The organism is Halobacillus litoralis (assembly GCF_020524025.1).
Lineage (GTDB): Bacteria > Bacillota > Bacilli > Bacillales > Halobacillaceae > Halobacillus > Halobacillus litoralis_D.
On sequence record NZ_JAIVKN010000002.1, the window covers coordinates 346,030 to 403,700 of the forward strand.

Here is a 57,671-nt window from a genome sequence, read left to right on the forward strand (position 1 = left end):
CATTATAGTTTGAATATGATCGGCCTCTTATTGTTTGGTTTCTCTTTATCTATGTCTCTATCTTCCTGGTGGGGCGGCCGACTAGCTCAGACTATCGGAAAAGAAAAGGTCATTACACGTTCCTTTGCTCTTACAATCGCAGCGACCGCTCTCTATTTTGGGTTCCATGAGGGCGTATCTGCCGTGTATATCGCTCTTACCCTCCTGCTTGGAGGATTTGCTTCAGGACTTGGCGTCGCTTCTATGCAGACTTTAAACATGGAAGCCGTACCGAAGGAAAAAGCCGGGACCGCTTCCGGCATCTACTCCACGTTCCGTTACATGGGCGGCATGCTCGCTTCTGCTCTTGTCAGTTTACTGGCAGGAGAAGCATTTCTATATATTCTATTAGGAACGGCTGCCCTGCTTGGTTTATTTCTTGGTCTGCGCAGGCATATGTCATTATTTCACGTTCGTTCAGAGTCCAAATTTTTATAATTTTATGCAGTAGAAAGGTATTCAGCTTATGAGCTGAATACCTTTTCTTCTATATAGATAACCTTTCATTATAGAAATTTTATGTGATGCACTTTTTTAGACTCATCGTGATTTAAACTTAAGTTATCTCTACTCTTTACCGGACGGTTCCGCTTCCATTAATAAATCAACCAGATGAACGGCTGACATTTCCTTCGTTTTACCTTCCCGCTCTATTCCTACTTTCATTTGCAGCAAACATCCTGGGTTGGTGGTCACCACTTGATCCGGCGCCACTGAACAGACATCGTTCATTTTTACATCAAGAATGTCCATGGATTCTTCATGGTTCACGATATTATAGATACCTGCAGATCCACAGCAGAAGTCCGGCCGTTTCAATTCTTTGAACGTTAGACCGGGAACCTTTTTTAAGAGTTCCAGGGGCGGGGATTTCACCTTTTGCACATTCGTCATATGGCAGGAAGGCTGGTAGGTAATGGTTTGGTGGACAGCGTGGGGGAAGGTCAACCCGTCCACTTCTACCAACACTTCCGATATATCTTTCACCTTTTTTTGGAATTCGACCGCTCGTTCATACCACTCTGTTCCTTCTTCAAAGAGGTGGTGATATTCGACAAGTCTTGCCCCACAGCCTCCTGCATTATTAATAATATAATCCACTTCTTCGTCTTGAAAAGCGACAATATTCCGCTTAGCCAGTTCTCTGGATTCGTCTACTTTCCCTGAGTGGGCATGCAGCGCACCGCAGCAGGTCTGCTGTTTGGGAAGGATGACTTCAAGTCCGCTCCTTAGTAAAAGTTCAATCGTATTTTGATTCGTATCGAAGAAAACGCCATCCATAATGCACCCCGTAAAGAAGGCGGCTTTCGCTTTAGCTGGACGTTTCCTCATATATCTTTCCACCCGCTGTTTCCGGATTTTTGGTGAAGGCTGGGGTGGGATGACCTTTTCAAAAACACCTAAATGCAAGGGAGAAACATCCGTTATCTTCATAAGCTGGGCTAAGCGCTGGACTCCGGTTCTTTGATAAAACCATGTGGCTTCCCCCAGCCTCTGCATCCACTTACTCGATGGAAAAAAGGCCTGGAAAAGGAAATCTTCCGCTTTTTTATGTAAAGAACCTTTAGACTTGTTCTCTTCGATGATTTCTTTGGCACCTTCAAGTATTTGCCCATACTGGACATTCGTTGGACATACAGTCGTGCAGGCCATACATCCAAGGCATTTTTCAATAGGATCTTTCAAATCTTCAATAGAGGCTTTTTCTTCAGCTACCATCTTCACAAGGTTAATACGACCGCGCGGGGAATGTGTTTCTCTTTCCATCGTTTCATAAGTGGGACAGGCAGGGAGACAGTATCCGCACTGCACACAGTCAAACGTCTTATCATAGTTGATTTTTTGCTGTAGCTCTAAGAGATTACCCATCAGTAAGCACCAGCTTTTGGCCTTTTTCAGGAAAAATTTTGCCTGGATTCATGATTCCATTAGGATCCCAGCTTTCTTTAATGCGTTTCATCATATCCAAACCGGCTGCACCTAGTTCATACTCCATGAACGGTGCTTTCATTGTCCCAATTCCATGCTCACCTGAGAGAGTGCCCCCAAGATCTACAGCTGCTTCAAAAATCTCCTGAACCGCTTTTTCCACACGTTTCATCTCTGCAGCATCCGCTTTGTCACATAAGATATTCGGATGCAGATTCCCATCCCCTGCATGACCAAATACAACTAATTCCAAACTATACTTGTCTTTAATCTCCTGAAGACGGTCCATCATATCAGGGATTTTACTTCTCGGAACTGTAGCATCCTCGGAAACCTTTGTAGGCTTGATTTTAGCAATAGCTGGAGATACTTGTTTTCTTGCAAACCAAATGTCATCTGCTTCCTTTTCGGTAGTTGGAATCGTCATTCCTGTCGCCCCGATCTTTCTCATAATCTTTTGGAGCATCTCAATCTCTACTTTTAACGTTTCTGGATGTCCATCCAGCTCCACTATAATAATCGCAGCTGCGTCTTTTGGTAAACCAGATGGACGAAAATTCTCCACGGCAGCAATGCAGGCCTGATCCATCATCTCAATCTTTGCCGGTAAAATACCCGAAGTAAGTGTGTGCGAGATAGCTGCACCTGCTGTTCGCAGATTCATAAATTCAATCATCATCGTTTGTTTACCCAAAGGTTTTGGTACCAGTTTTAAAGTCGCTTCTGTAATCACCCCAAGCGTCCCCTCCGAACCGACGATTAATTTAGTCAAGTCAAAACCGGTAACATTTTTTATTGTTTGTCCGCCGGTACGAATGATTTCGCCTTCAGGTGTAACAAGCTCAAGTCCAAGAACATAGTCTTTTGTGACCCCGTACTTCAACCCTCTCGGACCCCCTGAGTTTTCTGCAAGGTTGCCGCCGATGGTTGCTACGTGAGCACTGCTTGGATCTGGGGGATACATAAGTCCGTGCTTCTCTGCTTCTTCATTGATTCCAGCCGTTCGTACACTTGGAGAAACACTCACAGTCAAGTCTTCCACCTGTACATCTATTTCCTGCGGCCACTGCGAGAGATCAAGGACGATACCTCCATGAACAGGCAGGGGACCGCCGCTTAAGCAGGTCCCCTGTCCTCTTGGATATACTGGAATGTGGTAATCATTCGCCACTTTAAGCACATGAACAACTTCCTCCCTGTTCTTCGCCTGAACGACGAGATCAGGAAGGTGTTCCCCAAATGAGGCATCAAAGCTGTAGCTGTACCGCCCGGCCAAGTCAGAGATGAGCTGTTGATTCGGGATTTTTTCTGTTAAAACTTGCATCCACTTCTCCATGGCCTGTCCTCCTATCCATTAAATATTTCCAATCGATACGAATTTATCTTCCAGGTATTCTTCGATCCCCTGACGGCCCCCCTCACGGCCTGTCCCACTTTCCTTCATGCCGCCAAATGGCGCTTGTGCCGTTGTCGGGATAGGGTCATTCAGTCCAATAATGCCGTACTCCAGCCCTTCCATTAAACGATAAGAGCGGGAAAGATCTTTTGTGAAAGCATAAGCTGCCAAACCGTATTGGGGGTGATTGGCCCGCTCAATGGCTTCTTCTTCTGTTGAAAAGGTATAAATAGGTGCCACCGGTCCGAATGTCTCTTCTCTTGTAATAACCATATCATCCGTTGCCTGCCCTAATACTGTGGGTTCAAAGAAGCTTCCCCCTTGCTGCCCATTCACTTGTGTGCGTTTTCCACCACACAAGACGACCGCTCCTTTTTCTTGAGCATCCTGGATTTGCTCTTCAACCTTCTCCACAGCACCTTCATCAATCAACGGTCCAATCTCCACTCCGTCTGCTAATCCATTTCCGATGGCCAGAGCCTGAACTTTGTCTACAAAACGCTTGGAAAACTCTTCAGCTATAGACTCCTGAACATAGATCCGGTTTGTACAGATACACGTCTGCCCGGCATTTCGGAACTTGCTTCCAATAACGCTGTCTACGGCAAGGTCCAGATCAGCATCTTCAAAAACAATAAAAGGCGCATGTCCTCCAAGTTCCATCGACACTTTCTTAACCGTATCAGCAGAATCACGAATCAATTTCTTTCCAACTTCCGTTGATCCTGTAAATGTAATCTTCTTCACTTTTGGACTGCTCATCATTTCTCCGACCACTTTCGACGCTGATCCAATAAGGAGATTTGCTACACCCTTTGGAAGACCCGCTTCATGAAAGGCTTCAAAGACTTTAATCGCAGACAGCGGTGTCGACGATGCTGGTTTCACAACAACCGGGCAGCCTGCAGCTAAAGCAGGTGCAATTTTCCTTGTGATCATAGCGACTGGGAAGTTCCAAGGAGTTACGGCCGCTGTTACACCGACCGGTTCTTTAAAGACATGCAGCCGTTTAGATGGATGAGAAGCAGGAATGGTTTCTCCATATACCCTCTTGGCTTCCTCTGCATACCAATCCAGGTAATCAATCGCAAGGTTTACTTCGCCCTTCGATTCTTTTAAAGGTTTTCCCATTTCTTTTGTAACAAGTTCAGCCAGTTCATCTGCTTTGCCCCGCAAAATTTCTGCTGTTTTCACTAGATATGCGCCGCGCTCCTTTGCGGCAAGCTTCTTCCAATCGGAAAAGGAACGATCGGCAGCTTCTATTGCTAATTTAGAATCCCCCGCTCCACCCTTGGCGACTTTTTCAATTACTTCTCCAGTTGCCGGGTTGGTTACTTCTAACTGCTCACCGGATTGGCTATGTGTCCATTGACCATCAATATATAACATGGATCTCCCTCCTAATTCTCTGCTAAAACGCGTTCTACAATTGTGATCACTCGATCGATTTCTTCCCGCTTAACTGTAGTAGGTGGTATGAATCGAAGAACATTTTTCTTCGTTCCGCATCCTAATAAGATGATGCCTTCCTTCAAGGCTTCTTCTCTTAATTTTCCAAGCATATCTGGATTCGGAGTACCATCTTCCTTGCTCAACTCAATGGCAAGCATCAGACCGACACCACGAACTTCACCAATTCCTGACACACGTTCCTTCAATTGTAGAAGCGCTTCTTTAAAATAAGCCCCTTGATTTTTGGCATTGGGTAGTCCTTCTTTTTCTAAAATATCAATGGAAGCGAGCGAAGCGGCACAAGCAACCGGGTTTCCTCCATAAGTTCCTCCATGGGTGCCCGCCGGCCATTGCTCCATCAACCATTTAGGTGCAACGATGGCACTTAAAGGGAATCCAGCAGCAATGCCTTTGGCAAGTGTAAGAATGTCCGGTTTCACACCGAAATGCTGGTAAGCGAACATTTCCCCTGTACGTCCGAATCCGGTTTGGATTTCATCGAAAACTAGCAAGATTCCATACTGATTACAAATGCTTCGGAGTTTCTCAAGGAAGCTTTTCGGCGGGACAATATATCCACCTTCTCCTTGCACAGGCTCTAAGATGATGGCCGCTACGCTTTCTGGATGAACTTGAAAATCGAACAGTTCCTGAAGCTGAGCGAGGCATCGATCGACCTCCGCTTCCTCTGACAATCCTGTTTGATATGTGTACGGGTAGTCAGCATAATACACACTCGGGAGGAGACCTTCATAATCTTTTCGATAAGCTGCGTTGGATGCGGTAATCGATGTAGCCGCAATCGTCCGTCCGTGGAACCCACGTTTAAACGATATAACAGCAGGACGCTTCGTCACTTTCTTCGCCAATTTGATAGCTCCTTCATTGGCTTCTGCACCACTATTGCTGAAATACACCATCTGGTCTCCGCCGTTTAGTTCATTTAACTTTTCAGCGAGTTTGACATAAGAAGGATAATAGACGACATTGTGTCCACCGTGGATCATCTCATCCAACTGGGCTTTAGCTGCTTCAACGACTTTCGGGTGATTGTGACCAACATTAGTTACGGCAACACCACTGGCAAAATCTAAATACCTCGTTCCATCTTCACTGATTAAATAATGCCCTTCCGCTTTCACCATTCCTAATTTCGTGGCACGGGATGCTGTCGGCGGTGTAACTTCACTTGCCCGTTCGTATAAACTCTTCGTCATTTGCACCATTTCTCATACCTCCTAAGATTGAAAGATCTCCTCAGTCACTTGACGAGTTAATTGCGGCAGAATAGTAAACGTATATGGTTTATAAACACGCTCCGTATACTTATGAGCGTCCTTTCCGTAAACCCCCATGTTGATGGAGGGGATGTTCAGCTTACGTATTTCCTGAATAGGGACAGGATATATCTGGTCGTACTCCGGAAAATTGTTAATCAAAGATTGGACCTCTTCTTCTGAGTCATGTAAAGAGAGGTAGCTGCTGTCCGACAAAAATGGAAAAAACTTTTTCACAGCAAACCGGCCTCCCACCCGGTTTTCATTCTCTTTCGTTACTCGTATAAGGACATCAATGATTTCCTTTTCGCTCTCCACCTCTTCCCGCAAATAGTTGTGAGGGCAGTAAGGAGGGGCGAAAAAAATAATTACTTTTGGCGTTTTGTCAGGATCGATATTTTGAAGGCTTTCCACCACATAAAAGGCAATGTCCCTTTTGTCCATCGTATCCTGAGAATAATCCAGCTCATTGATAAACGTTCCAACATCAATCCCCTTACTTTCAAGATGGCTGACATATTCTTCAAACGTATAAACAGAAATGTCCCAGCTTAAGGACTCCTGTTTCGGGTATCCTCCTGTATCTAAAAACGTTTCATACTGTGTTTCCATATGGGTTTTCATTGATTCACAGGCTTCTACCGCTTTGTTTACAAGCTTGTTCATCGCCTCATCGGGGGAAGATTCATAGATGAAATAATTGAAATACAGACGACTGTTCAAAGGGGTCTGAACGTTGTAAAAGTCCTTTTTATCTCTCTGGTGGAGGCAGGTAGGCGGAAGCATATGCTCCCCATTCATACGTTCGGACAATTCCATATTATTGTTGATCCGCTTGTTAATTTCAGCGGAGATCAGTGTCGGATCCACCCCGGTTAATGTCTCCCCGACATGAGCTTCCCTGCCATAAATCGAAAAGCAGGGCAATAATTTACCAATAGCTCCTGTATAGATGTAATAGTTCGGATCTCCAGGATATAGTTCCGTCACAAAATCATTATTAATAGCAACTTTGACATCAAGATTCATCTCTTCTTGTAATCTCTTCAACTCGGGGACGGAATCAATGACTCCGGTATGTTCATTCTCTTCCACCGGATTCAGCATTAACAGAATATTCCCTTTAAGTTCTTTTGCTTTCTTGGAGAAATGAATGAGGTTTACCAGGTGAACGGCAATGCCGCTTTTCATATCGACAGATCCCCGCCCGAACATCCACTCTTCACTGCGTGCATGGGCTCTCACCTCAGGCGTGGGGGCCTGCTTAGCAAAGTATTCTTTTAATTGGTCTGGCTGGTAGGCAAGATCCTTAATTTTACCAAAATCATCTACCCCGACGGTATCCGTATGGGAATGAAAAAGGACTGTCTTTTGATACTTTGGATTTCTCAGGAAGGCATAAACATTCTTCCTTCCGATTCGGTCGTTATGTAAAGGCTGCGTCCACACATTTTCCGGATGGTCCTTAAAATATGGGATACATCGAATAAAAGCTTCTAAATAGTCAGCAATGGCTGCTTCACCATCAGTTCCATTAATGCTGGGGATCTGTACAAAAGCCCTCGTCAAATATTCGATTTTTTCAGGGTCACTCAACCCATGAATTTCTTCATATAGGGACTCAGGGCTCTCATGAGTCCAAGTGTACGCTTGAGAAGATAAAGTCATACGAACGCTCCTTTTTCAGTAATACTTCGTCAAGTCAACGAGATTTTTCATATTCTGCAGTTCGTTTTTCCTATATCTCTGGTAGTTATCCAATAAAATGTTCATACACCGGGTCATATAATGATTCGATTTTGCGGACATATGGGGAGTAAGCAATAAGTTCGGCAGGTCCCAGAAGCTGTGGTCACGTGGCAGTGGCTCTTCTACGAACACATCCAGCACGGCCCCTTTCATCTTCTGCTTTCTAAGGAGATCGGCCAGTGCTTGTTCATCAACCACACCACCTCTGCCTAAATTCATGAACACCGCATCTGGATGCAGCCGTTCCAGAATGTCATGAGAGAATATATTCTGCGTCAAAGGTGTGTAAGGGAGAACTGAGATGACGTAATCATAATCAGAAAGCCGATTTAATCCTTCCTCTGTGGTATACACCCGTTCAAAAGGGTCTTTCAGACATCCATTCGTGTTCACACCGTCAACCGTCATGCCAAAGAAAGAGGCGGCCTCAGCCATATCACAACCGATTGTACCTGTCCCAAAGATCAATACTTTCCGGTCCACAAGCTCTCCAACCAGTGTCTCTCTTTCCCAGATTTTTTCGTCTTTCAATTGGAGAAAGCGGTGGAAATGTTTTTCGAAATGGAGCATAGCTCCGACAGCGTATTCTCTCATTGAGCGGGAATGAACACCTCTTGCATTTGTAATGGTCAGCTGTTTTTCTTTCAGTTCTTTAAATGGGAGATCTTCAAGTCCTGCACTTAACAACTGAACCCATCTCAATGAAGAAAAATCGTTAACATTCTCACAGGTTAAGTCGTTGCCAAACGTAATCAAAACGTCCGTCTTTTCCCGAATGTCCTTCGGAACATCCTCCATACAGGAGTAGATGTGAACCTCTTCTTCATACTCCCGATGCCAACTTTCTACATGGGTCTGTCTCCATTCGTCTGAAGTACTTACAATCATGGATGATTACCTCCCGTTATAAAGTTCTGGTAGATATAGAGATAGGGAAGGAATAAACGTAATAATTAAAAGCGAAACAATTAACATTAATAAAATAGGCAGGATCGCTTTGGATATACTTTCAATACGCGTTCCGCTGATATTTGAAGCAACAAACAGATTCACTCCAACCGGCGGCGTAATAAATCCGATAGCCAGATTCGCGACTAAAATGACGCCGAAGTGAACAGGATCTACGCCAAGATCTGTTACAACGGGTAATAAGATCGGTGCAAGTACGACAAGAGCAGAAATCGTGTCGATAAAAGCCCCGACAACTAACAATAGAATGTTAATTAATAGAAGGATCACCAGTGGATTCTGTGATAGGTTAGTCAAGAATTCTGCAATGGTCATCGGTACACGCTCAGAGGTCATTAAGAAGGAAAACGAAATCGAAAGACCGATGATAATCATTGTTGCCCCGTTAATGACTGCCGCTTCTGAAAGGGCATCATAGACATCCTTCCAACTCAACTCACGATAAACAAAAACTCCGATTAAAATGGCATACACAACGGCAACAACAGCGGCTTCCGTCGGAGAGAAGACACTCCCATAAATCCCCCCTAAGATAATAAACGGAATCAACAACGCCCATTTCGCCTCCCAGAACGTACGCACAACATCTCTTATTGAAAAAGATTCTACCGCTGGTTTGTAATCATTCTTTTTCGAAATGACGTAGGAGATAGCCAATAGACAGATCCCGATGATAATACCTGGAATAATACCGGCCAAAAACATGCTTCCAACGGATACACTTCCGACTACTCCATATAAAACGAATGGGATACTAGGCGGGATAATAACCCCGATGGATCCGGAAGCGGCTGTAATAGCAGCAGCAAACCCTTCACCATAATTCCGTCGCCTCATTTCAGGAATCATAAAGGAACCGATAGCTGCAACGGTAGCAGGACCTGAACCTGAAATCGCGGAGAAAAACATACACGCAACAACCGTCACCATAGCAAGACCGCCGACAATCCAGCCGACAAGGGCGCTGGCGAAGTTGAGAATACGCTTCGAGACCCCTCCTTTACCCATGAGAATTCCGGCCAGCATAAAGAACGGAATTGCCATCAATGGAAAAGAATCAAGCGACGTAAATGCCCGCTGAGCCACAATGCTTAAATTCATATTCGTAGCAAACAAGATGGTGAAAATCGACGATAATCCTAAAGCAATCGCAATAGGGACATTAATAATAATGAATAGAAATAGAGTACCGAATAAGATTAGTATTGTCATAACTGTTCACCTTCCGAGGAGGAATACTCTTGGCCCGGGTTCTTAATAAGCAGGATGAATTGTTGAATTAATCGGATAGACATAAGTAGACCACCCACCGGAATGGCCAGATACGCCCACCACATTGGAACCCTCATAGCCGGGGATACCTGTCCCTGTTCAATTAAACTCAAAATGACATCACTTCCAACATAAGCGAGGACAACAGCTACAAAGAACCAGAGCGCTAACGCAATAAAATCGATGATTCTTCGATATACATGCGGAAGTAAGTCCTTAAACATCTCCACCTTAATATGTTTTCCTTTTCGAACAGCAAAACTTGCCGCAATCCAAACCTGCCAAATATGTATGTAACGAGCTAACTCTTCCGTCCAGCTCATAGAATCATTAAACACGTAACGGGATACCACCTGATAGAAAATGAGAAGTACCATTAAAGCCATCGTAATTACGATAAGAATCTCTTCTAATCTTTCATCTAAAAATCGCTTCATAGTGTCGCTCCTTTAAAGTCGCATCTTTTAGTTAAGAAAAGATGCCGGCGAGACGTAGCGTCTCACCGGATGATAACCTTTACTCATTGGCTGCTTTGGCTTTTTCAATTAAATCTGCACCAATTTCATCTTCATACTTGTCATAAACGGATTTGGTTGCATCAATGAATGCCTGTTTCTGTTCCGGGCTCAATTCATTTACTTTTAAGCCTTGTTCGTCTTGAAGCTCTTCCAGCCATTGTTCATCCTGCTGACTTGCAAGCTTACGTTGTTCATCTCTATAGGTTTCTGCTTCTTCTTGTAGAATTGTCTGTAGATCTTCTGGGAGTTTGTCAAAGAATTCATTATTCATGAGGAGAATCGTTGCTGCATAGAAGTGGCCACTGACGGTCAAATAATCCTGAACCTCGTAGAATTTATTTGTGTAAACAAGGGAAACTGGACTTTCCATTGCGTCATATGTACCTTGCTGTAAAGAGGTATAAAGTTCACCAAAGGCAAATGGAGAAGCATTAGCGCCTAAGGCGTTAAATGTATCTGTGTGGACAGGGTTTTCCATCGTACGAAGTTTCAAGCCTTCAAGATCTTCCGGCTTTTCAATCGGACCTTCGTTGTTCAGAATATGACGGAATCCATTCTCACCAAACGTAAGTCCCTTAAATCCTTCATCTTCCAAGTCTGTCAAAAGAGAATCACCTAACTCTCCATCAAGAGCGGAATATGCTGCATCTTTTGTTTTAAAGAGAAACGGTAGATCAAACACCATAAACTTACTATTAAATCCAGATAACGGAGCTACTGCAGGAATCGTCATTTCCAAATTCCCCATTTGAACGGCTTCGATTGCTTCACGGTCAGAGGAATATAATGATCCATTCGGATACGCTTCAATTTTCAGTTGTCCATCCGAACGTTCCTCTACTCGGTCAATGAAAGATTCCAGTGCTACGTGAGTCGACTGCTCCTCACTCACGAGGTGGGCGACTTGGATCTCATACGTCTCCTGGTCCCCCTCTGAACTTGCCTCATCACTACTGCAGCCAACCAACGCCGTAGATACCAACACACCTGCTAATGGCAATAACCATTTTTTCATTATTAAACTTCCCCCTCATGTTTTTGATCAATGATTCTTTTCGTCACTTGTCTAATATGCATCTCCATTTCAGCCTCTGCTCGTTTCGGGTCATTCATCTCCATGGCTTCAATCACTCTGTAATGCTCTTCCACAGCACCAATCGCGCTATCCGACAGAGTGCTCGTTAAAATTAGAAAACGCTGAATTTGACTGTTTACGTTCTCAATGAACTCTTTCAGCTTCTTATTTTTAGAAACTTCAGCAATATAAGAGTGAAAGGCATAATCTAAGTCAATGAACTTATGAAAATTTCGTTCATCGATCGATTCTCTCTGGCGCTCACAAATGCTTCGCAGCTCCTTAATGTCCTCTTCTGTAGCGAGACTGCTTGCCAACCCGGCAGCCATAGATTCTAAGCGCTCCCGAACAAGTAGATAATCATGAGCGTTCTCCGGTGAAACCGAACCCACCCTCGCCTTACTTCCCTTCTTCACCTCCACTAAGCCTTCAAAAGCAAGTTTCTTTAAAGCCTCTCGGATTGGTGTCCGACTGATCCCCAACTGCGAAGCGATACGCTCTTCCGCTAAGTAATCTCCCGGAACCACTTCATTGTTAATAATGGAAGCCTTAATCGCCTTATAGGCTTGTTCCATCAATGTTTCTGTACGAGCAATTCTTTCCACAAAACTTTCCTCCATCACTAAATTATTCTGTATTTCGTATTCTGTATACTGTATACAGAAATCTTAAGTCCTATTGTGAGTCTAAATTAACTGAAAGTCAACACTTTTCTGAAAATTAAAAAGTATATTTAAGAGCTGATGTTAAAGAGAATGTGAAAGGACATCTTCTTAAAATTTCCACATAAGCAATGAACCAGCAATGTCGACGCTTACTAAAATTACGCAAAAAAAGACCCAAACCATCGAAAACTAAAGCTTCGATGATTTGGGTCAGTTCCTACTGATTTATTTAGATCCCCACCGTAGAGAGAGGTCGGCTTTCCTGTTCTTCTTTACTTTGTTCTTTTTGCTCTTTTTCCTTCTTCAATACAGACACCTTCATACGTTCATGCTCCAGCTGCTCCTGAAGCTTCTGGTTCTCTTTAACAAGATGGTCCCTTTGGTCTAACACACGGATCATATCTTCCCTCATATTTCTTACCCTCTTTCTTTATATTTTTTATGGCTGACGGACATTTGTCAAAAACACTCAGTTACTCAGTCTCTCTGTCTAGTGGTGTCTAAAAACCCACATGAAGATTGTGTAGAAAAATGAAGATATTTGCAAATAAAATGACCTAGGTATAAGATCACCCGCTGTCTCCATTATTCCCAACCTGCAAGATTCCTAGACTCTTAAAATAGATATACCCCAATCCAGCGCCGATTAAAACATCTTCTAAATAAAAAGACCCACTTGGAAATCTCCTCCATCCGAATGGATAAAAAGTAAATTTCCAATCAGGTCCAATTGTCGAATCCAGTCTAATAGAATAACAGTGACAAGAGGGCGACACCTATCCCCAAAAACCCGAAAGCAATGGTGTAAGGCAGGTTTCTTAAGACGATTTGATAGGGATTCATCCGTAAAGCAACGGATGTAATAGTGACGATCAGCCCATATGGTGCAGAGGGTACGGTGGCAATTGCACAAGCCGATAAGAGTATCGTCAATGTCACCGGTGGAAAGGAGCCGGTCAACAGTTCTCTGACACCGCCGAAAATACCCATTGTAGCAATCGGATGGACGCCTAAAAGCGTCAAAATCAAAAAAGTCGCCTGGATAAAGAGCATGATGAGAAGCGGACTTCCCTCAAGAGACATAAGCGGGTCCTGCAGATAGGATAAGTAAGGCGATTCATTTAACGATTCGGTTAAAAAGGACAGCGACAGCAATAATACAATGAAGTTGTCCAACCGGTTCGTTTTCCATTTCCACGTCGGCCACCCTATGTTTATAAAACTTCTTTTCCGCTTCACGAACAGCGCCCATAGAAAAGCAAAAGGGAAGATGGCAATCGTGACGGAAAATAGAAAGTCGAGATGAATCACGTTCCCTAAGAAGACAACGACGGATAAAAACATCACAAGCGCGACAATAAATTGAGTCAGTTTTTGTTTATCCAGGACAGGAGCTTTACTTCCTACATCGTCTTCAGGAATGCTCTCGTTGCGAAAAAGGATTTTAGCAAATAAGGAATCTAGAGTAATACCTATAATGGATAGTCCAAGCATCCACGGAAGCACCTGCAGATAATTCACGCCCGTTATGAAAATGGAGGTCGCGAGCAGGATTTCAAGGGGGCTCCAAAGCAGGGCGAGGGAGTAACCTCTAAGTGTCACCATCAAAATGAAGTTGTTGCGGACACTCGTCTTTACCTGCTTCAATTTTTCCTTTAACAAGTCCTGAGAGATCGTCGCGGAAGATAGATTCAAGAACGCGGCAAGAGAGACCATTGTCACTTCACTGCGCGCATACAATACACCGAGTTCTCTATGATTGCTGCCAATCAACGACTGCAGAAGCCGGTTGTATCTGCCTGCCTTTACGACACTGTTCATCCAGGGCAGCATGGAAATGAGAAACAGAATACTGATGTTTCCGGCAAAAAACAACGGAATGTCCTTCACCGCTGCTTCACTGGAGATAAAGAAAAAGACTCCCGCACCTAAGAGTACGGCTCCGAGAATTTTAAACACCCGGTCGGACCGCGGAAAGCTGATGACCGTCATCATCATGCCTAAGATCCCGATAATGGTAAAAAGAACTGTATTCTGCCAAAACACATGGATGATGTTGAGGATGAATACAAAAGAGTAGAAGATGTATAGGTAATTCAACATGTGGCGCACGATCATTCTCCTAACTATAAATAAACAGCGTTCTATGTAATGAGGTCAATGATTTTATCCTATACAGTCGTGGAATATTTTTCAATTAAAATAGACTGACGGGGTCTAACAAAAAGAGATGACTACGGATTGAACCATAGTCACCTCTTTTTTCTATCGGTTTGATAAAGGTAGATGAGAGTTCCAATAATCGGAACACACCCCATCCACTGTTTTTTTTCACTTCTTCCGTACTTTCGTTCCCTCCAGCCAATCACGAAAACAGACAGCCCCGTCAATACAAAGAAGTCGATTGTCATTACATGCACAAATTGAGAAGACTGAAAAGCTTCCCCATAAGTTGCGAAACTACCCTGAGTCACCCCGTAAAAGAATAAAACAACTGTACCCGCCATTAACACGACCAGGAAGACCCTCGAGCGCAAAACTTTGATCAGCCAATCAGGTGTCCTTACCGTTCGTGAAGATTCTGCCTCTGATAAGAAAAAGTAAGGCATCAAGGAAAACGCCCCAAGCATAAATGAACCGATCACAAACGGCCATACCGGAACCCGGCTGTCATCTTCTCCAAGTAAAAAGGAAGCAAACACCATTGGATAGATGCCGAGGAAGCTGAACACCATCAATAAAAGGGGATCCGGATCGTCCATGTTTATCAATTGATCTAGATACCCTTGATTGCCATCCGGTGCGATGAACACTGCATACAAAATAAAAAGTGTCCAGGCAATCAGAAATATAATGCGGCGTTTCGTCATGGCTTTTCCTCCCATCATCTTTTAAGTTCCCGTGTCTTTTGTTTAGTGATGTCTCCCCTTCTACCAGTCAGGATAAACACACGAAGAAGATTCCCATGCCTATCACTTTTTTAAAAACAGGGATGATAAATTACATCTCTAATAAATTCCCTCTTAAGAAAAGCCGTTTCAGATTAAATAAAAAGCCTGTCCCTCTTAGAGGGGCAGGCTTTTACTAATGGCCTTCATAAGTTTATTGAAAGTGAGTAAGAATTAACGAGCACAACAATCCGAACGATGCAATAAATCCTACCACCGCTCCACCTTCTTCATACGCTTCCGGCATCATCGCAGCCGTCACCATCGAAACCACTCCTCCGGCAGCAAAAGCCCCGATGAGTGCAATCAAGTTGTCGGATGCATTCTCTAAAAACACAAACCCTGATAAAGAGCTTAAAGCAGAAAGAACCAGCACCACAGCCCATAACAAGAGGATTTTCGTATTCGAATAGCCGTCTTTCTTCAATCCAATACTGCTGGATAACCCTTCAGGAAAGTTGCTGATAAAGATGGCAACAACTAATAACCAACTCACCCCGGCAGGTTCAAGTAAACTGATGCCAATAATGACGGACTCCGGGATGGCGTCAATTACCGTACCGATAAAAATCGCTAAACCGGAGGAATGCTGGGGGTTTTGTTTCGAGCGCTTCCGCTCATTTCCACCTTTCCTTGAAATGAACCATTCAAAAATAGTAAACACGAGTGCTCCCACAAGAAACCCGATGGCTGTCGTCTTGACTCCTCCTTCAGAAATGGAATCAAGCAGGAGTTCAAATGATGCCGCTCCAATTAAAACGCCTGTACCAAAAGCCATAATGACACCGATCCACTTCTTCTTTATTGGAACCAGGATTCCGGCCAGCGAACCGAGAAATACCGCTGAGCCAGCCACTCCTCCCCATAATGCGGCCATCCACATTTTCATCCTCCTCAAAAAAATCGTTGCCTTTAGTGTGGAGTAAAAGAAGCAATTCATGTATGAAAGAGAATATTTTTCCATAAAAAAAGCCTTTCCGATGAAAATGGAAAGACCCTATAAGTTTTATTTTTATGTCTACAGCACCGAATGATATCCCAAATCATCCTTGTTATCTATACCGAAATGATACTTCTTTCAATTTTATCAATCATAAATATCAATCTCCGTAATCTTATAGCTGTCATATTCATCAATAACCACTGTATAATCCTTCACCCGCTCATAAACACTCCAGTCTCCTGACGCGTTCATAAAGTCAAAGACTTCATACGTGCGGACAACCGCAGAGTCCTTTTGAATATTCATATCCGTCACTTCATTCGATGTAAATTCAAAGACCATGCCCTGCCCTGCTATTTCAGTGAGGTAACTGGAATAATCCACGTAGGCCGGGCTGTCATAAAGCAGCATCCCCTCGATCATAGCGAAATCCTCATTATTGAGCGCGGTTTCGTACTGATCCCGAAACGCCAGGATGAAATCAGTCAGTGTCGCAGGATCAAATAAGGAAGAAACTGCTTCCTGTTCCTCAGGGCTTTCTTCCTGGTACGCTTCCTCCTCATACTGTTCTGTTACTGCTGTTTCATAAAATGAAAACACCTTCATCACTTCGCCTGCTGTCATCGGTGATTTGGACCAGTCTGAAAGTAAAGGCTCCATGGTATAAAGCGGAATCGAAAAGGCGATCGATTCATCCGCATTTAAGATGGCAGAATTAATCCCGATGACTCTGCCTGTTTCAGCATCGACAAGGGGGCCGCCGCTGCTGCCAGGTGACACCTGTGCATCAATCTGATAGACATTTTCATATTGGAAATCAGACTCAAAGGAGCGTCCGACTCCAGTTACGTACCCGATTGAAGCGGTATTCTCGAGTCCGCGGGGACTCCCGAGTGCAATGACTTCGGCCCCTAATTTCGACGGTTCCATTTCCATTTGGAGCGGTGCTCTCCCATTGAGTTCATCGACTTGAAGCAGGGCAATATCAAATTGATCGGATATTCCAATGACCTGACCGGTATATTCCTGATTATTTGAATCCCGTACCATCACTTCTGTATATCCTGCGACCACATGCGCATTCGTGACAATCGTTCCATCTTTACTATATAAAAAGCCGGACCCCTGCACTTCATTGGTGAGGATCGTATACACGCGGGATTGTACGTCCCGGATAATTTCCTTCTTGTCTTTATCGGCTGGCGGTTGTTTATCCTTATCTTCCTGTGACTTTGCTGCCGGCGGTTCTTCCTTTTCTACCTCAGGATTATCTGGTTTACCTTCAGAGTCAAGGGCACTCTTTTCCGTCTTCTCCTCAAGCGCAGGAGCGACAACCTCAGCCGCTTCTTCCCTAGCCACCTGTTTAACTTGAGCGCCCTGCCATTGGAGGTAAGCCAGAACACCACCGGTCCAAACCATACAGCAAGCCGCCACAACAGCCACTACCCACCACATGCTTTTGTTCCTTGAACGCGTCAGCGAATAACCACATTGTAAACAATACTTAGCACCCCGGACATCGTTACGTGTCTGGCATTTCGGACACAGCATACCGCCGACCTCCTTTTCCATATTATACCTTACAAACAAATGAAAGAATTGAAAAAGAACGTCGAAAAACGAATGATATCTTTCTGGTTCATCACCTTCTCCATACCTATGCTGTTTTGATTGGATTCTTTATTTTTCGAACTTCCAAAAGGGCAACAAGGTTATAAAAAAGACCCCAGCTTTTTGAAAGATGGAGCCGCCGCCCATTACTGTGGACGCAGATATAGCGATGTACTTAAATCATGGTCATAGGTCACCACAAGCCCGCCATCCACGACCTCTCCCGTAAACGTATCACCTTCGATCGATATCAACACTTTTCCATTCTCTACAATGTAAGTCCCGTCCCAGGAGGTCTGATCGTGCGTAACGGTCACTGCCCCGCCCTCCTTAAATTCATAGAACGACTGAAAATCATAGTCGACCACTTTTTTCCACATTCCCAGGATAGAAGAAACCGTAGCCGTGTCTTCTGAAAGCGGCGGCGAATCTTTTGTAATGATTTTGCTGAATGTCGTTATATTAGAATCTGTAGCTCTTCCATCATTGACATGCAGATTTCCATATTCCATCTTGCCTACTAAACGAACATCACCGATACGCAGGTGGACCCGGTCGCCTTCCCAACTGTACGATCCATGAATGTCCAAATCATAGAGGAGTGTTCCATCGTCGTTGAATTCAATGTTTACCCCGTCCCAAGTCTGCCATTCGCCTAACAAAGGGTTGACTGGGGGTTCTGGTTCCTGCTCCGCTTCATCCTCTTCCGTTTCCGATACCGGCTCCGGCGAATCCGTCCCGTACCCTTCTTTACTTACCGCTTCTGATGCTGGTTCCTCCTCTTCTCCTGTCTCGCGGATCACCTCTTGATTACACCCTACAGCAAACAACAGCACGATACACACCCATAGGATTTTCAAAAGTTATCGTCCTCCTGAACTTGATAGATGTATAGAAAAACGTAAGGCTGGCTCATCAGGGACCTAATCCAAGCGAAACCACTCTTCCCAGTCCACCACTTTTTCAAAAGCCGGCGGATAGAACTCATTCGTAGCTTCATCGTATTCGTACTCTTTCTGCCACCTTTCTCCGTTCTTTCCTATTAGAGCGAGTGCATCCACAATCGTATCAACTTCCTTATTGGTCATCGTCGGATGAAGAGACAGGCGGACCCACCCGGGCTTTAAAGCCATATTTCCCGTATCGATGCTGTCGGTAATCAATTTGGATACATCTTTTTCGATGTCCAGCAGATAATGCCCATACGTTCCGGCACACGAGCAGCCTCCTCTTGCCTGAATCCCGAAGCGGTCACTCAAGATCTTCGTGATGAAGTTATAATGAAGCCCTTCGATGTAAAACGACACAATAGGCAGGCGTTCTTTTTTCTCTTCATCTAACACGTGCACATTCGGGATCCTCCTCAGCCCTTCCCACAAGCGGGAAAGGATCGCACGTTCCCTCTCCGCTAACCCATGTGCCATCATCTCCTCCTTCAGCCCAATCGCGAGCGCTGTCCGAATGACCTGCAGATACCCCGGGGTGCCGCCATCTTCTCTCGCTTCGACATCCTCTATGTAGGACTTCTCCCCCCAGGGGTTGGTCCAATGAACCGTACCCCCTCCAGGGTGATCCGGCTCCTGGTTCCCATATAAAGCACGGTCAAATAGTAAAACGCCGCTCGTCCCCGGCCCCCCTAAAAACTTATGGGGAGAAAAAAAGATCGCATCCAGCCGCTCCGCTTCACCTTCCGGATGCATATCGATCGACACGTAGGGAGCACTTGCCGCAAAGTCCACAAAACAAAGACCGTTGTACTGATGCATAAGCGCGGCCATTTGATGATAGGGGGTAAAAATTCCGGTTACATTGGAACAGGCCGTAAAAGACCCGATAAGTAAAGAGCGGTGCCGGTACCTTTTCAACGCCGCTTCCAAATTCCGCAGGCAGACCTTCCCGTTCTTATCCGGCGGAACAACGACGACATCCACGTTGCACTCAAGCCAGCTTGTATGATTGGAGTGATGCTCCATATGCGTGATGAAAACGACAGGCTTATCGCCCGGATCCCCACTTCCATACCTCACATTTAACAAGCGCTGCCATTTACAGATGGCCCCTGTAGCCCCCGTTCCCGTCGCAATAAATACATCATCCGCACGAGCACCGACATGACGTTTGATCCGCCGGACAGCTTCCGCATACGCTTTTGTCATAAAAGCCCCGGTTTCGCTCGATTCCGTATGGGTGTTGGCGACCATCGGACCAAACTGTTTCGCCATTTTCTCTTCGATCGGCTGATAAAGGCGCCCGCTCGCCGTCCAGTCGGCATACAATAACGTCTGCTTTCCGAACACCGTATGATACGAGTGCTTCCTCCCGATCATCCCTTTCCGGACCTTATTCCAAAATCTTTCCCCCATGCCTCACTCTCCTCTAGTGGTTGTGAAAGTGACTCCCCGTCATTTGTAAAAACCATAAGCTATTTATATCGATAGAAAAAGCATATTATGATTCATAAGGCGATGGTGGGGGCTTTTGATGGCCGTTAAAGAAACATGGTGCCGCACCAAAAGCTTTCAGCGCTGCACCATGTTCCAGACATAGACGTATCCTGTCATCCGTTATTTTGCTGTTAAATAAACCAATACCTCAGAAGTCATTTTCAGTGGGCCGGTGTGCCCAGGCTGTGTGGCGACGTGTTTCGTCTCAATTTCGTTGACGACATAATCGCCTGGATATTCACCATGATCAATCGTCACAACGGCTCCTTCTCTTGGGATGACTTCGGTTTCACAGGGGATCGGGTTATCTTGAATCATAAACCTTACTTCCACATCATCATCTCCTTCTTTTTTCCGCTATTCTCTTCACTCCTTATAGAAATAACCTGAAATTTGGATATGTAAACCATTTCCTATTATCATTTACTTCTCTTACAGCTTTTCACCTCATCCATAGGAAGACCAAAAAGCACCTTAGACATACAAGGTGCTTTAAAAGATGGAACGATTCGCTTTCCACGCCGGAACGTTGGAAGAAGCATGAATTCTATATATGACTTCTAATATAATGGTTACTCCTTGGAAGTCAGGGAAACAATCTGGCTGCTTACCCAGCCATAGAAGGCATGGAGAAATGCTCTCTATAGGAACGGACCATTAGAAGAAACCTCCCATAATGCCAGCCGCTTCCTCAGCATCCGCAGCAAGAGAAGCAGCGCCTAACGCATCAGACATATCCCCCACTTGATTCAACTGTTCAAACTGCATCCCCTTGGATATCTCTACACCGCCAAAGGGACCGGGCGCCGCATTGAACGAAGAAGCCGGAGCATTTCCGAAAAAATTGATTCCCCCCTCAACGGGCGCCGGATTTGAGTAGCCTATCACATCGCCGGACTGATGGAAGGTTTCACCACCCATCACGTTGTCTGTGGCAGAAACGGTCTCTCCACCACCAAAGTCAAAGGTATGATTTCCATTCACATCAGGTCTGATATCCGCGATCGCATTTCCGTGACCATCAGAAAACGTGCCAAACCCTTCATGGACCCCAGGGGTATAGTCTGCGATCATATCGCCATTTCGTTCCCTAAATGCCCATCCGTCTCCTCCGATTTTAGGAAGCATTGTCGTGGTCTCTAAATTTTGATTCGTTTCCTCAATCATAGAAAATGTATCTTCCATTAAAGAAAGTTCACTCCCCATATGCACCCTCCTTCCAGTCAATAAAGACTATTACCAAAATACTATATAAATAATATCGGAATAGATTTTATATACTTAATAAACCCTAGGAAAATATGACATTTTATGGTGTGAAAGGCTTATTTTTTAAGGAGTTATGCTGCCATTATAATGTTCTAATTAAGAAAGGAATCCATATCTACCACTCATTCCGCTCATTGGTGATGAGCGATTTATTTAGTGATTTTTATCATGGATCTATGTGAGGAATCACCTTATAGTTTAAGATCGTAGACGGAAAAAAGAAGAAATCTTATTAAGAAGCGCAGCACCAAGAGTCGATGGTAGTCTTGGCCCTATAACAAAAATTAAACCGCGTTCCCTACAGCCATAAAAATAGCTGGAGGAAACGCGGTCTCTTTTATTTATTGTACGGCTGTCTCTAAATCTTTTCTATAAGGCATAGCTGGAGCCGTTCCTTCTTTTGTGACGGATAATGCCCCCACCATATTCGCCAGGCGTGCCGATTCTTTCAAAGACTTTCCTTCAGAAATGAAAGTCGCAAATGCGCCATTGAAAGCATCTCCCGCTCCTGTTGTGTCGACAGACTTTACAGGAAACCCTTCTATTTGTTCGCCTTGAGAATCTCCGTTTCTTTCGTACACCAAACACCCTTGTTTTCCTAAGGTGATGATGACAACATCGACCCCTTTGTTCGTTAGTTTCTTGGCAGCTTCCCTCGCAGATGAAACATCGGTCACTTCTATCCCTGTCAACAAACCAGCTTCCGTTTCATTTGGTGTGAGATAAGTAACTTTACTTAGAAGCTCATCGGATATCTCCTGGTAAGGGGCAGGATTTAAGATGACCGGCTTATTTAGCTCGTTTGCTATTCTTATAGTTTCCTCGACAGCTTCTATGGAAGTCTCTAACTGGACTAAGATGATATCTGCCTTTTCAAATTCCGGTAAGGACCTGGTGACTTCTTCTTTCGTAATCTTTCCACACGCCCCGAGTGACACAACAATCATATTCTCACTGGACGTGTCGACGGTAATTAAAGCTGCTCCTGTTGATTCTTCTTCGTCCACAACGATGTAGGAGGTGTTGATGCCTTCGTTTGTAAAATTGTTCATCGCATTTTCACCAAATAAGTCGTTCCCTATTTTGGTGACCATGGTGACTTCAGCCCCTTGTCGCGCTGCTGCAACGGCTTGATTTCCACCTTTTCCGCCCGGTCCCATTCTAAATGGACCCCCGAGTACGGTTTCCCCAGGCTTAGGCATATGGGGAGTTCTTGCCGTCAAATCTGTAACATAACTTCCGACTACAACAATGTTTGACATCGAATCACCTACCTCGTTTTGACTTCATCTACATTTTCTTTTGTCACAAGCTTATTCTCAAGTGTAATCATTTCTTTAACTTCTTCGCCTTCAATGACTTTAATAGCTGTATCCACGGCGTCACGTCCCAGGAAGAATGGAGGTTCCGCAATAGTTGCTTCAAGCTTTCCTTCTCGAATGGCTTCCATAGCAGGATCAATGGCATCTGTTCCAATTACAACCATTTCATCAAGACGACCAGCAGATTCAATCGCCGAAAGAGCTCCCATTACCATTTCATCATTAGCGGCATAGACCCCGTCAATTTCATCATTGGCTTGAAGGATGTCTTCCATTACAGACAGCGCTTCTCCACGGTCAAAGTTAGCGGACTGTTGAGCGATGATTTCAATTCCATCTACGCTTTCCATGTGGTTGTTGAATCCCTGACTACGATCTCTCCCTACATTTGTACCAAGAATCCCTTGAAGTTCGACTACTTTTCCTTCACCATTTAGAGATTCTTCTAAGAATGTGGCGGCAATTTCCCCAGACTTAAGGGCGTCGAATCCAATGTGGGAGACTACCTCACCACCAGCCGCTTGACGATCAACTGTAATAACTGGAACGTCTCTTTCGTTCGCAAGCATGACCGCTTGAGCCGCAGCATCACTATCGACCGGGTTCAAAATCAATACATCCAAATCGCTTTGCAGGAGATTTTCAACATCTGTCATTTGCTGACCCGGATTACCCTGAGAGTCAGTAATCTCCAGTTGTATATCTTTATTTTTCGCCTGCTCTTCCGCTCCTTCTTTCAAGGTAACAAAGAAAGGATTGTTCAAGGTGTTCATCGCTAAACCGACTTTGTATCCATCTTCTGAGCCTTCTCCTTCTGCATTGGTTTCACTGTCATTACAAGCGGCTAGAACAGAACCTAAGAGTGCAATAAGCAATAAACTGATCCATTTTTTCATAATAAAATCCCTCCACTTTTACTTTTGTAATTTTGCCAGCTTACTATCAATTAAAACAGCGACTAAGATGACTAACCCTTTGGCAATATCTTGATAGAAAGGAGACACATTCGCTAAATTTAAAATATTGTCCAGCACCCCCATAATCAGGGCCCCTATCAACGTTCCTGTGACCCCGCCTTTACCACCAGTGAGTCTCGTACCTCCAATAATAACGGCAGCAATGGCGTCTAGTTCCATCATTGTTCCTGCATTGGGCTGCGCAGACATAAGTCGAGATGTATAAATTAAAGCAGAAATAGAAGCGAATAATCCGGTCAAGGCATAGACAGAAATTTTCAATTTATTGACCGCAATACCAGCAAGCCGGGCTGCTTCTTCATTTCCACCCACCGCATAAACATATCTTCCAAACGTGGTATTCTTCAAAACCCAGTGCATAATGGCAAAGATAACTAACATTAAAATAATAGGGAACGGAATACCAAAGATCTTTCCACTTCCAATAAAACGAAAAGCCGGATCTGATATGACGATGGGCGTCCCTTGAGTGAATACCAGCGTCATCCCTCTTGCAATAACCATGACTGCTAATGTAGCAATAAACGCTGGAACTTTTCCTAAAGATATAATCACACCATTTGCTGCGCCTAGTAAAAGACCAACGATAAGGGTAATGAGAATCGCCCAGGGCCAGGCAATTCCAGCCGATATGACACCGGCAACTACAGCTCCGGCAAAGGCCAGCACAGACCCGACGGAAAGGTCAATACCCGCTGTCAAAATGACCAGCGTCATCCCGACCGAAACGATCGCTACAATAGACACTTGTCGTAAAACGTTTAATAGATTCGGTACGGTAAGGAACGCATCAGAGATGAAGCTTGCTACAAGTAATAACAGAATAAAAATAAATAATACACGATACTTATCTAACAGCAGCGCTGTCTGAACCCATTTTGATTTTTGAGTTCCACCTTCTGACTCAGGCATTTGTGACTCCTCCACTTGCGTACTTGAAAATTCTTTCTTGTGTGGCTTCCTCTCCTGTAAGCTCACCTGCAACCTCTCCTTCATTCATAACTAGAATCCGGTTTGCCATTCCTAAGAGTTCCGGCATCTCAGAGGAAATCAATAGAACAGAAATTCCTTGTTCTGTTAAGTCGTGGACAATCCGGTAGATTTCCTGCTTTGCTCCTATATCAATGCCTCGTGTAGGTTCATTTAAAATAATGAGTTTAGGATCCATCTGCAGCCATTTACCCAGAACGACCTTTTGCTGGTTCCCTCCACTCAATTGACCTACCTCGGCATCAGAACCAGGGGTTTTTATTTTCAACTTTTTAATCCAATTGTCGGCAATGGAGGAGGTGACCTTTCGTTTGATGACCCCTCCCTGGGAAACCCGACGATAAAAAGGAAGTAATAGATTTTCGAATACGGATAGATCCAAAATCAGTCCTTCGTCTTTCCGGTCATCCGTAACTAAAGCAATTCCCGCATCAATGGCACCTTTGGGGGATACAATTTCTTTCCCCAGCATTTTCACGCTCCCCTGTTTATTGGCATATAGCCCAAAGAGCGCTTTTGAAAGTTCTGTTTTTCCGGAGCCCATAAGCCCGGCAACCCCCAGGACTTCTCCCTTTTTCATGCGGAATGAGACATGATGTAACTTCCCTTTCACCAACAAGTCATTCACTTCCAGAACTTCCTCAGTCTGCGGTTTTGATTTCTCAGGGAATAGGTTGGATAAATCTCGTCCTACCATCATAGACACCATGTCTTCCTTGGTGAGGTTTTCTATGTATTCGGAGCCTATATATTCTCCATCACGGAGCACCACTACCCTGTCAGCCACCCTCGTCACCTCTTCCAGGCGGTGAGTGATAAAGATGATCCCCATTCCCTGTTCCTTCAAGGATTCCATCAGCCGTAGCAGCTTATCCGTATCAGCATTGTTCAACGTTGCCGAAGGTTCATCCATAATGAGAATTTTCGCTTCAAACGATAAAGCCTTGGCAATCTCAATCAATTGTCGTTGAGCGATGGAACACTCAGAGATGAGTTGATCGGGAGAGATGAATTCCAACCCTACTTTCCCGAGCAGCTTTGCCGTTTCCTTTTTCATGGTTTTCCAATCAATAAGCCCTTTCGTTTTTGTCCATTCTCTTCCAAGAAAAATGTTCTCTGCGACTGATAGATCTTTTAATAGGTTAAACTCTTGGTGAATAATACTAATGTTTAAAGACTGAGAGTGTTTAGGATTTTGAATTTCAACTTCCTGACCTTCTAAAATGATCTGACCTGAGGTAGGTTGGTGAACGCCAGCCAGAATCTTCATTAACGTTGATTTCCCCGCTCCATTTTCCCCGAGTAATGCAACAATTTCTCCCTCATTAACAGAAAAATTGATTCCCCTTAACACCTGAATATGATTAAAAGACTTCGTAATGTTTTTCATCCTTAATAATTCCATCTTTAAAACCTTCTTTTGTATAGATTATTGGAACTTTAATAGACCACTCCGCCCACCAGAATGACATTCGCAAACGAGGTATGTTCTCCCGATCTTACTAACCCCCGCGCCTGCTTCGTACGCTGTTTGAAATCCACATGGGGAACATATTCGACTTCAACTCCATGTAAGCGCTTCAATATTTCTTCATGCATTTCTGGACTCTTCTCTCTAATCTCTTCCGCCATGATGACTTTTTCAATAGATAATTCGTTTAACACATTATCCAGTACCGTTAAGAATGGAACCATATCCTTCACTAAAGCCAGGTCCACCCTTGTTGTGACTTCTTCCGGCAAAGGTAAGCCCGCATCTGTCACGACCAGTTCGTCAGTGTGGCCCATTTCCGTTATCAACTTGTTTAATTCCGGATGTAATACCCCCGTCTTTTTCATGTCATCTCCTCCAAATGTAAACGTTTAGATTTTTATATAAAAAAATTTATTTGTACACTTGATTACTCGCATCCCGAATGACTAACTCAGGAGTTAAAATATACTCTCGCTTCGGAATGTGATCGCTCTCTGCGGCGTTCATACGTTCATAAAGCAGTTGAAAGGCAAGTTCGCCGATCTTTCTTTTCGGCCTTGTTACCATGGTTAATGCCGGCTTCATAAATGTCGCAATTTCTACATCATCAAATCCCAGAAACGTGACATCTCTACTTACTTCCCAATTTAATTGACGCATGGCTTTAAGAGCCCCGATACTCATTAAGTTGTTGCAGGAAAAAACAGCCGTGGGGCGGTCTTTGAGTGAGTGAAAATGATGAATGATAGAAAATCCACTGTTCTCCATAAAGTTGCCTTCCCCGATCCACTCTTCTTTTAAAGGAAGACCATACTCTTCTAAGGCTTTTTTATATCCTTTAAATCGCTCGTTCCCAGGTGTTGTTTCCTGAGGGCCCCTAATGATGGCAATCTTCTTGTGTCCCAGGTGGATAAGGTGTTTGACTGCCTCATAAGAACCTTCCTGATTCCCAGTTAGAACGGTATCCACGTCATATTCTTCAATCATACGGTCGACGGCGACAACAGGGATATTTGCATCCATCAAAGGCTGTAAATGCTTCCCTTTTTCATCTGCAGTCGTAATGACGACCCCATCCACCCCTCGTTCTATAAAATGCTTCATGATTTCTTTTTCTTTAACAAGGGATTCTCCAGAACTACTCAGCATGGTGAAATAATTCTTATCGATCGCTTTCTTCTCGATTCCGGCAATGACTTCAGGGAAAAATGGGTTGCATATGTCCGGAATAATGACCCCGATTGTCTTCGTTTCTTTACGAACCATACTCCTTGCAACCTGACTCCTTACATAGTTGAGTTCGTGAATAGCTCTTAAGATATCATCTTCTGTTTTTTTACGAACTCCTCCCTGGTTGTTAATGACTCGCGATACAGTTGCAACGGACACATTCGCTTTTTCAGCTACATCTAAAATGGTAGGCTTCTTTCCCATAGTATCTTCACCTTATCAATGTAAACGTTTAGATTTTTGTAACCGCTTTCAAATATCACTCTAGCACTAGGTTGTTTTAATTGCAAGAAAATTTAAACAACTAGTTATTTTGCCCTTCTCTTTTGTAATTAAGTGGTATCCACAGGCCCTAGATTAACGTGATATGGAGAACAGTACGCTCTTAAATTACTTACTTTCATATTTTCCACTTCATTGAATTTCTTAAGGAGGATTAAAAGAGAAGGATATAAACTTCATTCTCCAGCACGTTCTTTCCACCTTCATAAGGTAATTGATACTATCAATGGATGCAGTTTATCAAAGAGATTGAAAATACCAAACGCCCCCATGATACTCTTTATATGAAATGAAACATAAAAATGCTGCCCTTCAATGAAGAACAGCATTTTTTCACCTAATTTTCGATATTGTAAAATTTCACAGCAAACAAATTCATCCCAGGAGAATAAACGATCCCATTACCACCTAAAGTCAACGGACCGCCGAGTCTACCACTTACACCTTCACTTACGTAAGAGGATAATCTGTTATGTTGATCATCAAACACAACGATACTAGAAGTATCTGTCATAGAACTGTGTGAAGCCACGTATGTGTTACCAGACTCATCAAATGTAACAGGAGATGTTTGGTACTCCACGCCATAAAAGGCTTCTATTTTTTCCTTTCCAGGATCAATGATTGTAATTTTATCTGCTCCATTGATATAAATTTTCCCGTTGGGTGCGATTCTAGGTTCCGAGTGGTTAGAAGAAAGGTAGTCCGTTGACACACTCCATAATACCCCTTCTTCACCACTGTTCTGACCATTCGGGGATACCGCATAAAGCTTCCTACGTACGGAGGATAGAACATAAACGGTACCATCCTCAGCTACTTCCGGCTTCCTTCTTAAATAATGATCCTTCAAAAGTACTTCCACTTCGCCACGAGGGTCGATTTTGTACAAACTTCCGTCTGCGACGACAAAGGCGTGACCATGGCTTACTTCCACGTCTGATATCGATACTCCTCCTCCCTCTGGTATGAGGTTAGCTCCCCAAACAATCTCCCCTTCTTTCGTTACCGCATAAACAGAGGCTCCTTTATCGTTCGAAAAGTTTGAAGAAACAGGTACAATGAGGAGGTCATCCAGCATGGCCATGTTTCCTTTCACGTCGCCTAATTCAAAGGATTGTGGAGAAGACCACAGAGGATTATTATCCAAATCATAGGCCATCACTCCATCACTATTCTCTACAAAGATTTCACCTTCCTGAGTAACTACAGGAGAACGGAAGAATAACGGCCTTTTCCGCTCCCATCTCAGTTCGCCATCAGGATTTAAAGAAACGAAAGTTCCACCACTTTCGGTATAGTATAGATTCCCTTCAGGTCCGATTTTCACCTCCGAAGGTACGCCAATTTCCGTTCTTGTCCAAAGCAACTCCGATTCTAAAGGGTTTTCTGGTTCTGGATTTGGTTCTGGATTTGGTTCTGGATCTGGATCTGGCTCTTCAATACCAAGACAGGTTTCATTCCATTTTGGGGTTGGATCAACCATAGGAAACTCTTCATACACAATGAATTTCCACACGATATCAGAAGTGATATATCGCCCTGTTTTTAAGCAGAGGGGACCGTCTCCATCCTTTTTAACCTTTCCCATGACACCAGCAGCGTTTTCAGAGCTTATCAGACTCAGTTGATTATATTTCACATTAAGATCGAGCGTTGGTCCTGCTGCAGCGGTTCCTTCAAAGCCAAATTCAACAGGGTTTACTTGTACTCTTAAATCACTTCTGGGTTTTGTTGAAGTCTTCTTATACTTTATAATTCCTCTGTCATCCTTCTCCCCTACAATCCTCACACCTGTGTCTGCTTCAGCCGCTTCTTCCAGCCCTACCTCTAGATACCCCTGCCCTGAGGCGGTAACCTTCAGGCTTAGAATTACCTCAGCAGAAAAAGCATTCTTTATAGGGAACTTGATTGTTGCCAGCTTTATACTACGTTCATAATCAGCTGCCACATCCCCCTTCAAGTGCAGCTCAGAACTTTGTTTTGCATAAAGATCAATAGATCCACTCTTTAAAAAGAAATTCTCATATACGGTGCTGACTGAAAGCGTAGGACCTTCTATAAAAAATTCCCCTTCTAAACGTAAGGAGGCTGATTCATCATCCTGTTCATATTCCATCAGAGATTTATCGAACTTGAAAAGGTACTCATATCCGGTAATGGAAGCGTTCGCTGAGGAACGGAGGGACCTTATAGCAGGGCCTTGCTCCTCTTCTGAAATAGGAATGGCTTCCACTTCAATCCCCTCTTCCGTTACAAGATCATCCGGTGTAACAGACTTCGTGAAATCAAGGTCGACTTCAGAGAAAATCTCTTCGAAGGCCGGGTCTTCGGTCTGAATGATCAACAGATCCTCTGTTTCCTTCACGCCGGTTACCTTTAAAGAGAGCCCTTCTGGATACTCTTCTAATGAAGGGATCGATAAAATGTCTCCCACCTTGTAGTCTTCCAGGTTTTCATCTTTCTTTAATTGAATCTCTCCATCTTCAGTGATTTTTACAAGATTGTATAAGAAGTGGTCACCAACATTCTTCACATTCTCCATATAGGTGACATCAGCGACTGCCTCGTCCATCTCATGATTCAAATCTTCCTTAAGTTGATAGACCTGCGCATTAAGCATTTGATACGTAATTGGTTTGTTCGGTTGAAACTTCCCGTTGTTATGTAATGGTATATACCCCGCATCAAAAGCCGCCTTCACAAGAGAACGATGTTCCTTTACCTTTTTCTCATCTTTAAACAGCAGTTCTTCTGTGGAGCTGTTTAAATCAAGCAGTCTAGCTATCATGACCGCTGATTCGAGCTTTGTGATAGATTTTTGAGGCTGGAACTTTTCGTGGAATTCCTCCGGGATGATCCATCCGTTTTCAACAGCGGTATGGATATAAGGCAGGCTGTATACATGACTCAAATCTTTGAACGTGGTTGTCTTCTCCATAGTAAGAGGGAGATTGGAAGCTTTCACTAAAATTTTCACATAATCCTCACGGCTGACGGCCTGATTAGGATTTATCCTGCCTGAATGAGAATCCAAAAATCCCCCTTCTTCTAGTGCGGACAATTCGGTCGACTTCTCTCCCTTACCAGAAGATGATCCTGTTTTCCCTCCCTTTGCCAGTACACTTCCACTTACCAAAAACAACAAAAGCGTACAGAGCATAAAAACGATGGTGATTTTAAAAAACTTCATCTTCCCTAACCACTCCCTATTCATATAGTAAATACTCCTTAAAGCGTAGGACTTTCATACTTTAAAGTAAATGCTTTCTACAAAATAAGACACACACCTACAAGATTTATCCCACTTATGAACCCTGCTATTTGGAGTATCTTTTTTCGGCTTAAATTTCTCAAAAAAATAACTCGAACAACGAAGCACGTTTTAAGTGTCCATTGCTCGAGTTATCGTTTCCCCGTACCTTTTAAATTTTCACGCCATTGATACCATTCATAGCTGCTAAGCTATAGTTCCATCGCCACCGCCCGCACAGGCGAACCATCGATTCCCGATAACTTCAACGGAAATGCCGTTATAAAAGGCGCATCAAAATCGATCTGGTCAAAGTTCGTAAAGTTCTCACCAATAATTCCGTTCACACCCGTGATCGCTTCGTGTGCTTGAAAGCTGCTTCCATCAGGAGGATCGATGTTTAACGCATCGATAAAGAACGTCCTCACTCCTCTTTCCAACAGTTCATGAACGAGCTCAATGGTAAGGTAAGGATGTTCAAAATATAAGTCCGTCCCTACGTGGGCGTCCCAGCCGGTGTGAAATAAGACGATCTTTCCGGGTTGAAGTTTATCTAAACCATCCCGTATATCGTCTATCGTAATGCCGGCACCGGGGTTCTTATCGGTTACATCGAGGACAACCCCTTCCCCTGCAAAATGGTCCAGTGACACTTCATCGATTTTCTTTCCATCTTTGACAATATGATAAGGCGCATCGACATGTGTACCAGTATGGGACCCGATATTCAGCTCACTGACATTGTAGCCGTGCTCTTCTATATTGGCAGCCGAGCATAAATGGGGCTTCGGATCCCCAGGGTAAACGGGGGTTTCATTGGTGACCGGAATAGAGAGGTCAACAATTTTTTTGATTTGCATAGGAATCCTTCCTTTCAAAGACTTCTGGTCTCCGGTCGTTATTCATCGTAAAGAAACGATCCTTCCAATCGATAATGGTGCGATAATCAATGGTGGTAACGACCAGCTTGTCTTTTATTTGTTCATACTCTGAGATTACCGTTCCGTCAGGGCTGTAAACTCTGGACTGTCCAAAGAAAGATAACCGGCCTGAATCTCCTGTATGGTTACACGCAGCCACATAGGCTGTCGTATCTATCGCTCTTGCTGATGCAAAGGAGGCAAATGGATTCTCATAAGGAGACTCCCATGCACTAGGTGCTAAAATCAGTTCAACGTTCTGCTTTGATAAATACGCCGCGTATTCAGGAAAAGCCAGGTCCCAGCAGATCATAAGAGCGATTTTTCCTATAGGTGTTTGGACGACCACCGGATCCTCTCCGCCTTTAAAAAATTCCTTCTCAGGCGGAGTCAGGTGAATCTTCCGGTAGTGAGCAACAAACTCACCATTATGATCAAGAAGAACCGTCGAATTATAAAGATCGCCGGAAGAAGCTCTCTCTACATAGCCATAGAGGAGATAAACCCCTCCTTTTCTCGCTGCAGTTGACATCCGTTCATAAACCGGACCGAACTTTTCTTCTGCCACATCATGCAGCGCAGGCGATAAAAAATAGCCGGTTGCAGCAAGCTCTGGAAAAACGATCAGATCTACATTCTTGTTCATGCAACGTTCGATATCTTCTTCCATCCGCCTAATATTGGCGTCTTTATCACCTGGTGTATAGGCGTGCTGACTGAGAGCAATGGTAACGCTCATGTTTTATAACCCTCCTACGTTCTTCATAGATGGATCTTCCTTCGTCTGTGCTGATTTTTGATACATCAGTTTCATCAATACCCAGTAGAGTCCTCCTGAGAATAGAAAAGTTAAAATGGTAGCTCCTGTCACCAGCGGTGTGATGTAAGTGAAATAGTAGGCGAATACAGCCCCAAGAATATACGCAGAAAAAGCAGCGATATTGATTCCTTTTGAATACATATACGTACCCTTCGCATTGGAGTAGATTTCTTCCGCATCATATTCTGCTTTTTTCAATAAAAAGTAATCGACGAGAATAATAGAAAAGACAGGGATGAACATAGTCGCGATAAGCAAAACAAAGTTATAGAAGTTGGCCATCAGCGTCTCTTTCAATAAAGCACCCAGTGTACATAAGATTCCCATAACCAGGGCGGGCTTCCAGAAACCGACCTTTGGAATAACCGTCATAAAGGACATGGTCGCACTGTATAACGCCATGACGTTTGTAGAAAGAACAGAGAAGAAGACGACAATGGCAGCAACAAGGCCGAAACCATATTGGGATAACAACACGGTAGGATCATACGTCTGTTCCATTCCAGACAAAATACTGAACCCGCTTACCGTTGCTCCAAGCCCCATTGCAATAAGAGAAGCTAAAATATAACCGATATAGGTTCCAAGCATCCCTTTTTTCTCTGACGTACAGTTCCGGTTAAAGTCACAGACAGAGGACATCCAGGAGAAGGCTGTCGCTACGACAATATCAAAAGCGATAATCGCCGTTACTTCAGGATTCTCACTCATTGGGATGGATAATAGAGACCCCACCTCATATGTAGTAAACAACTTGAAGAAGACGACAAAGGACAAAATCAACATCGCAATCGATACCCATTTCTCCAGCTGCTCGACTCCGCGGTGACCATAAATCGTAATCGCAACAACAATCAGTTCTGTCAGGAGGACAAACAGATTAATATTGCTGTATCCAGTCATATATTCAATCGCATAGTTTAAACTCAGCCCTGCCATATACGCTTGAATCCAGCTCCAGCCGATAAGTACGATAGTATTGGCAACGGCAGGAAGCACAGCACCTCTTTGACCGAACGCCGCACGGCTCATAACCATGGTCGGCAGGCCGGTTCTAGTTCCGATTAAGCCTGTCAGAACAAGTGGAATGGCACCAATTAATGATCCTAAAAGAATCGCCCACATCGCAGTCGTATACGAAATACTAGGAATGAACAACATTCCGGTTAATACAGAAGTGATGACGACATTAGCCGCCAGCCATAAAGTAAACGTCTTAAAAAAAGTCATGGTTCTTGCATTCTTTGGTGTCGGACGAACATTATCATTACCAAAATTCTCAATCCAGTCAGCCATGATCTAACCACCTTTTATTTTTAATTTTCTGTAAATTAAAGACAAAAAAAGAACGTTTCTTGACTTAGTAACCCCTTTTACCGCAAAGGCTCACTAAAAATGACCTCTGCGGTAAAAGGGGATTACGCATACCAGCCGGGAGATGCTAATGTCCGGTTGATATTCAAATGTTTGGTCTCGGTAAAAGCATAAAGACCTTGAGGACCAAGTTCTCTGCCGATCCCGCTTTGTTTATAGCCACCCCATGAAGCTTCTATATAAGGGATATGATAGTTGTTCACCCACACCGTGCCTGCCTGGAGCTTAGATCCTACTCTTTCTGCTCTTTCAATATCAGCGGAAAGTACACCCGCGGCCAGACCGTAGATGGTGTCGTTCGCTAAATAGACCGCTTCTTCTTCATCCTTAAACGGCTGAATTGTAATCACCGGCCCAAAGATTTCTTCCTGGACAATGCTCATTTCCTGCGTGACATCTGCAAAAACGGCGGGACGCATGTAATAGCCTTTGTCCTGAAGGATCTCTCCACCATATAAGGTCGCGCCTTCTTCTACACCTTTCTTTAAATAGCCCGTTACTTTCTCAAAATGGGAGCGGTTGATGATCGGTCCCATCTCAGTGGAATCATCCATGGGATCTCCTACGTTGATTTCTTCTATTCTCTCTTTCAACCGCTGGAGCACCTCAGGATAAATCGACTCCTGTACGAGTATTCTTGAAGAAGCGACACAGACTTCTCCCTGATTGAAGTAGCCTCCAAACAAAATCCATTCCACTGCGTTGTTGATTTCTGCATCATCAAACACAAGGAGCGGAGATTTGCCTCCTAATTCAAGCGAAACCCTTTTTAAAGAGCGCGCGCATGTTTCATTGATCTTCCGTCCTGTTTCCGATCCACCCGTAAATGATACTTTGTCGGTCAGCGGGTGGGTGACCAGTGAGTCCCCCACCGGGTCACCGTCTCCTAAGACGACATTAAAGACGCCTTCAGGAAGATCGATCCGATCGAAGATTTCTACGACCTTTAAGATAGATAGCGGCGTGACTTCTGAAGGTTTAAAAACAACGGTATTCCCTGCCGCCAAAGCAGGGGCAATCTTCCACATTCCGAGTAAGAGTGGGAAATTCCACGGCACAATCAGGGCACAAACGCCGATCGGTTCCCGTAAGATCCAGCTGGATGTGCCGTCATCCATCGAGATATCTTTCGGCGTTTCTTGTTCGATAAGGCCGGCATAGTAACGCAGACAAGTGACTGTATCCTCAACATCGATGACGGATTCTCTGATCGGCTTTCCGGTGTTCCGTGATTCGATCTCCGCTATTTCATCGGCAGCTGCTTCAATTCCATCGGCAGCCTTCCTTAGAAATTCTGTGCGCTTCTTTTTATTTGTTGACCAGTCTGTTCTTGTAAAAGCTTCACGCGCTGCATGGACAGCTTTTTCCGTCTGTTCTTTAGAAGCTTCTTGAATCGTTTGGATGACTTGTTCGTTATGCGGATTGGTGAGTACTCTTTCTTTTCCGTCCCCAGACTCCCAGGTTCCATTGATATAGACGTGTTTTTCTGTAGACATTCCATTCCTCTCCTTTTTCATAGGTCACCTTAAAAAAAGAACAGGTGCGCCATAATGGCGATAATCGGCAGTGTAATTAATGTTCGCTGCAGGAAAATGACAATAAGGTCTACCATACCGACAGGGATCTTTGATTTAATCAGCAGAATTCCTACTTCAGACATATAAATCAGCTGCGTGACAGATACAGCGGCAATGACAAATCTGGACAGTTCACTCTCGATCCCGCTTCCTACAACGGCAGGCAGGAACATGTCAGCGAAACCGACCAGCATGGCTGGAGCCGTTTCTACCGGGGAAGGGATCTGCAAAAGCTGCAGAAGACCTACGACCGGGTACGAAAGATAATTAAATACCGGCGTAAATTCCGCTAAAATCAGTGCGAGTGTTCCAAGGGCCATGACTAAAGGAAGCAGCCCGAACCAAATATCGAGGACATTTTGGAAGCCCTGTTTAGCGATCTGCTTAAAGCTGGTGATGTTCTGGACTTTTTCTAATGCTTTTTTTAGTCCCCACTGAAAATCAGACGTATTCTCAGGAACAGCTTCACTGATTTGTTGTCCAACGGGTTCATAATATTCGTCTTTTTTCTTAGAGAGAGGAGGGATACGCGGACACATAACAGCAGCTGCAAGACCGGCTACGACGATGGTTGCATAAAACGGAACAAACATATGTTCAAGTCCGATGAAGGTAATGACGACTAAGCTGAAGGCAATCGAAGCGACGGAGAAAGTGGTCGAGATGACGGCTGCTTCCCGCTTCGTATAGAAACCTTCTTCGTATTGTCTTGTTGTAATGAGGACGCCTACTGTTCCACTGCCCATCCATGAAGCGAAGGCATCAATGGAAGAACGGCCGGGCAGCTTAAAAAGCGGATACATGATTTTTCGAAAGATCGAACCGACAAACTCCATCAAGCCAAACTCTAACATTAAGGGCATAAGTAAACCTGCAAACAAAAACCATGTTGTCAGGACTGGAATTAAGGAATAAAGGACGGTTCCTCCAGTAATATCGGCGTACAGCCAGCCCGGCCCCCATTGAAAGATCGTGCAGATGGCAAATACGGCCCCTATCGTCCGGATGATCAGCCAAAACGGATGGATCAAAAATAAGGATTGTAGAAAGTCAGATTTCATTATCCACCTGGGTTTGGCGGCCATCGTGTAGGCCGCCCCCAGAGCAGATAAGGTTAAAATGATAGTCATGAAAATATAAAGGTACCCTTCAAAAAAGGATTGAAGAAATTCAGCCATAATCCCGACACCAATCGTGACTTTTCCATTGTAATAGATGGGTACTAAGAAGAGCAGAGCACCAAGTACCGATGGAATGATAAACATCCGGTAATCTCTTTTCGTGAAAGACGACGCGTCTGTTCCTTCCTGCCAATGGTCCACTTTTTCCTGCGAGTTCACGTGCATTCCCCCTTTTCAAAAATGGTGTTTATCTGGTTAAAGCCTTTTGTTCGGCTCTCTTTTTCATGGCGACAAGGCTGATCATTTCATACCCTACAGCAGAAGCGAGTCCAGCAGTAATATCGCCGGCATCATAGGTTGGCAGGACTTCGACTAGATCAAACCCTACAAGGTTAAGTCCGTGCAGACCTCTGACACATTCCAACGCTTCATAACTGGTCGGGCCGGCTACTTCAGGCGTTCCCGTACCAGGCGCATAAGCCGGATCTACAAAGTCAATGTCGAAGCTGACAAACACCGGGTGATCAGGGCCGATTTTCTCATGAACCCGCTCCAATACTTTTTCAACACCCATTCGGCGGACATCATTCATCGTCAATACCTCAAAGCCCATGTCTTCAGCATCTTTGATGTCTTCCGGTCCGTAGAGAGGTCCCCGCAGACCGATTTGAATCGAACGGTCCATATCCAAAAGGCCTTCTTCTGCTGCTCGACGGAATGGCGTACCGTGCATATACTTCTCTCCAAAGTAGTTGTCCCAGGTGTCCCCGTGGCTGTCAAAATGGACAAAAGCCATCTTGCCATACTTCTTATGGAAGGCGCGCAAGTTTCCTAAGGATATGGAGTGGTCGCCTCCTAAGATGATCGGAGTAACGGATTTTTCGAGGAGCGGCTCAAGCCCTTCCACGATATTGTCGTATGTACGGTGAATGTTGCCTGGAATGACATCAATATCGCCATAATCCACACCAGAAGCGTAATCGAAGATATTGACATCCTGATCCGGATTGTAAGGGCGGAGCAGTACCGATGAATTACGGATATGCTGCGGGCCGCCTCTCTGCCCGGTGCGGTTTGAAGCGGCTGTATCAAAAGGAACACCAAGGACGGCGAAATCAACATTTTCCTCTGTTTTAACGGCTTCTAATCTCATAAATGTGCTCACTCCGCAAAAGCGTGGAGATAAGGAAGAATCTTTTGGTTTATACATCTAAAAAACTCCTTTTCTATTTGTGATAGATTACAGACCCAAAGAGATATATTTCGTTTCAAGATATTCCTCTATGCCCTGTGGACCGCCTTCTCTTCCCATGCCACTTTCTTTAAACCCTCCAAATGGAGCCTGAGCGGCAGATGGTGATCCGTCATTCACACCGACGATGCCATAATCAAGAGCCTCTGACAGCGTAAGTGCCTTACTCATATTTTCCGTGAATAGATAAGCAGCCAGGCCGAACGGTGTATTATTGGCACGTTCAATCGCATCTTCATCACCTTTGAAAGATGTGATTGGAACGACAGGCCCAAACGTTTCTTCGTTCATACAAAGCATCGAATCATCCACATTTTTCAAAACCGTCGGAGGCATAAACAGGCTTCCCTCTAACTGCTCAACTTCGCCTCCTGTGACCAGTTCCGCTCCATGCTCGATTGCATTTTCTATATGTTTTGCCACCTTATCGCACGCCGCTTGATTGATCAGCGGGCCGATATCTGTCTCAGGGTCCATGCCATCGCCGACTTTCAACGCTTCGACCGCCAGTTTTAATTTATCGGTAAATTCATCAATGATTGATTCATGCACGAAGAAACGGTTCGAGCAGATACAGGTCTGGCCGGCATTTCTAAATTTAGAAGCAACCGCTCCTGCAACCGCTTTGTCTACGTCAGCATCTGCAAGGACGACAAAGGGTGCCTGTCCACCAAGCTCCAGTGAAATTCGTTTCATGGTGTCAGCCGACTTTTTCATCAGCAGCTTCCCAACCTCAGTCGAACCTGTGAATGAGAGTTTTCTCACTCTCGAATCAGACAGCCATACCTCACTGATCGTTTCAGCATCGCCCGTCAAAATATTGATCAATCCAGGAGGAGCGCCTGCTTCAGTGGCAAGCTCTACCAACCTGATCGCTGTTAACGGCGTCTCTTCTGCTGGTTTAATCAGAACCGTGCATCCTGCTGCTATCGCAGGGGCAATTTTTCTAGTAATCATAGCGGCCGGAAAATTCCAAGGAGTAATGGCTGCCACAACGCCTACCGGCTGCTTTTGAACGAGAATCCGCTTATCCGGTTTTGAAGCCGGAATCGTCTGTCCATAAACACGCTTCGCTTCCTCGGCAAACCAGGAAATATAGCTGTTCGCATAACCAATTTCGCCTTTTGCCTCTTTGAGCGGTTTTCCTTGTTCCTTTGTCATGATCTCCGCCAGTTCTTCGGTGTGCTCTTCAATTAGATGGAACCATCTGTGAAGAAAGGCTGCCCGTTCATCGGCTGTCGTCTTTCTCCAGACAAGATAGGAACGATGGGCGGCATCGATGGCAAGCCTGGCTTCACGCTCCCCGGCATCCGGTACAGAAGCCACTACTTCTTGATTGATTGGATTATAGACAGGGAAGGTCTTCTCCGTCTGCACCTGTTCTCCGTCAATAACGATATTCATAGGGAACCCTCCTTCTTATGCGTGTTGTGGTGTGTAACAGTTTTTCATCGCTTTTTCTAAAATGGAAAGTCCTTCGTCCAATTCTTCATCAGTAATGACAAGCGGCATTAAGAAGCGGATGACATTTCCATACAAACCTGCTCCTAACACTAAGAGCCCTGCATGCTGAGCTTCTGCAATGATTTTTTGTGTCAGCGGTTTATCCGGTGCCTTCGTTTCCCGGTCTTCCACTATTTCTACAGCAACCATCGCTCCAAGACCACGTACTTCGCCGATACAATCCAGATCTTCAGACAAGCGGTTAAACCTGTCTTTCACAACCTCGCCAATATGAAGGGCACGATCGTTCAACCCTTCATTTTCAATGACCTCAATGGCCGCTAAAGCAGCGCGGCAGCCCAGTGGATTCCCGCTGTATGTACCGCCAAGCTCACCAGCACCCGCAGCATCCATGATTTCGCTTCGCCCAATGACGCCGCTGATTGGTGTTCCGGCTCCAAGCGACTTGGATACGGTAATCAAATCAGGAGTGACATCATAGTGATCAATCGCGAAATATTTCCCCGTACGTCCAAACCCTGTTTGAATCTCATCGGCGACAAAGAGAATGCCATGTTCCTCACAGAGGGCTTTCACAGCCTGGACAAAACGTTGTTCAGGAACAATAAATCCTCCCTCGCCCTGAACAGGCTCCATCACAACGGCGGCAATCGTCTCCGGCGCAACTTCTGTCAAAAGAAACTTCTTGAATTCCTCAATCATAAAATTGGTGTACGCTTCCTCTGTCATCTCACGAGGTTTACGGTATGGATACGGGAACGGGGCTTTATATACCTCCGGCGCAAACGGTCCAAAGCCAAACTTATAAGGCTTCACCTTGCTCGTCATCGACATCGTCATTAGTGTCCTACCGTGGAAAGCGTTTTCAAAAGTCACTACCGCCTGTCTTCCCGTATACTTTCTCGCCACCTTCACCGCATTCTCAACCGCTTCGGCCCCGCTGTTCTGCAGTAATACCTTCTTATCATGAGAACCCGGAGCAAGAGCGGCCAATTTTTCAGCAAGCTCGATATACGGTTCATACATCATGACGTTGAATCCTGTATGAATATACTGATCCACTTGATCATGCAGCGCTTTTGTCACTGTCGGATGGCAGTGACCGACGTTGATCGTCCCGATCGCACCGGCAAAATCAATGAACGTATTTCCATCCACATCGGTCACCTTCGCGCCATCTGCCTTCGCAGCAAACGTCGGAATACCGTAACTGACCGCATTCGGTACAATTTGATGACGCCTCTCTAATAGCTCACTTGCCTTTGGACCCGGGATATTCGTTTCAATAGAAGCATGCGTTGTCATGGATTTATTCCTCCTCTAATTAAAAATCGATGTTCTTTCAGCAAGATCATTCAGAGTAGAAAGCATATGGGATTCAATCGCTTTTTTAGCCGCTGCAGCGTCCCGTTTTTTCAGTGCCTTCACCACTTCCCGGTGCTCCGGTACAGAAAGGACCTGATCCATCGGCGTTGTGTAGAAGTTGTCTCTCAGAATCAAATAGCAGTCCGCCCATTGGTTCAGCCTTTCCACTTCCTGCAGAAGAAACTTGTTCCCAGCGACTTTAGCCGGATATGCATGAATATGAGAGTTGATTCGCAGGAACTCTTCATAGTCCTTGTCCTCATAAGCCTTTACTTCTTCTTTAAGCAGCTCGTCCAGCTCTTTGAAATGCTCATCCGTCATTTGATGGATCGCTGACTCTGCAGCATAGCTCTCAAGCACAATGCGGAGATTAAACACATCTTCAAGCTCTTTATCAGACGGACTGCAGACAAAAGCACCCCTGTGTGGAACGAGTTCAATCAGTCCCTCGTTTTCAAGCTTGGTAAATGCAGCCCGGATCGGAGTCCGGCTCATCTCCAGCTCATTGCTCACCCAGTCTTCGGTTACTCTCTGACCCGGCACCAGGCGTTTCAGCATAATGGCGCGTTTAATTTTTTCATAAGCGATCGCTTCGTTTTTCTTTTTATTCATTTTCTCTACCACCATTGTGTTTAAAGATTGTATACAATTTCTATATACAACAAGTCTATAATAAAAATTATCAGATTTCTACAATTTTTCTGAAAATAAATCTTTTGGATCGATTCCAGTCCTGTCCTTATAGGAACGAAAAGATGAATTTTTTATCAGTAAAGTAACAAGGGTGATTAAGTAGAGACCCTTGAATGTATTAACGGTTATACATTCAAAAAAAGCCTTAAGACAGAGATCTCTGTCTTAAGGCTTTTTTTGTTTAAATATGAAGCTGTTTTACTTAAGCACCAGTCGTAAACTTCACACAAACCGGTTCAGGAACATACACATCGGATTGAACGAGGGTCAGCTTTCCAGTTTCTTTGTCTCTTTCAAACAATGTCATCGTGTTTGATTTCTGGTTCGTTGCAATCAAGAATTCTTCTGAAGGGTCCAGGACAAAATCACGCGGCCAGTTTCCTTCTGTGGATGTCCAGTCAATAAACGTTAATTCACCAGAGTCCTGGTCGACTTTATAAACCGCAATCGTGTTATGACCGCGGTTTCCAGCATAAACGAATTGTCCATCAGAAGAAATATGAATCGCACTGCCATCATTTGTTTCATTAAAGTCTGTAGGAATTGTTGAGATTGCCTGCTGTTGAGTGAAGCTTCCGTCTTTCTCATCGTATTGAAGCACAAGAACCTCTGAACTCAATTCGGTCATTACATAAGCGATCTTCTGATTCGGATGGAATGTGATATGGCGAGGGCCTGAGCCAGGAGCTGTATTGAACACTTGCGCTTCATTCAACTTCCCATTATCAGCAACATACGTAATGACTCGGTCACTTCCAAGATCAATCGCAATCACATATTTTTCATCCGGTGTAAAACCAGCATAGTGCATGTGCGGTTTTTCCTGACGTTCATGTGGACCCGTACCTTCATGTTCCACTACGGAAGTGGCAGGGTTCAAGAATCCATCTTCGTTCGTTAAGTAAGAAGCAATTTTCGTTGTATGATAATTGGCTGTCACTACTGTGTTTGTTTCATGATCGACACTCACGTGACAGGGAGGAGACCCGGCAGCAAATTGATCATTTAATTTCGTTAACTCACCCGTTTCTTCATGAATGGAGAAAGCTGTTACACCGCCATTTTCTCCGTCCTTTGTGACCGCATATAAATTTTTATTATCGTCACTTACGGTAACGTAGGTTGGGTTACCAAGCTCTGCCGCCAGCTTCACACCGCTTAGTTCTTTATTGTCTGTATCGAGTGTGAACTGATAAACGCCTTTACTATCTTGTTTCGTATACGTTCCAACATATCCTGTGTACTTTGTCATTGTAAAACTCCTTTTACGATTAGTATGGAGACCTCACTAGTTAAGCGTTCCCTGACAATTATCTCATAAACTGAGTCGGATGCTAAATGAAGACCTAATAAAAAGGACAGTATTGAACTTCTGTATAATCAGGCACCGACATCGACTACATTACCTTTTACCGCCCTAACATACCGGTATCGGGGACAATTATAGAATTATTGGTTAGAAGTTTCGTTTGATATATTCACGTTCTTCATCTTCGCTCATAAGGCCAGTCGCCCTTCCAACCTCCCCGTCTTGCCAACCCCAAATTGTATTGTGAACAGTCATGGCGTTGGAGAAGTCGCCTTCATCCCATGCTTCCAACGACTTCTTATAAAATTTAAAATGCTCATAATGATCTTTAGTTTCTTCAACGGACTTCAATATTCCAAGCATTCGGTCTATTTGTTCCGCCGTTATTTGTTGACTTCCGCGCTTTCTGTTTGCTTTAACCTTTTGGTGCGTCATTTCGTGTAGTGCCTGCATAAAAGCCCCTTCGGAAGGAGTACCGTCTTCTGCAACAGCTTTTATTTCTTTTTGTTCCGTTGGTTCATTGACTTCCTTCATAACCTGCTCTTGTTCTTCCGTTATGGAATTACCACCTGATTGAAATCCTGAAAAAACAAACCAAGCAATTGCTCCGATTACAATAAGAGATAATGCTCCCAGCGAATACATTGACCATTTTAAGACCTTTTCCATCATATAGTTCCTCGTCTCCTTCAACTATTTATGTACCGTGTGAAAACTTAACTTAAATAAGTCGTTCGACAATGTGTTCTTGATTACTTTGAAAATCGATAATTATACGTTTCGGATAATCGTGCATCATTCAACTAACATGTGAGCCAGCTTTTCTGTTTCCTTTTCCATGGAATCTCTTCAGCTACGAATGCTTCACAGCCGCTTGAACGAAGAAGTCGTTTCTTCTTTCCATTTTTTTGTTGCGGTACATACATTTCAAACTACCAACAGAATCGCTGGCGCTAATACCATCATAGTAAGTACATTCTATGACTTCGTACTTTTTTCTCCAACCTTATGTAAGTAAGAGCCTCCCCCTCTAATAATTAGACGATTGAATTAGAAAAAAAGACGGGAATCGATTGAAAAAATGTCTGCTTTGACTTTATATTCTAATCCATACGTCTTCAAGGCATCTGATTGTTCCATATCCTATTCCCAAACTTTCAGGTGGTAGGGTAAACAGAGGAGGGAAACTTTCCGTGACACATGAATGGAAGTAGGAAAAGATAGTCTATGTATTATATACAAAAGCCCCCCACTTCCATTGTATAAGAAGAGGGGGGGTTGGTCTTTAGTACAGATCAAACCAATAAGGTATATGTACTAAAAACTAAATAAAGTTAACGTAAAAGTTGTAGAACACCTTGTGGTTGCTGGTTAGCTTTAGCAAGCATTGCTTGAGAGGCCTGAGCCAAGATAGAAGACTTCGTTTGATTCATCATTTCTTGAGCCATATCCACATCACGAATGCGTGACTCTGCAGCTGTCAAATTCTCAGATGAAGTGCCAAGATTATTTATAGTGTGATCTAAACGGTTTTGTGTAGCCCCTAATTTTGATCGCTCAGATGAAACAGTCTCAATTGCGTCGTTTATAGTAGTTATTGCACCCTCAGCTCCAGTAGTTGTAGTTAAGTCTAGAGATTGAACGCCTAGTGCCTCAGATGACATTGCATTTAATGACAGGTTTGTGGTTTGATTTTCATTGGCGCCTATATGGAAACTCAATGTATTACCAGTTACGTCAATACTAGTATCTACAGCAGAGTCACCTAAATCAGAATCAAAGGATAGTTCTAATCCACCCACATTTGTTTTCCCTGTTGTATTATCCGTAATGGTCTTTGTTTCAACGGTTGTTCCATCTTGAGCTTTAACTGCGAATGTCGCATCTGCTTGAACTTCAAAAGAATAAGTACCATCTGTTGCAGAGCCATCAGTAGTACCTGTAATGTCAAAGTCCCCTACTGTAATGTTACTAGCATTCCAGCTTGAAACATTAGCCGATGCAGTTGAACCCACTTCATTACCATCAGAGTCTTTAATTACAATATCAGCTGTTTCACCAGTACCATCATAATTTGAAACTTCCATTGTATATCTACCTACAGCAACGTCAGACGATCCAGAATTAATTGCGATACTGTTAACACCTGTAACTGCTGAAGCATCAACATCCACCGTTGTAGAAGTTGTGGTTACAGAATAGGTTTCGTTATTAAGGTTGGCATCAAATACTTTAGCACCGGTAATACCTGTATCACCTGCAGTAGATATAGCAGCACCTTTTTCAAAAGATCCATCCATCAATGTTTTACTATTGAATTCCGTATCTGTGGAAATTCGATTAACTTCACTTTTCAGCTGTTCTACCTCTTTTTGAATTTCAGTACGGTCAGCATCAGTATTCGTATCATTGGAGGACTGTACCGCTAACTCCCGCATACGTTGGAGAATAGAATGCGTTTCGTTTAGAGCACCTTCAGCAGTTTGAATCATAGAAACACCGTCTTGAGCATTTTTTTGAGCTTGATCCAACCCACGAATCTGCCCACGCATTTTCTCAGAAATCGCAAGACCAGCTGCATCATCAGAAGCATTGTTAATACGAAGACCAGAAGACAATTTCTCCATTGAATTAGATTGAGCATTGTTCGCTTGTCCTAGCTGACGATAAGTGTTTAACGCCGCGATGTTGTGATTAATTCTCATTTTAAAAAACCTCCATGTAATTGTTTTTCTATACAGCCACGTCCATTTGGCCGTATAAATCTATAATCACTCTATTTTATAGAGTCATTACCCTTGAATACTTCCTCACGATAGAAGTTAAAGGATTTATCCCCTGTAAGCTTCAATCGCAGATGTCCATCTGGAGATTTAACTACTTCAACCTCACAGATTTCGTCCTTATGTTCAATAATAATTTTTTCTCCAGGCTTCCTGCCTAATACTAAAGCCATAGCAATCATCCTCCTTGACGGTTTCATTACTAATATCGGATTAGGAATGAAAGAGTTTAGCTATTTTTTTCACTAGATAAAATTAACCAAAATTTATTACAAATAACTTATGAATTTTCTCCTAAATAGATATACTCCTCAACTTCCACTCATATAAAAAAAGCCACACTAAAAACATAGTGTGACCGTAAATATATTACTAAAAATTTTTATTATTGGACTCTAAACCATCCGGATTCGTACGTGTATAGCCTCCACCTTCAGATACAGAGTGGTTCACATTTGTATTCCCACCCCCGTCCCGGTAATATCCTTCTACGTATGTTCCATCACTTCTAAAATATCCGTCCACGTAATGAGGCTGCACAAAGTGTTCACCTGGTGTCAGATCAAGTTTAGGACACTGATACTGTTGGGCGTGTTTCAGTGGGTCGGGTTGGTCGAAAATTTCCTGCCCACTAAAAGAATTCACATCCAATTGAGGGACCTCATGATGGAGTTCAGTGAGGTTTGTTGAAGGTGAATGGAAGTCCTGATCAAAGGTCTCCCCACTATCGGCGGCTTCTACTATATATTCGCTCATGCAATCGGCTCCTTTTGAATATCATTGGATGATTCTACTTGCAAGATACGCTCTTTATAATCTATTAAACGCTCCAATTCATCTTTACGTACATGAACAGACTTTTTCTTTTCTTCTATCTCATTATTGAGCTGTTCTTGATAGAAGGTGAGCATGCGTTGAAATTCAAGATTTGAGCCTGTTTGTATTTCCTGAGCTGTTTGGTTGATATAGCTATGGAAATGATTGCGTAAGTCTCTGAATATGGCGGTAATATGTTGATCGGTAGCTTCTAGAATATCCGGCTTTACACGCTCCCATGCTTTTCTCTTCAAATGACCCCCAACCAACGGCGCCCCCGCAAAACCAATCACAGGCGCTAAAATCCCCGCTCCTAAAGCTAAAGCGAATACAGTCAATCCGCCTGTCAAAACCCCGGAGATCACAGTAGTATTCGAGGTTTCTGGAGAATCTAAATCAATGACGGATGTAAAACCGACTTGATGATTTTCGCTTTGAATAATAGATTTTCTTTGAAAAGCATTGGACAATCCCTCTGAAATTTCATTTTCTAATTTTTTGAATAAGGTATAAAGAGACGGACTCCTTTGTTCCACCCAATTGGTGATATCTTTTTTTATTTTCCTAGACAAATGTTTTTCAACAAAATTTTGGATGTTATCCCCATGGTGGTATTCAACCGCTTCTTCAATATCCCTTTTTAACTGTTCTTCAAAATAATCGACAGACTTAAGCGTCATGAATGTAATTTCGTCCGTCCGCTCTTTTATATACTCATCCAGCTTATCTCCCCATACATCCTTTTCACTTATCCATCGGTTTAGTTGCTTCTTTTCTACCTCTAGTTCTTCGACAGAGTAGTGGAGCACTTCAGCTCTATTTTCAATCTCTTGTGAAATAGAAAAACATATTTGTTCTAATCGGTTTTCAAAACGTTTGATTTTTTCCTGCTTTGTATCGCCATGGTCAATCAGTTTTTGTATCGCTTGTTTTACCTCATCTATATTTGAAAAGCGATACAGTTCCTTATCTTCGTTTGTAACTCCTTCTAACGCTTCTAAAGCAGAAATGGGAATGATTGTATGATCTTTTCTGCCTGTCCATTGACTAAGACGGCGATTAGCAAATTCTATTGCTTCAGTAATTTCGTCTTCATCTTCCAATTGATCAATAAAATTCGCGATGAAAATAATATTATCCACGCCTTTTTTCAGTAAATAGTCGCTCAAAAATTCCATTTCTGATTTTCTGAAAGGGGAGTGGATATCCACCATAAATAGGATCCCATCCGCGCGCGGAACGAACCTATGAGTAACCGCTATTCGATGTTCATTCAGGTCATTGACACCCGGAGTATCTACAAGAACAACCCTTTGGTCCTCTAAAAAAGGTGGATGAGCAGGAACCTTGATATAGTTGATTTCATTTGGGTCAAAGTCGGCTTTCGCAGTAAACCTTTCCAATGCTTTCATAGTTAATGGAAAAGCCTCTTTGGACCCATCGCTTCTCAAAACTTCTAAATGATTGGCCGAACTTTTATAAAGCATATGGATAACAGCTGTAGTCGGCGTAACATTGACGGGCAGCAAAGGTTCTTCAATTAATGCATTTAAGAATGTCGTCTTTCCATTTTTAAATTCTCCCACGGTGACTAACGTGAAATAGTCTGAGCGCATATCTTGCTGAAGTTCCTCTAACTTCTTTATTTGAGGACTATGGGGTGAAAGTTTCTGCCACTCATCTGAAAACTGTTCGATTCTTTCTAATAATTGGTTCGATCGCTCGTCTTTCACGCCAGCACTTCCTTTCTTGAATCCATTTCCAATTCATCATCCAGTTCATAGAAAGCCTTCTTTATTTCCTGCAGGGTTGTCTGTTGTACATTGATTTCATTCAATCGCTGATCAATCTCGCTTTTTTCCAAGTCTGACTTCCGCTCAATTGTATTGAGCTGCTGCTCTTTTTCTTTTGTTTGGTTATTTACAATTTTACGGTAATTTGTTTCTGTGCCTTTAATAACTGCCTTCCATTCCTTTTTCATGGCTTCAAGCTTTTTCGTCTGACTAGTTGTTAAATCTGTACTAAACTTCCTTCTTGCCTCTTTCCGTTTCTCAGCTTCCGACTTTCCAAAGATGGCGTCCCAAATCCCAGCGACTCCAGCAAAGAAGGTATTGATAACAAAGCCAACCCCTACAGCTGCTTTTCCAAAAAAACTGGTACTTCTTCCCCAAGCAATATCCAATTCCTCATAAATTTCTCTGAACATATCAAAAGAGTTCTCCATCGCTTGGAACTGGACAGATAAGGCAGTTTCATCAACAGGTGTAAGCTCCTCAAACGATCCTTCAATTTCCTTCCACTCTGAATTCAGTGTCTTACTACCAAGTTCGACAATCTCCTTTGTCAATGCCTGCATTTTCTCGACTTTCTCTTTATGGAGCTGACGTTCCCGTTGAGCCAGTTTTCGCTCAACCTTTTCTTCAATTCCGTTTAAGGAAGGAGCCGCATCAAATGTATGTAAAACTTCCTTTTTTATGTCTGCCAACTCATCCTTGTACCATCGTACTAAAACCTGCTCTTTCTTTTGTAGAAACCCCTTAATCTTAGCAAGAGACGCAGCACCACTTTGTTCAAATACCACTAATTGGCTGCGGATTTTTTCGACTTTTTGATTGAGTACTTCGGTTTCCAAATACAGCGCTGATTTTTCAACAGCCAGGTCTTGGGTGACAACTTGGTCAATTAGTCGGATGCTTTTCTGCACAGGACGTTTGAGTTTGACTTTCCCTCGGTCATATTGCAGAAAATCTGCTAAAGCCTCTTCAAAAGCTGGAATTCCTGTTTCTTCAAGGTCTACTGTATTTCTGACACGAAGTTTCTCCCCGTTTTGTAATCGTTTTGCTGTCAAAGCTTGTTTAGCCGAAACAAGATGGACTTTAGGATGTTCAAATACTTCTTTTAAGTTGTTCTTGATATAACCTACGACTTCTTCCTCATCTTTTTCGGTCCTTAGTGCATCTTTAAAATTCGCTACGATAAAGACCTTTTGAATATCTTGATCCAGGAGACGGTCTTTGAGCATCGTCATTTCTGATGCTGATAAAGGTGCTTTTGCTGTTAACAACATAATAGCCACATCTGAGCGCGGAATGATTTCAGAAGCAATTTGGTCTCTTGCTTCATTTCCATCATTTAAACCAGGGGTATCAATGATTCTTACACCATCTTTACAAAAGGCAATCGGGTAACGGACATTCGCATAAGCAATGGTTTGAATGTAAGCGACAGCTTCTTCATATTCCTTCTCAGACTGAACATCCCCTTTGTATGGTTCCATAGGTGCAACCAGTTGTTTAAATTCCTCTTGAGTAATAACTTTCTCCGTTCCATCATGAAAGTGCAGAACAATTTCCGACCTTTCCCCATAAGAAATGTGGTTCAAGATAGTGGTGGTCACTTTTGTAGAAGAAGGTAGAATCTTCTCTCCTAATAAGGCATTTATGAACATTGATTTGCCGCGGCCGAACTCTCCTACCACTGCAATAGTAAAAGGATCATACTTCAGTTCATCTCTGTAAGTCTCCAACTTCGTTTTTTTCACCTGATCGTTCATACCTTCTAGTAGTGCCAGTAAACGATCCGCATGATGATCATAACGGTTTACCAATTTAATATAATGATCGATTGAAAAGCTCATCCTTCTCCTCCTAGGTCTTCCTCTGTACTTTGTTGGTTAGTCTCAACACTATCTTCATTGCTTGATATTTCTGTACTTTCCACCCTTTCATCTTTCAACTGCTCCAGAGTATGATCAGTTATCCTCATAAATCCATCCCTGTTTACGGATACACGATATTGATGGAAAAGATTTTGAATGATACGCACGTTTTCTTCTTCATGATCAATTACTTGCTTCACTTCTATATCAACTATGTAATGTGTGGCATCGTCTTCTTCGATGCCCGAGACCGTATATTCTTGCAGCCCAATTTGTTTACTTTGGTCATCAAAAGCCTCGATTTCCTGCATTAGCTCTTCTTCAGCCGCACTATCTCCTTCATAAAAGCTGGAGGCCAATTCCACAGAATTTGAATTCATCGCCCTAAATTTTTCTACTTGATGATCATACATATAATCATAAATATCTTGACGTGATACCATTTCCAGGGTATTAAACCGTTCCACCTCAACTTCATCACTTACTGTATCTAAGTATTTAATAGACAACGAGTCATCATAATCTCGATAGTTTAACGTATATTCTTTTTCCTTCGCATAATAGTACTGGTCCCCCTTTTCATCTTCATAGGTGAATGTTTCATATGTCTCCACATGAATGACATCGTCTTCTAAAACTTCAGATACAGATAAAACGTCAACATGCTGATCTCGGAACTCGTATACTTCTGGAAGTTCTCTACTAATGTAGTTTTCAAGTACGGAGTATGCTTGACTATTCTCTACCAGGTAAGGACGAACAATAGAAAAATCTTTCCGGTTGAGTGCTCTAAAATATTGCGTCCGGTACTCTTCAAAGAAGCGCTCCACTTGATCGTAAGGAAGGTGGACAGGTACATCCTCAACTTCGGGTTCAGGATCAGACTCCATTTCTGAAGGAGCTACAAATTCTTCCTCCCTATGATTCGACTCTTCCTCTAGTTCTCTATCATCCCTCTCTTCCTCATAAGAGGTTTCATTCACAGCAATTGTTTTAGACTCCATGTTCTTTTCTTCAGGCTCTGAAGCCATCATCTTTCCTATGGTTCCTGTCTGAACGATAAAAAATATAACCATTGCTATTAATGAAAGCTTAAACGCTCTTTTCCGTTTTTTACTTAGCTTTTCTATAAGAGAATAGACAGGGTGGGCCGTTGGTTTGCGCGGAGGATACAACTGCGCACTCTCAACAACTGTCTCGTCTAAGAATGGAATTACAATTCTATTGGCCCTTTTCACCAAGGGCTTTGTATTATGTAGTTCTTTAAAATCCTTCAAGTTCTTTTTAGTAAAATCATACGTCCCATTTAAATGTGAGATCCTCTTAAATACTTGATACGTTTCCTGAAACGATTCGCTCTCGTTTTTTTCCTCAAAGGCTGGGCCAAGACCTTGCACTAACTGACTCACATCTTTTGTAAACGTGTGGATCTTAGAGAGAGACTCTTCCGTTAAGTCCCTGTATTCCTGTTGCTTGTCACCAATATATTGGTTAGCCTTTTCTATTTGCTTTTCCTCATATTTATCAAGGCTAGATAGAAATTCTGACATTAAGGATTGAAATTTTTGATTGAAATCCACTACTTCTTTTGAAATGCGCTGTTGGTCCCGTGCAAGATCTTTATAAAACTTTTCGAGTTTGTTGTAGGATACACGCTGATTAATTTGATCCTCTTCAAAGGCGCGAAGTTCTCCCATCCCCCAAAAGGTTTTGTATTTCAAAGAACTCCATTGGTGCTCTAATCTTTCTGCCCATGCTTCCACATCGTTTTTTTTATCTTGATATTCATTTAGGAACTCGTAATGTTGATTTATCTTATTTGAGAGTTTTTTCAACTCGTTTCTCATCTCATAAAATTGAAAATTTTGCGTTGTCAGCGCTTGAGGCGCTACTGTATTTAGTTTCCAAAGGAGTACATCCAGTTCTTCTAATTCGTCAGTGTCTTGCCTATCCTCATTTTGAAACTCTTCCCAGGTTTCATAAACTTTATGGATAGCCTTAATGGTTTCACGATAATCTTTTAAATTTTCACGGAAATAATTCACATCAAAGGCACAGGAGAAAAGTCTATACTCTTGGAATGGTAACGAATCTCTCACTTTCTCCAGTTCAGGAAATAAACGCAACAAATACCTTTGAAGGGCATGATAAATTCTATCCTGCTTCAATAAGTTATTGACTGATATTATTTGAAACATATCATCCACTGAGGACCAGTTGGTGAGAGTTAATTCCTCATCATCATTTTCCTTTTTAGCTTGTAAAGCATGGTAAGCTGTAATCCCAATCGGTTTCTCTTCAAAAGCATAATCTGTATTCACTTGAACTCTCTTACTATTATCTTCAAGTTCCTCTAACGTCTGCTCTTCCTCTTCATCGTCAACAGCCTCAACCAAACCATCTACTTGGTTAATCACCCCATAAACAGGAACCCGGTATTCTTTAAGTTGTTTGATATACTCATACTCTTTAACTTTTCCCGCGCTCTCCATGTAAAACAACCATACAGCCGCATCAGCTTGTTGAAATGCTTTTTCTGTTATTTTATCGTGCTCAGAATTCGCATCTAAGCCAGGAGTATCTATGATATTTATAAGCTTTAATAGGTCTATAGGAAGCTTAATTTCTATAGCAGATATGTAGGGCTTAATGGCGGTTCCAGGGCCTTCCCTGTCTGTGGAAAGAGATTCCAACCATTCTAGAGGAAATATGTCTGAACGCCCATCATTAAAAGTAACAGCAAGTTCTCTTTCCCTTCCATACACCAACTTGGTTACCATAGCTGTTTCCGGTATAGAAGAAGAACTTAAAAGCTCCTCACCTATAAAAGCATTAATAAAAGTAGTTTTACCACTACCGAATCCTCCCGTTATAAGGAGTTGGATCGGTTCATCGACATCCGTTAAAGACTGATTCAAATCTTTATATAATAAAGGATAATACGAGGTTTGTTTGATCCATTTACTAAAATGAGTTAAAGATGCCTTTAGATTATCTTTCCAAATACCAACCACTCCACTCTTTATGACTATACTCCTAGTAATATCGGTTCTATGGTCTGGTTTTTTAGTAGGAAATGTAAAAAAATAATAGTTATTCCAAAAATGATAATGCTTTTTTCTTACTGTATATGAATAACTGCTAACCACTAAAAAGAGAGTATGAGTCGTTTACCCTGTAATAAAATCCCTCATACCGTGTCAGTGTATTTCCATGCATCCAGATAACAGGGAACTATAACTCTACAAACTTGAAACGTTCGGTCAAATTCCCTATACGCGATATGTTATAGAAACGCGGTATAAACAAAGGACACCCTAAAATCGTAGAATGTCCTCCTTATAGAAGAGTCTCACTTAATAATGCTTAAAACTTCTTCCGCTATATTCCTCTTAATCGTTAATACAATTAACTCACGAAAAAAAGAGTCTGGCATGTGCCAAACTCTTCTTACAACCTATTTCTCCATTTTAATAGACCAATCACCATCAGCCGTCACTACAAAGGCATACATCCCGTTGTCCTGGAACGGTTGTCTCGTAGAACCTTTATACTGACCGATTTCATTAACTAATAAGTTTTGACCATTCAGAAGAACAGCAAAATTAGACTCACCCGCGTGAGTAAAGGAAAGTTTATAGTTGCCACTATCCGCATTCACAAAGACCACGTCGTCGCCGGAACCAGTTAGTGTCGTTGGCGCATCTGGTCTTTCTACAGGGGGAGTCTGGTGAATATCAAAATTCCATGATCCATCGGCTGTTACATTCAAATAGTACGTTCCTGTTGATGGAATCATCGCAAAGGTCTTCCCGTTATAAGTGCCAATGGTGTTTACCAATAGCTCCAGGTTCTGACCAGATTCATCCTGAAGTTCAACCGCGAAATTGGAGCTGCCATTGGAATGAGTGCCGTCAAAAATTGCCCATCCGGCCTGCAGTTCAATTCCATCTGTTGCTGTGTCGCCGCTTCCGCTTAGGTTAATCATGGCATCCTTGCGCGCCTGCTTTGCATCTTCTGTAGCTTTCTCTTCAGCAGCTGCAACCTGCTCTTCACTAAACGCGTTTACCTCATCCATATCAGCAAACGTATGGACGTCCATAATTGTTTCACCGTCTGTAGAAGCAACGACAAATCCATCAGTCGCCTTCAACACATAGCCAACGTTGCCATTTCCAATCGAAACACTTTCGGTGTGTTCCGCGTTCAAGTCTTCTTTGGCATCTTTAAATGCCTGATCCGTCATGTCTTTCTTAACGACTGCCGTAATATCTTCCGTTGAAGCTGGCTCTGGCTCTGGTTCTGGTTCCTTTTCCGCTTCCTCAGACTCAGCTTCTTCCTTTTCTTCCGGCTCTACTTTTTCTTCCTCAGCAGCATCCGCTTCCTTCGTCTCCGTTGCTTCGTCAGCAGGTGCATCGGATAGACTACTAAAAATAACGAACAGCACGAATAATACGCCTGCCACTCCGAAGTTCTTTTTCGTTGTTCCATTCTTCTTAAAAATGGAGACAAACGCCTTCACCAAATATACAAGAAAGCCAATAATTGCAATCCCGGCTAAAAATCCCATAAATATTACCTCCGTGTTACAAATTTGTTACAATACGTATCATTCTAACAGGGAATGGGACTATTAGGCTAGGAAACAACCAAAATCGTTGGTATGTAAGTTCTGGAAATGTTAACTTTGTTATATTTTTATGAATCAATTTCCTTTCATCTTTTCATTAACAGTAACACTCCAACTTTGTTAACTAGCAAAGACAACCAATCACGATATAGCGATACTTCTTTCAACCGCATCGGGGAAAAGCACAGATGAAATAGCCCATCACCGATGAAGGCAATGAGCTATAAGGAGTCCTATAAAAGAACTTTTTTACTATAAGATTTGCTGGTAATACTCGAGTTACTACTAACCTTTCCATTTAATTTTTTTTGACAGCGAGAGAAATCATCTTTATTAAATACTTGAATTAAATCCATATAAATATGCCACCAGCTTGTTGAATTCATCATCCGAGGAACATTCAATTTGTAAATCAATAAAGGTCATGACGACTTCTTCATCATCAAACGGAAAATGGCTGTTATCGACATTGCTTAAGATATCCCTCTTGGATAACCCCTTTTTCAGTAACACATCAACAGCTTGCTTCATCGAAGATACTTCTGCCATGTGGAGGCCCCCTTATTTTACTTTGTTCCTCACCTGTGCGTTTCTCTGTCAGGTCCTATAGATTACTAGAATTGTGAGGAGATTCGGAAGAGTAACAAGGATCAAGAAATGGAACCCTTGTATGTATTATTTACTACATGATCAAGCAATTTTCCTGCTTCCAATGTAGAAGAAGGCACCCGTTCCAGTGAAGAATGACTACTCACTTAAACCTTTACACAATCAGGCATTCTTAAAGCTTCCGTACTCCTTTTCAAACGAAAGCTTCACACTAACGACCGGACCGTTCCGCTGCTTGTCGATAATTAACTCCACTTCTTCCGTCCTGCTTACAATGGTGACACACAGAGTTTAAATTACGTACTAAAACCTTTTTTTATGTCTTCAATTGAAAAAAAGCAAAAAAGGTAAGCAGAGTTTACATTTTTGCTTTATCATTAAAACTTACCCTAAAGTCTTTGGTGATTCCAAACCATTCATAGGTTAATTCACCTCTGGATTAGGAAAATAGTAATCGCATAAAACATTAGGCGGCCTACGTATTCAAAGTGTAAGATGATATAAATATATAATATTTTAAAAGCGTAGCGTCATTAATAGAGAAATGACACTACGCTATCATTTAGGTCTCTATCTCAGGTGATGGCGTGACAAGCATCTAACAGCCAATATTACACCCTTAGAATAGAATTAAATTTTTATTAGTGATGCAGCGGATGTAGTAACCGACTGCTTATGAGAAGGAACCCCTATTCCTTCATAATAAAAACCTATATCCGACAATCCAATATCCTTCAAATAGTTTCTTGTATCTAGAAAATAAGGATTATGCATGCGTTTAAATGCATCCTCCCAGTGGATATAAAGATATTCACTCCAGTGAGTAAGTAACATCACTGCTTCTGCCTCAGTAAAAACGTCAAGCGGATCACTGCAATATTCGATATCTAAATGTCCGTTTAATGATTTAAACATTTCCGCTCCTTGAGGGTCATGAACCTTCACAGTAGCTCCATTTTTTAATAACATTTCAATAATATAAGAAGCTTGTGTATTTCTGGCATCATCTGTATTGGGCTTAAAAGTTAGGCCTAATATACCGATCGTTCGGTTATTTAGTGTCCCTAATGAGCGGACAGCTTTGGAAATGCAATAATCATGCATTTCCTTGTTAGATTTAATGGCCGATGCTACAATTGAGAGCTCACAGTTTTCCTGTTGACTGGTTAAGAGAAATTCTGAAGTGTCCTTTGGAAAACAGCTGCCGCTCCAACCAGAAGAGACTTCAAGGAATTTTTCTCCTATTCTTGAATCCATGCCCATACCTCTAGCTACATCTAAAGCATTTGCGCCTAAAGCATCACTTAATCTTGCCACTTCGTTAATATAACTGATTTTCACAGCTAGAAAGGCATTAGAAGCATACTTAATCATTTCTGAACTTTTAACGTCTGTTTCATAGTATCTGGGTAAAGAAGGATGACATTTTCTATTTAGAGTTATCACATCTGAGAAGGTGTTGAAACCTTCTCGAGTTACAATTTTGCTGTACAGTTTTTTCATAATTTGACTCGCCTTTTCACTATTACTGCCAACTACTATACGATCAGGAAGAAACACATCTTCTAAAGCATATCCTTCTCTAAGAAATTCTGGATTACTAACTACAGCAAATTGTTTTCCATTCTTTAAACCAGAAGTTTCCTCAATAATAGTAGTAACTAAGTCTGCGGTACCAACTGGAACAGTCGATTTATTAACAATTACGGTAAAACCGAATGGATTCAAATTTTCTCCAATGTTTTTTGCCGCGATCTCAACATATGATAGGTCAACATTTCCACCATTGGTTGAAGGTGTTCCTACTGCAATAAATATTACATCAGAATTTGATACATAATTATAGCTATAATCTGCATAAAGTGTGTTACCAATTGTTTTTTTAATTAATATATCCAGTCCAGGCTCATATATTGGACTTCTTCCATTAATTAACGCATCAATTCTTTGTGAGTTTATATCAATTATTGTCGTTCTGTAACCCAATGCCGCAAAAGCGGTGCCAGTGACACAACCAACATAACCTGCTCCTATACAAGATATCTTCATGATTGAACCACCTTCTCTTGCACTTCCATTCGTTTTTCTGTGTAGGAAGCAATTGTTTTTTGCAATCCTTCCTCAAGACTTGTCTTCGGTTCCCACTTAATAAGCCGTTTAGCTTTATCAATCATTGGCCTTCTAACCTTTGGGTCA

Annotated in this window: 49 protein-coding genes (2 of these 49 only partly in view); 1 reads left to right on the plus strand and 48 read right to left on the minus strand. The window is 42.9% G+C overall.

The window, feature by feature from the left end; translation table 11 throughout:
- Window positions 1-477, plus strand: partial view of an MFS transporter gene (locus LC036_RS08370; RefSeq protein WP_226580958.1) — the end only. It extends 855 nt beyond the left edge of the window; 477 of the gene's 1,332 nt are visible here — the last part of the coding sequence; its start codon lies beyond the left edge, outside the window; it ends in the stop codon at window positions 475-477.
- Window positions 478-606: 129 nt separating this feature from the next.
- Here LC036_RS08370 and LC036_RS08375 read toward each other — a convergent pair whose 3' ends face one another.
- The 48 genes from LC036_RS08375 to LC036_RS08610 form a co-directional block, all read right to left on the minus strand.
- On the minus strand, window positions 607-1,908 hold the full coding sequence (locus tag LC036_RS08375) for a (Fe-S)-binding protein (RefSeq protein WP_226580960.1): 1,302 nt from the start codon (window positions 1,906-1,908) through the stop codon (window positions 607-609).
- Complete coding sequence (locus LC036_RS08380; RefSeq protein WP_226580962.1) at window positions 1,901-3,304, minus strand: FAD-binding oxidoreductase; 1,404 nt, start codon at window positions 3,302-3,304, stop codon at window positions 1,901-1,903. The genes LC036_RS08375 and LC036_RS08380 overlap by 8 nt, the downstream gene beginning before the upstream one ends.
- An 18-nt stretch (window positions 3,305-3,322) precedes the next feature.
- Window positions 3,323-4,753, minus strand: a complete 1,431-nt coding sequence (locus LC036_RS08385; protein WP_226580964.1) for an NAD-dependent succinate-semialdehyde dehydrogenase — start codon at window positions 4,751-4,753, stop codon at window positions 3,323-3,325.
- Between the two features lie 11 nt (window positions 4,754-4,764).
- The gene (locus tag LC036_RS08390; protein ID WP_226580966.1) at window positions 4,765-6,042 is read right to left on the minus strand and encodes an aspartate aminotransferase family protein; all 1,278 of its coding nucleotides are present in this window, start codon (window positions 6,040-6,042) and stop codon (window positions 4,765-4,767) included.
- A 12-nt stretch (window positions 6,043-6,054) separates the two neighbouring features.
- Window positions 6,055-7,761 carry a M20/M25/M40 family metallo-hydrolase gene (locus tag LC036_RS08395; protein WP_226580967.1) on the minus strand — a complete coding sequence of 569 codons (1,707 nt, stop codon included), beginning with the start codon at window positions 7,759-7,761 and terminating at the stop codon, window positions 6,055-6,057.
- Between the two features lie 15 nt (window positions 7,762-7,776).
- Window positions 7,777-8,730 carry a D-2-hydroxyacid dehydrogenase gene (locus tag LC036_RS08400; protein WP_226580970.1) on the minus strand — a complete coding sequence of 318 codons (954 nt, stop codon included), beginning with the start codon at window positions 8,728-8,730 and terminating at the stop codon, window positions 7,777-7,779.
- A gap of 6 nt (window positions 8,731-8,736) precedes the next feature.
- Window positions 8,737-10,023 (minus strand): TRAP transporter large permease, encoded by a 1,287-nt coding sequence (locus LC036_RS08405; RefSeq protein ID WP_226580973.1) that lies wholly within the window; start codon window positions 10,021-10,023, stop codon window positions 8,737-8,739.
- Complete coding sequence (locus LC036_RS08410) at window positions 10,020-10,520, minus strand: TRAP transporter small permease (RefSeq protein WP_226580976.1); 501 nt, start codon at window positions 10,518-10,520, stop codon at window positions 10,020-10,022. The genes LC036_RS08405 and LC036_RS08410 overlap by 4 nt, the downstream gene beginning before the upstream one ends.
- 79 nt (window positions 10,521-10,599) lie before the next feature.
- Window positions 10,600-11,616: a DctP family TRAP transporter solute-binding subunit gene (locus tag LC036_RS08415; protein WP_226580979.1), complete on the minus strand. Its 1,017-nt coding sequence runs from the start codon at window positions 11,614-11,616 to the stop codon at window positions 10,600-10,602.
- 2 nt (window positions 11,617-11,618) lie between these two features.
- Window positions 11,619-12,281, minus strand: a complete 663-nt coding sequence (locus tag LC036_RS08420) for a GntR family transcriptional regulator (protein ID WP_226580981.1) — start codon at window positions 12,279-12,281, stop codon at window positions 11,619-11,621.
- Between the two features lie 289 nt (window positions 12,282-12,570).
- Entirely contained in the window at window positions 12,571-12,741 is a 171-nt protein-coding gene (locus LC036_RS08425) for a hypothetical protein (protein ID WP_226580983.1), read from the minus strand.
- 344 nt (window positions 12,742-13,085) lie between these two features.
- Window positions 13,086-14,444, minus strand: coding sequence for a hypothetical protein (locus tag LC036_RS08430; protein WP_226582466.1), 1,359 nt, complete (start codon window positions 14,442-14,444; stop codon window positions 13,086-13,088).
- 149 nt (window positions 14,445-14,593) lie between these two features.
- Window positions 14,594-15,211 (minus strand): hypothetical protein, encoded by a 618-nt coding sequence (locus LC036_RS08435; protein WP_226580985.1) that lies wholly within the window; start codon window positions 15,209-15,211, stop codon window positions 14,594-14,596.
- Window positions 15,212-15,443: 232 nt separating this feature from the next.
- On the minus strand, window positions 15,444-16,172 hold the full coding sequence (locus LC036_RS08440) for a ZIP family metal transporter (RefSeq protein WP_226580987.1): 729 nt from the start codon (window positions 16,170-16,172) through the stop codon (window positions 15,444-15,446).
- A gap of 204 nt (window positions 16,173-16,376) precedes the next feature.
- Entirely contained in the window at window positions 16,377-17,783 is a 1,407-nt protein-coding gene (locus LC036_RS08445) for a trypsin-like peptidase domain-containing protein (protein ID WP_226580989.1), read from the minus strand.
- Between the two features lie 206 nt (window positions 17,784-17,989).
- A complete protein-coding gene (locus LC036_RS08450; protein ID WP_226580991.1) occupies window positions 17,990-18,703 on the minus strand; it encodes a hypothetical protein in 714 nt (237 codons plus the stop codon).
- A 63-nt stretch (window positions 18,704-18,766) separates the two neighbouring features.
- Window positions 18,767-20,206, minus strand: a complete 1,440-nt coding sequence (locus LC036_RS08455) for an aminotransferase class V-fold PLP-dependent enzyme (RefSeq protein WP_226580994.1) — start codon at window positions 20,204-20,206, stop codon at window positions 18,767-18,769.
- 201 nt (window positions 20,207-20,407) lie between these two features.
- A complete protein-coding gene (locus LC036_RS08460; RefSeq protein WP_226580997.1) occupies window positions 20,408-20,605 on the minus strand; it encodes a hypothetical protein in 198 nt (65 codons plus the stop codon).
- Window positions 20,606-20,944: 339 nt separating this feature from the next.
- Window positions 20,945-21,493, minus strand: coding sequence for a hypothetical protein (locus tag LC036_RS08465; RefSeq protein ID WP_226580999.1), 549 nt, complete (start codon window positions 21,491-21,493; stop codon window positions 20,945-20,947).
- Between the two features lie 404 nt (window positions 21,494-21,897).
- Window positions 21,898-22,818: a ribokinase gene (gene rbsK / locus LC036_RS08470; protein WP_226581001.1), complete on the minus strand. Its 921-nt coding sequence runs from the start codon at window positions 22,816-22,818 to the stop codon at window positions 21,898-21,900.
- A gap of 8 nt (window positions 22,819-22,826) precedes the next feature.
- On the minus strand, window positions 22,827-23,774 hold the full coding sequence (locus LC036_RS08475) for a substrate-binding domain-containing protein (RefSeq protein ID WP_226581003.1): 948 nt from the start codon (window positions 23,772-23,774) through the stop codon (window positions 22,827-22,829).
- Between the two features lie 18 nt (window positions 23,775-23,792).
- Window positions 23,793-24,767, minus strand: coding sequence for an ABC transporter permease (locus tag LC036_RS08480; RefSeq protein ID WP_226581005.1), 975 nt, complete (start codon window positions 24,765-24,767; stop codon window positions 23,793-23,795).
- Entirely contained in the window at window positions 24,760-26,250 is a 1,491-nt protein-coding gene (locus LC036_RS08485; RefSeq protein ID WP_226581008.1) for a sugar ABC transporter ATP-binding protein, read from the minus strand. Before LC036_RS08485 ends, LC036_RS08480 begins: the two co-directional genes overlap by 8 nt.
- A 35-nt stretch (window positions 26,251-26,285) precedes the next feature.
- Window positions 26,286-26,684 carry a D-ribose pyranase gene (gene rbsD / locus LC036_RS08490; RefSeq protein WP_226581011.1) on the minus strand — a complete coding sequence of 133 codons (399 nt, stop codon included), beginning with the start codon at window positions 26,682-26,684 and terminating at the stop codon, window positions 26,286-26,288.
- Window positions 26,685-26,730: 46 nt separating this feature from the next.
- Window positions 26,731-27,753 (minus strand): LacI family DNA-binding transcriptional regulator, encoded by a 1,023-nt coding sequence (locus LC036_RS08495; RefSeq protein ID WP_226581014.1) that lies wholly within the window; start codon window positions 27,751-27,753, stop codon window positions 26,731-26,733.
- A 415-nt stretch (window positions 27,754-28,168) separates the two neighbouring features.
- Entirely contained in the window at window positions 28,169-31,048 is a 2,880-nt protein-coding gene (locus LC036_RS08500; RefSeq protein ID WP_226581017.1) for a PQQ-binding-like beta-propeller repeat protein, read from the minus strand.
- Window positions 31,049-31,296: 248 nt separating this feature from the next.
- Window positions 31,297-31,944 (minus strand): cyclase family protein, encoded by a 648-nt coding sequence (locus LC036_RS08505; RefSeq protein WP_226581021.1) that lies wholly within the window; start codon window positions 31,942-31,944, stop codon window positions 31,297-31,299.
- The gene (locus LC036_RS08510) at window positions 31,922-32,743 is read right to left on the minus strand and encodes a carbon-nitrogen hydrolase family protein (RefSeq protein WP_226581024.1); all 822 of its coding nucleotides are present in this window, start codon (window positions 32,741-32,743) and stop codon (window positions 31,922-31,924) included. Before LC036_RS08510 ends, LC036_RS08505 begins: the two co-directional genes overlap by 23 nt.
- Window positions 32,744-32,746: 3 nt before the next feature.
- A complete protein-coding gene (locus LC036_RS08515) occupies window positions 32,747-34,120 on the minus strand; it encodes a purine-cytosine permease family protein (protein WP_226581027.1) in 1,374 nt (457 codons plus the stop codon).
- A 122-nt stretch (window positions 34,121-34,242) separates the two neighbouring features.
- Window positions 34,243-35,694, minus strand: a complete 1,452-nt coding sequence (locus tag LC036_RS08520; protein WP_226581030.1) for an aldehyde dehydrogenase family protein — start codon at window positions 35,692-35,694, stop codon at window positions 34,243-34,245.
- Between the two features lie 29 nt (window positions 35,695-35,723).
- Window positions 35,724-37,121, minus strand: coding sequence for a YjiH family protein (locus LC036_RS08525; protein WP_413229859.1), 1,398 nt, complete (start codon window positions 37,119-37,121; stop codon window positions 35,724-35,726).
- Between the two features lie 22 nt (window positions 37,122-37,143).
- Window positions 37,144-38,106 (minus strand): agmatinase, encoded by a 963-nt coding sequence (gene speB / locus LC036_RS08530; protein ID WP_226581033.1) that lies wholly within the window; start codon window positions 38,104-38,106, stop codon window positions 37,144-37,146.
- Between the two features lie 30 nt (window positions 38,107-38,136).
- On the minus strand, window positions 38,137-39,552 hold the full coding sequence (locus LC036_RS08535) for an NAD-dependent succinate-semialdehyde dehydrogenase (RefSeq protein WP_226581036.1): 1,416 nt from the start codon (window positions 39,550-39,552) through the stop codon (window positions 38,137-38,139).
- A 15-nt stretch (window positions 39,553-39,567) separates the two neighbouring features.
- Window positions 39,568-40,917, minus strand: coding sequence for a 4-aminobutyrate--2-oxoglutarate transaminase (gene gabT, locus LC036_RS08540; protein WP_226581040.1), 1,350 nt, complete (start codon window positions 40,915-40,917; stop codon window positions 39,568-39,570).
- Between the two features lie 15 nt (window positions 40,918-40,932).
- Complete coding sequence (locus tag LC036_RS08545) at window positions 40,933-41,589, minus strand: GntR family transcriptional regulator (RefSeq protein WP_226581042.1); 657 nt, start codon at window positions 41,587-41,589, stop codon at window positions 40,933-40,935.
- A gap of 283 nt (window positions 41,590-41,872) precedes the next feature.
- Complete coding sequence (locus LC036_RS08550) at window positions 41,873-42,922, minus strand: lactonase family protein (RefSeq protein ID WP_226581044.1); 1,050 nt, start codon at window positions 42,920-42,922, stop codon at window positions 41,873-41,875.
- 204 nt (window positions 42,923-43,126) lie between these two features.
- Entirely contained in the window at window positions 43,127-43,651 is a 525-nt protein-coding gene (locus LC036_RS08555; protein WP_226581045.1) for a DUF6241 domain-containing protein, read from the minus strand.
- 662 nt (window positions 43,652-44,313) lie between these two features.
- On the minus strand, window positions 44,314-45,684 hold the full coding sequence (locus tag LC036_RS08560; protein WP_226581047.1) for a flagellin: 1,371 nt from the start codon (window positions 45,682-45,684) through the stop codon (window positions 44,314-44,316).
- A 71-nt stretch (window positions 45,685-45,755) separates the two neighbouring features.
- Window positions 45,756-45,935, minus strand: a complete 180-nt coding sequence (locus LC036_RS08565) for a carbon storage regulator (RefSeq protein ID WP_226581048.1) — start codon at window positions 45,933-45,935, stop codon at window positions 45,756-45,758.
- Between the two features lie 199 nt (window positions 45,936-46,134).
- Window positions 46,135-46,518 (minus strand): hypothetical protein, encoded by a 384-nt coding sequence (locus LC036_RS08570; protein ID WP_226581050.1) that lies wholly within the window; start codon window positions 46,516-46,518, stop codon window positions 46,135-46,137.
- A complete protein-coding gene (locus LC036_RS08575; protein WP_226581052.1) occupies window positions 46,515-48,311 on the minus strand; it encodes a dynamin family protein in 1,797 nt (598 codons plus the stop codon). The genes LC036_RS08570 and LC036_RS08575 overlap by 4 nt, the downstream gene beginning before the upstream one ends.
- Window positions 48,308-50,215, minus strand: a complete 1,908-nt coding sequence (locus LC036_RS08580; protein WP_226581054.1) for a dynamin family protein — start codon at window positions 50,213-50,215, stop codon at window positions 48,308-48,310. Before LC036_RS08580 ends, LC036_RS08575 begins: the two co-directional genes overlap by 4 nt.
- Window positions 50,212-53,250 (minus strand): dynamin family protein, encoded by a 3,039-nt coding sequence (locus LC036_RS08585; RefSeq protein ID WP_226581056.1) that lies wholly within the window; start codon window positions 53,248-53,250, stop codon window positions 50,212-50,214. Before LC036_RS08585 ends, LC036_RS08580 begins: the two co-directional genes overlap by 4 nt.
- A gap of 443 nt (window positions 53,251-53,693) precedes the next feature.
- Window positions 53,694-54,806, minus strand: coding sequence for a hypothetical protein (locus LC036_RS08590; RefSeq protein WP_226581058.1), 1,113 nt, complete (start codon window positions 54,804-54,806; stop codon window positions 53,694-53,696).
- Window positions 54,807-55,199: 393 nt separating this feature from the next.
- Complete coding sequence (locus LC036_RS08595) at window positions 55,200-55,415, minus strand: hypothetical protein (RefSeq protein WP_226581060.1); 216 nt, start codon at window positions 55,413-55,415, stop codon at window positions 55,200-55,202.
- 222 nt (window positions 55,416-55,637) lie between these two features.
- Window positions 55,638-55,730 (minus strand): DnaB-like helicase C-terminal domain-containing protein, encoded by a 93-nt coding sequence (locus LC036_RS08600; protein WP_226581062.1) that lies wholly within the window; start codon window positions 55,728-55,730, stop codon window positions 55,638-55,640.
- Between the two features lie 375 nt (window positions 55,731-56,105).
- Window positions 56,106-57,524 (minus strand): UDP-glucose dehydrogenase family protein, encoded by a 1,419-nt coding sequence (locus LC036_RS08605; RefSeq protein WP_226581065.1) that lies wholly within the window; start codon window positions 57,522-57,524, stop codon window positions 56,106-56,108.
- Window positions 57,521-57,671, minus strand: partial view of an NAD-dependent epimerase/dehydratase family protein gene (locus LC036_RS08610; RefSeq protein WP_226581070.1) — the 3' portion only. The gene runs 830 nt beyond the window's last position; the window shows 151 of its 981 coding nt (coding positions 831-981); its start codon lies beyond the right edge, outside the window — the gene reads right to left on this strand; the stop codon is at window positions 57,521-57,523. Before LC036_RS08610 ends, LC036_RS08605 begins: the two co-directional genes overlap by 4 nt.

What these genes read in the sequence shown, in the direction of transcription:
- LC036_RS08375 (WP_226580960.1), bottom strand. Translation starts at nt 1,908, where the DNA reads ATGGGTAATCTCTTAGAGCTACAGCAAAAAATCAACTATGATAAGACG.
- LC036_RS08380 (WP_226580962.1), bottom strand. Translation starts at nt 3,304, where the DNA reads ATGGAGAAGTGGATGCAAGTTTTAACAGAAAAAATCCCGAATCAACAG.
- LC036_RS08385 (WP_226580964.1), bottom strand. Translation starts at nt 4,753, where the DNA reads ATGTTATATATTGATGGTCAATGGACACATAGCCAATCCGGTGAGCAG.
- LC036_RS08390 (WP_226580966.1), bottom strand. Translation starts at nt 6,042, where the DNA reads ATGGTGCAAATGACGAAGAGTTTATACGAACGGGCAAGTGAAGTTACA.
- LC036_RS08395 (WP_226580967.1), bottom strand. Translation starts at nt 7,761, where the DNA reads ATGACTTTATCTTCTCAAGCGTACACTTGGACTCATGAGAGCCCTGAG.
- LC036_RS08400 (WP_226580970.1), bottom strand. Translation starts at nt 8,730, where the DNA reads ATGATTGTAAGTACTTCAGACGAATGGAGACAGACCCATGTAGAAAGT.
- LC036_RS08405 (WP_226580973.1), bottom strand. Translation starts at nt 10,023, where the DNA reads ATGACAATACTAATCTTATTCGGTACTCTATTTCTATTCATTATTATT.
- LC036_RS08410 (WP_226580976.1), bottom strand. Translation starts at nt 10,520, where the DNA reads ATGAAGCGATTTTTAGATGAAAGATTAGAAGAGATTCTTATCGTAATT.
- LC036_RS08415 (WP_226580979.1), bottom strand. Translation starts at nt 11,616, where the DNA reads ATGAAAAAATGGTTATTGCCATTAGCAGGTGTGTTGGTATCTACGGCG.
- LC036_RS08425 (WP_226580983.1), bottom strand. Translation starts at nt 12,741, where the DNA reads ATGATCCGTGTGTTAGACCAAAGGGACCATCTTGTTAAAGAGAACCAG.
- LC036_RS08430 (WP_226582466.1), bottom strand. Translation starts at nt 14,444, where the DNA reads ATGTTGAATTACCTATACATCTTCTACTCTTTTGTATTCATCCTCAAC.
- LC036_RS08435 (WP_226580985.1), bottom strand. Translation starts at nt 15,211, where the DNA reads ATGACGAAACGCCGCATTATATTTCTGATTGCCTGGACACTTTTTATT.
- LC036_RS08440 (WP_226580987.1), bottom strand. Translation starts at nt 16,172, where the DNA reads ATGTGGATGGCCGCATTATGGGGAGGAGTGGCTGGCTCAGCGGTATTT.
- LC036_RS08445 (WP_226580989.1), bottom strand. Translation starts at nt 17,783, where the DNA reads ATGCTGTGTCCGAAATGCCAGACACGTAACGATGTCCGGGGTGCTAAG.
- LC036_RS08455 (WP_226580994.1), bottom strand. Translation starts at nt 20,206, where the DNA reads ATGGGGGAAAGATTTTGGAATAAGGTCCGGAAAGGGATGATCGGGAGG.
- LC036_RS08460 (WP_226580997.1), bottom strand. Translation starts at nt 20,605, where the DNA reads ATGATTCAAGATAACCCGATCCCCTGTGAAACCGAAGTCATCCCAAGA.
- LC036_RS08465 (WP_226580999.1), bottom strand. Translation starts at nt 21,493, where the DNA reads ATGGGGAGTGAACTTTCTTTAATGGAAGATACATTTTCTATGATTGAG.
- rbsK (WP_226581001.1), bottom strand. Translation starts at nt 22,818, where the DNA reads ATGTCAAACATTGTTGTAGTCGGAAGTTATGTTACAGATTTGACGGCA.
- LC036_RS08475 (WP_226581003.1), bottom strand. Translation starts at nt 23,774, where the DNA reads ATGAAAAAATGGATCAGTTTATTGCTTATTGCACTCTTAGGTTCTGTT.
- LC036_RS08480 (WP_226581005.1), bottom strand. Translation starts at nt 24,767, where the DNA reads ATGCCTGAGTCAGAAGGTGGAACTCAAAAATCAAAATGGGTTCAGACA.
- LC036_RS08485 (WP_226581008.1), bottom strand. Translation starts at nt 26,250, where the DNA reads ATGGAATTATTAAGGATGAAAAACATTACGAAGTCTTTTAATCATATT.
- rbsD (WP_226581011.1), bottom strand. Translation starts at nt 26,684, where the DNA reads ATGAAAAAGACGGGGGTATTACATCCGGAATTAAACAAGTTGATAACG.
- LC036_RS08495 (WP_226581014.1), bottom strand. Translation starts at nt 27,753, where the DNA reads ATGGGAAAGAAGCCTACCATTTTAGATGTAGCTGAAAAAGCGAATGTG.
- LC036_RS08500 (WP_226581017.1), bottom strand. Translation starts at nt 31,048, where the DNA reads ATGAATAGGGAGTGGTTAGGGAAGATGAAGTTTTTTAAAATCACCATC.
- LC036_RS08505 (WP_226581021.1), bottom strand. Translation starts at nt 31,944, where the DNA reads ATGCAAATCAAAAAAATTGTTGACCTCTCTATTCCGGTCACCAATGAA.
- LC036_RS08510 (WP_226581024.1), bottom strand. Translation starts at nt 32,743, where the DNA reads ATGAGCGTTACCATTGCTCTCAGTCAGCACGCCTATACACCAGGTGAT.
- LC036_RS08515 (WP_226581027.1), bottom strand. Translation starts at nt 34,120, where the DNA reads ATGGCTGACTGGATTGAGAATTTTGGTAATGATAATGTTCGTCCGACA.
- LC036_RS08520 (WP_226581030.1), bottom strand. Translation starts at nt 35,694, where the DNA reads ATGTCTACAGAAAAACACGTCTATATCAATGGAACCTGGGAGTCTGGG.
- LC036_RS08525 (WP_413229859.1), bottom strand. Translation starts at nt 37,121, where the DNA reads ATGCACGTGAACTCGCAGGAAAAAGTGGACCATTGGCAGGAAGGAACA.
- speB (WP_226581033.1), bottom strand. Translation starts at nt 38,106, where the DNA reads ATGTATAAACCAAAAGATTCTTCCTTATCTCCACGCTTTTGCGGAGTG.
- LC036_RS08535 (WP_226581036.1), bottom strand. Translation starts at nt 39,552, where the DNA reads ATGAATATCGTTATTGACGGAGAACAGGTGCAGACGGAGAAGACCTTC.
- gabT (WP_226581040.1), bottom strand. Translation starts at nt 40,917, where the DNA reads ATGACAACGCATGCTTCTATTGAAACGAATATCCCGGGTCCAAAGGCA.
- LC036_RS08545 (WP_226581042.1), bottom strand. Translation starts at nt 41,589, where the DNA reads ATGAATAAAAAGAAAAACGAAGCGATCGCTTATGAAAAAATTAAACGC.
- LC036_RS08550 (WP_226581044.1), bottom strand. Translation starts at nt 42,922, where the DNA reads ATGACAAAGTACACAGGATATGTTGGAACGTATACGAAACAAGATAGT.
- LC036_RS08555 (WP_226581045.1), bottom strand. Translation starts at nt 43,651, where the DNA reads ATGATGGAAAAGGTCTTAAAATGGTCAATGTATTCGCTGGGAGCATTA.
- LC036_RS08560 (WP_226581047.1), bottom strand. Translation starts at nt 45,684, where the DNA reads ATGAGAATTAATCACAACATCGCGGCGTTAAACACTTATCGTCAGCTA.
- LC036_RS08565 (WP_226581048.1), bottom strand. Translation starts at nt 45,935, where the DNA reads ATGGCTTTAGTATTAGGCAGGAAGCCTGGAGAAAAAATTATTATTGAA.
- LC036_RS08570 (WP_226581050.1), bottom strand. Translation starts at nt 46,518, where the DNA reads ATGAGCGAATATATAGTAGAAGCCGCCGATAGTGGGGAGACCTTTGAT.
- LC036_RS08580 (WP_226581054.1), bottom strand. Translation starts at nt 50,215, where the DNA reads ATGAGCTTTTCAATCGATCATTATATTAAATTGGTAAACCGTTATGAT.
- LC036_RS08590 (WP_226581058.1), bottom strand. Translation starts at nt 54,806, where the DNA reads ATGGGATTTTTAGCCGGGATTGCAATTATTGGCTTTCTTGTATATTTG.
- LC036_RS08595 (WP_226581060.1), bottom strand. Translation starts at nt 55,415, where the DNA reads ATGGCAGAAGTATCTTCGATGAAGCAAGCTGTTGATGTGTTACTGAAA.
- LC036_RS08605 (WP_226581065.1), bottom strand. Translation starts at nt 57,524, where the DNA reads ATGAAGATATCTTGTATAGGAGCAGGTTATGTTGGTTGTGTCACTGGC.